The sequence below is a fragment of the Shewanella nanhaiensis genome, assembly GCF_019457885.1.
Taxonomy (GTDB): Bacteria; Pseudomonadota; Gammaproteobacteria; order Enterobacterales; family Shewanellaceae; genus Shewanella; species Shewanella nanhaiensis.
In genome coordinates this window covers 288,358-346,028 of sequence record NZ_JAHZST010000003.1, presented here as the reverse complement: position 1 = coordinate 346,028, position 57,671 = coordinate 288,358, and the positions used below count along the sequence as shown (strand labels likewise).

46 protein-coding genes (2 of these 46 only partly in view) are annotated in these 57,671 nt (G+C 45.0%); 21 read left to right on the top strand and 25 right to left on the bottom strand.

What is annotated here, in order from left to right:
* The 5 genes from K0625_RS06025 to K0625_RS06005 all read left to right on the top strand — a co-directional run.
* Positions 1-770 carry the 3' portion of a tetratricopeptide repeat protein gene (locus K0625_RS06025; protein WP_220108844.1) on the top strand. 10 nt of this gene lie to the left of the window's left edge, so 770 of the gene's 780 nt are visible here — the last part of the coding sequence; its start codon lies off the left edge, out of view; its stop codon occupies positions 768-770.
* Between the two features lie 206 nt (positions 771-976).
* Positions 977-1,336, top strand: coding sequence for a hypothetical protein (locus tag K0625_RS06020; RefSeq protein WP_220108843.1), 360 nt, complete (start codon positions 977-979; stop codon positions 1,334-1,336).
* A 217-nt stretch (positions 1,337-1,553) separates the two neighbouring features.
* Positions 1,554-2,915 (top strand): TolC family protein, encoded by a 1,362-nt coding sequence (locus K0625_RS06015; RefSeq protein WP_220108842.1) that lies wholly within the window; start codon positions 1,554-1,556, stop codon positions 2,913-2,915.
* Positions 2,915-4,240 (top strand): efflux RND transporter periplasmic adaptor subunit, encoded by a 1,326-nt coding sequence (locus K0625_RS06010; RefSeq protein ID WP_220108841.1) that lies wholly within the window; start codon positions 2,915-2,917, stop codon positions 4,238-4,240. Before K0625_RS06015 ends, K0625_RS06010 begins: the two co-directional genes overlap by 1 nt.
* Before the next feature lie 12 nt (positions 4,241-4,252).
* Entirely contained in the window at positions 4,253-7,381 is a 3,129-nt protein-coding gene (locus tag K0625_RS06005; protein ID WP_220108840.1) for an efflux RND transporter permease subunit, read from the top strand.
* Positions 7,382-8,000: 619 nt separating this feature from the next.
* Here K0625_RS06005 and K0625_RS06000 read toward each other — a convergent pair.
* The 3 genes from K0625_RS06000 to K0625_RS05990 all read right to left on the bottom strand — a co-directional run bounded on the left by K0625_RS06000 (position 8,001) and on the right by K0625_RS05990 (position 10,212).
* Positions 8,001-8,888 carry a phosphoribulokinase gene (locus tag K0625_RS06000; protein WP_220108839.1) on the bottom strand — a complete coding sequence of 296 codons (888 nt, stop codon included), beginning with the start codon at positions 8,886-8,888 and terminating at the stop codon, positions 8,001-8,003.
* 110 nt (positions 8,889-8,998) lie between these two features.
* On the bottom strand, positions 8,999-9,235 hold the full coding sequence (locus K0625_RS05995; protein ID WP_012323312.1) for a YheU family protein: 237 nt from the start codon (positions 9,233-9,235) through the stop codon (positions 8,999-9,001).
* An 8-nt stretch (positions 9,236-9,243) separates the two neighbouring features.
* Complete coding sequence (locus tag K0625_RS05990; protein WP_220108838.1) at positions 9,244-10,212, bottom strand: hydrolase; 969 nt, start codon at positions 10,210-10,212, stop codon at positions 9,244-9,246.
* Positions 10,213-10,353: 141 nt separating this feature from the next.
* On the opposite strand from K0625_RS05990, the gene K0625_RS05985 reads away from it, so the two are divergent.
* Both K0625_RS05985 and K0625_RS05980 read left to right on the top strand, forming a co-directional pair.
* On the top strand, positions 10,354-10,863 hold the full coding sequence (locus tag K0625_RS05985) for a twin-arginine translocation signal domain-containing protein (protein ID WP_012323314.1): 510 nt from the start codon (positions 10,354-10,356) through the stop codon (positions 10,861-10,863).
* A 68-nt stretch (positions 10,864-10,931) separates the two neighbouring features.
* Positions 10,932-12,530, top strand: coding sequence for a GMC family oxidoreductase N-terminal domain-containing protein (locus K0625_RS05980; protein WP_220108837.1), 1,599 nt, complete (start codon positions 10,932-10,934; stop codon positions 12,528-12,530).
* 453 nt (positions 12,531-12,983) lie between these two features.
* Here the strand turns inward: K0625_RS05980 and K0625_RS05975 are convergent, their stop codons facing one another.
* The 6 genes from K0625_RS05975 to K0625_RS05950 all read right to left on the bottom strand — a co-directional run bounded on the left by K0625_RS05975 (position 12,984) and on the right by K0625_RS05950 (position 18,077).
* Positions 12,984-13,544, bottom strand: coding sequence for a hypothetical protein (locus K0625_RS05975; RefSeq protein ID WP_220108836.1), 561 nt, complete (start codon positions 13,542-13,544; stop codon positions 12,984-12,986).
* 109 nt (positions 13,545-13,653) lie between these two features.
* Entirely contained in the window at positions 13,654-14,121 is a 468-nt protein-coding gene (locus K0625_RS05970; RefSeq protein ID WP_220108835.1) for a hypothetical protein, read from the bottom strand.
* A gap of 121 nt (positions 14,122-14,242) precedes the next feature.
* The gene (locus tag K0625_RS05965; RefSeq protein WP_220108834.1) at positions 14,243-14,695 is read right to left on the bottom strand and encodes a GNAT family N-acetyltransferase; all 453 of its coding nucleotides are present in this window, start codon (positions 14,693-14,695) and stop codon (positions 14,243-14,245) included.
* Between the two features lie 69 nt (positions 14,696-14,764).
* The gene (locus K0625_RS05960; protein WP_220108833.1) at positions 14,765-15,082 is read right to left on the bottom strand and encodes a hypothetical protein; all 318 of its coding nucleotides are present in this window, start codon (positions 15,080-15,082) and stop codon (positions 14,765-14,767) included.
* A gap of 577 nt (positions 15,083-15,659) precedes the next feature.
* Positions 15,660-16,097, bottom strand: a complete 438-nt coding sequence (locus tag K0625_RS05955; RefSeq protein ID WP_220108832.1) for a TIGR02444 family protein — start codon at positions 16,095-16,097, stop codon at positions 15,660-15,662.
* A gap of 69 nt (positions 16,098-16,166) precedes the next feature.
* Positions 16,167-18,077, bottom strand: coding sequence for an ABC transporter ATP-binding protein (locus K0625_RS05950; protein WP_220108982.1), 1,911 nt, complete (start codon positions 18,075-18,077; stop codon positions 16,167-16,169).
* A gap of 186 nt (positions 18,078-18,263) precedes the next feature.
* Here K0625_RS05950 and K0625_RS05945 point away from each other — a divergent pair, with 186 nt between their 5' ends.
* Complete coding sequence (locus K0625_RS05945; protein WP_220108831.1) at positions 18,264-18,464, top strand: YheV family putative zinc ribbon protein; 201 nt, start codon at positions 18,264-18,266, stop codon at positions 18,462-18,464.
* A gap of 795 nt (positions 18,465-19,259) precedes the next feature.
* Here K0625_RS05945 and K0625_RS05940 read toward each other — a convergent pair.
* The 5 genes from K0625_RS05940 to K0625_RS05920 form a co-directional block, all read right to left on the bottom strand.
* Positions 19,260-19,979, bottom strand: coding sequence for a helix-turn-helix domain-containing protein (locus tag K0625_RS05940; RefSeq protein WP_220108830.1), 720 nt, complete (start codon positions 19,977-19,979; stop codon positions 19,260-19,262).
* Between the two features lie 252 nt (positions 19,980-20,231).
* On the bottom strand, positions 20,232-20,555 hold the full coding sequence (locus K0625_RS05935) for a hypothetical protein (RefSeq protein WP_232846946.1): 324 nt from the start codon (positions 20,553-20,555) through the stop codon (positions 20,232-20,234).
* Positions 20,556-20,684: 129 nt separating this feature from the next.
* On the bottom strand, positions 20,685-21,887 hold the full coding sequence (gene hmpA, locus K0625_RS05930) for an NO-inducible flavohemoprotein (protein ID WP_220108828.1): 1,203 nt from the start codon (positions 21,885-21,887) through the stop codon (positions 20,685-20,687).
* Between the two features lie 72 nt (positions 21,888-21,959).
* A complete protein-coding gene (locus K0625_RS05925; protein ID WP_220108827.1) occupies positions 21,960-23,255 on the bottom strand; it encodes an NnrS family protein in 1,296 nt (431 codons plus the stop codon).
* A 54-nt stretch (positions 23,256-23,309) separates the two neighbouring features.
* On the bottom strand, positions 23,310-23,621 hold the full coding sequence (locus tag K0625_RS05920) for a hypothetical protein (RefSeq protein WP_220108826.1): 312 nt from the start codon (positions 23,619-23,621) through the stop codon (positions 23,310-23,312).
* A 242-nt stretch (positions 23,622-23,863) separates the two neighbouring features.
* On the opposite strand from K0625_RS05920, the gene norR reads away from it, so the two are divergent.
* From norR to dbpA, 4 genes are all read left to right on the top strand, one after another.
* Complete coding sequence (gene norR, locus K0625_RS05915; RefSeq protein WP_220108825.1) at positions 23,864-25,450, top strand: nitric oxide reductase transcriptional regulator NorR; 1,587 nt, start codon at positions 23,864-23,866, stop codon at positions 25,448-25,450.
* 172 nt (positions 25,451-25,622) lie between these two features.
* Positions 25,623-27,038, top strand: a complete 1,416-nt coding sequence (locus K0625_RS05910) for an MFS transporter (protein WP_220108824.1) — start codon at positions 25,623-25,625, stop codon at positions 27,036-27,038.
* Positions 27,039-27,176: 138 nt separating this feature from the next.
* The gene (locus K0625_RS05905) at positions 27,177-27,860 is read left to right on the top strand and encodes a DUF3313 domain-containing protein (RefSeq protein WP_220108823.1); all 684 of its coding nucleotides are present in this window, start codon (positions 27,177-27,179) and stop codon (positions 27,858-27,860) included.
* A gap of 282 nt (positions 27,861-28,142) precedes the next feature.
* On the top strand, positions 28,143-29,519 hold the full coding sequence (gene dbpA, locus K0625_RS05900) for an ATP-dependent RNA helicase DbpA (RefSeq protein WP_220108981.1): 1,377 nt from the start codon (positions 28,143-28,145) through the stop codon (positions 29,517-29,519).
* Positions 29,520-29,626: 107 nt separating this feature from the next.
* Here the strand turns inward: dbpA and K0625_RS05895 are convergent, their stop codons facing one another.
* The 7 genes from K0625_RS05895 to K0625_RS05865 all read right to left on the bottom strand — a co-directional run bounded on the left by K0625_RS05895 (position 29,627) and on the right by K0625_RS05865 (position 38,757).
* Positions 29,627-30,541, bottom strand: coding sequence for a M14 family metallopeptidase (locus tag K0625_RS05895; RefSeq protein ID WP_220108822.1), 915 nt, complete (start codon positions 30,539-30,541; stop codon positions 29,627-29,629).
* On the bottom strand, positions 30,528-32,438 hold the full coding sequence (locus K0625_RS05890; RefSeq protein WP_220108821.1) for a glutamate-cysteine ligase family protein: 1,911 nt from the start codon (positions 32,436-32,438) through the stop codon (positions 30,528-30,530). The genes K0625_RS05895 and K0625_RS05890 overlap by 14 nt, the downstream gene beginning before the upstream one ends.
* Positions 32,439-32,665: 227 nt before the next feature.
* Positions 32,666-33,835, bottom strand: coding sequence for a GGDEF domain-containing protein (locus K0625_RS05885; RefSeq protein ID WP_220108820.1), 1,170 nt, complete (start codon positions 33,833-33,835; stop codon positions 32,666-32,668).
* A gap of 293 nt (positions 33,836-34,128) precedes the next feature.
* Entirely contained in the window at positions 34,129-34,572 is a 444-nt protein-coding gene (locus K0625_RS05880) for a hypothetical protein (RefSeq protein ID WP_220108819.1), read from the bottom strand.
* Positions 34,573-34,682: 110 nt separating this feature from the next.
* Positions 34,683-35,597, bottom strand: a complete 915-nt coding sequence (locus K0625_RS05875) for an alpha/beta hydrolase (protein ID WP_220108818.1) — start codon at positions 35,595-35,597, stop codon at positions 34,683-34,685.
* A 146-nt stretch (positions 35,598-35,743) separates the two neighbouring features.
* A complete protein-coding gene (locus K0625_RS05870; RefSeq protein WP_220108817.1) occupies positions 35,744-38,038 on the bottom strand; it encodes a DUF1028 domain-containing protein in 2,295 nt (764 codons plus the stop codon).
* 218 nt (positions 38,039-38,256) lie between these two features.
* Positions 38,257-38,757: a GFA family protein gene (locus K0625_RS05865; RefSeq protein ID WP_220108816.1), complete on the bottom strand. Its 501-nt coding sequence runs from the start codon at positions 38,755-38,757 to the stop codon at positions 38,257-38,259.
* A gap of 183 nt (positions 38,758-38,940) precedes the next feature.
* Between K0625_RS05865 and K0625_RS05860 the strand changes: the two genes are divergently transcribed.
* The 5 genes from K0625_RS05860 (at position 38,941) to K0625_RS05840 (ending at position 46,511) form a co-directional block, all read left to right on the top strand.
* Entirely contained in the window at positions 38,941-39,975 is a 1,035-nt protein-coding gene (locus tag K0625_RS05860; protein WP_220108815.1) for an alpha/beta hydrolase, read from the top strand.
* A gap of 322 nt (positions 39,976-40,297) precedes the next feature.
* Complete coding sequence (locus K0625_RS05855) at positions 40,298-41,680, top strand: Na+/H+ antiporter NhaC family protein (protein ID WP_220108814.1); 1,383 nt, start codon at positions 40,298-40,300, stop codon at positions 41,678-41,680.
* A 217-nt stretch (positions 41,681-41,897) separates the two neighbouring features.
* Entirely contained in the window at positions 41,898-42,479 is a 582-nt protein-coding gene (locus K0625_RS05850; protein WP_333473834.1) for an RNA polymerase sigma factor, read from the top strand.
* Positions 42,476-43,555: a FecR family protein gene (locus K0625_RS05845; protein WP_220108812.1), complete on the top strand. Its 1,080-nt coding sequence runs from the start codon at positions 42,476-42,478 to the stop codon at positions 43,553-43,555. The genes K0625_RS05850 and K0625_RS05845 overlap by 4 nt, the downstream gene beginning before the upstream one ends.
* 73 nt (positions 43,556-43,628) lie before the next feature.
* Positions 43,629-46,511, top strand: coding sequence for a TonB-dependent receptor plug domain-containing protein (locus K0625_RS05840; protein ID WP_232846945.1), 2,883 nt, complete (start codon positions 43,629-43,631; stop codon positions 46,509-46,511).
* Between the two features lie 93 nt (positions 46,512-46,604).
* Here the strand turns inward: K0625_RS05840 and K0625_RS05835 are convergent, their stop codons facing one another.
* Positions 46,605-48,089, bottom strand: a complete 1,485-nt coding sequence (locus tag K0625_RS05835) for a DEAD/DEAH box helicase (RefSeq protein ID WP_220108811.1) — start codon at positions 48,087-48,089, stop codon at positions 46,605-46,607.
* Between the two features lie 280 nt (positions 48,090-48,369).
* On the opposite strand from K0625_RS05835, the gene K0625_RS05830 reads away from it, so the two are divergent.
* Together K0625_RS05830 and K0625_RS05825 are read left to right on the top strand one after the other, a co-directional pair.
* Complete coding sequence (locus K0625_RS05830) at positions 48,370-48,579, top strand: DUF3565 domain-containing protein (protein ID WP_012323346.1); 210 nt, start codon at positions 48,370-48,372, stop codon at positions 48,577-48,579.
* Positions 48,580-48,662: 83 nt separating this feature from the next.
* Complete coding sequence (locus K0625_RS05825) at positions 48,663-49,010, top strand: DUF3622 domain-containing protein (protein WP_220108810.1); 348 nt, start codon at positions 48,663-48,665, stop codon at positions 49,008-49,010.
* Positions 49,011-50,406: 1,396 nt separating this feature from the next.
* Here the strand turns inward: K0625_RS05825 and K0625_RS05820 are convergent.
* A complete protein-coding gene (locus K0625_RS05820; RefSeq protein ID WP_220108809.1) occupies positions 50,407-52,392 on the bottom strand; it encodes a PKD domain-containing protein in 1,986 nt (661 codons plus the stop codon).
* 759 nt (positions 52,393-53,151) lie between these two features.
* Between K0625_RS05820 and cydD the strand changes: the two genes are divergently transcribed.
* Together cydD and cydC are read left to right on the top strand one after the other, a co-directional pair.
* A complete protein-coding gene (cydD, locus tag K0625_RS05815) occupies positions 53,152-54,978 on the top strand; it encodes a heme ABC transporter permease/ATP-binding protein CydD (protein ID WP_220108808.1) in 1,827 nt (608 codons plus the stop codon).
* Entirely contained in the window at positions 54,975-56,750 is a 1,776-nt protein-coding gene (cydC, locus tag K0625_RS05810; protein WP_220108807.1) for a heme ABC transporter ATP-binding protein/permease CydC, read from the top strand. The genes cydD and cydC overlap by 4 nt, the downstream gene beginning before the upstream one ends.
* 55 nt (positions 56,751-56,805) lie before the next feature.
* Here cydC and K0625_RS05805 read toward each other — a convergent pair whose 3' ends face one another.
* A complete protein-coding gene (locus K0625_RS05805) occupies positions 56,806-56,982 on the bottom strand; it encodes a helix-turn-helix domain-containing protein (RefSeq protein ID WP_012323355.1) in 177 nt (58 codons plus the stop codon).
* A gap of 144 nt (positions 56,983-57,126) precedes the next feature.
* On the bottom strand, positions 57,127-57,671 hold the final stretch of the coding sequence (gene putA / locus K0625_RS05800) for a bifunctional proline dehydrogenase/L-glutamate gamma-semialdehyde dehydrogenase PutA (RefSeq protein ID WP_220108806.1). 2,650 nt of this gene lie beyond the right edge of the window; 545 of the gene's 3,195 nt are visible here — the last part of the coding sequence; the start codon falls outside the window, past its right edge; the stop codon is at positions 57,127-57,129.

Sequence of the window (57,671 nt, the reverse complement as noted above, 5' to 3'; positions counted from 1 at the left end):
ATCCGTTAATTATAGGTGCTGGATTTGTCATTACCTCGGTAATGAGCACCGGGGCGCATGCTTTTTCAATTCCACAACCTGCTACTGCAGAAGCTGCAAGTAAACTGGCTCATATTGAACTTAAAGCAACACAGGGTGAGCAAGAAGCGCAGTTTCTATTAGGCTTGATGTACCTCTCTGGTCGTTTTGTCGCTCAAAATCAGCCCTTGGGAATTAAATGGGTCTCTTTGGCCGCTGAGCAGGGGCACGTAAAGGCGCAGCAAACCATTGCAGATCTCTCCTTTGAGGGCAATATTATTGCTCGAGATCTAGCAGTCGCTGAGCGCTGGTATCTCAGTCTCAGTGAGCAGGGCAGTAAATGGGCCGAATTTCGACTCGGATTTATCTATGCTGCTGGTGGTGAAGGTGTTCAACGTAACTGTGGTAAAGCTGTTAAACACTTTAGTGCGGTAGGCGATGAGGTTTCGCTTGGTAATGTGGCTTGGATCTTATCCACCTGCCCAGAAGCTAAATACCGAAACGGGGATAGGGCGTTGGAGCTGGCTCAAAGTCTAGTGAAAGCCAATCAAGAAGATCCGACCAATTTAGATAACCTTGCCGCGGCTTACGCTGAGATTGGTGACTTTAGTGCGGCAATTGTGACCCAACAGAAAGCGATCCATGCCTTAAAGTTAAGTGAGCAAGTTGATCGCTCTGATGAGTTTGAGCTGCGCCTGCAAACCTATGAGCAGAACAAACCATTTCGTGAAAAAGTGCCACTCAGTGATTAGATAATACCGATGAGTAAAAGAGCGCTTTTTAGAGGTTGCTCTTTTGCTATCTGGCTCACGCTTATATCATTTCTTGCCACTTTCAGGTGAATATTGTTCTTTTTCTCTAGAATTGAAAATCTGACTCTGGTTTAATACCGCAGAATCTTCTTTCTCTCTGTTATTGGAATCCAAGCTTGCTCAGTACGAAAACATCAACGAGGATCATGCAATCTAACTTGACACTAGTGCTTCTACTGGTGGTTTTTGTATCGCAACTTTTTCCTACCTGTGTCGCATCAGATATCCATATCAATGAGCAAACCTCACAAGAGAGTGTGCAGATATCTATGACCTCGAGTGATGGAGGGCAGGAGTCTTGTTGCCATCAACAGGGACACGTATGTGGCCATGCAAGAACGGCAACAGAGCAAGATGAACATGATGATGACTTCCATACTTCATGCCATCCTCCAATGGAGCTAAGTTTTTTTACCCACCCCAACCACAGCCAAGATAACTATCTGTTTGCTGTACACTACCAAAATCGAAGTTACGCCCCTCCTATACCTCCACCTCACGGGTGAGTTCAGTTAAATACAATCTTAATTTTTGAATTAGTCTCGGTTTATGCTCGTGGCATCACTGTATATATGGTCGATATTTTATTGAACTTACTATGGATTTTGCTTTGATGAGCTGGCGCTGATGACTAGGGTCTGTATCGCTGATTACTTAGTACTAAATTTAGTACTAATACCTTCAAAATCTAGCTTACAGGCTCCTTAACTGGAGTTCATTCTCGTGAAGAGATATCTAGAGAGCACACTGCTTGCCTGTAAAGGTGGGCTGGTGATTGCGAGTGTCTGTACCCTTGCGTTGTTACCAATGAAAGGGGTTGCAGATGTCACCCCTGAGTCGGCAAGTGATAAAACAATAACCTTGCCATGGGTGTTGGAGAAAACCTTACTTTCCAACCCACAACTACAGAGTTTTCCCTACGAGTTAAGAGTGAGTGAAGCACTCACCCTGCAGGCGGGGATCACACCTAATCCTAAGCTGTCCGTTGAGCTTGAAAATCTGCTTGGAACTGGTGACAAACAAGGCGTGGAGAATGCCGAGATAAGCTTGGGACTGAGTCAGTTGATTGAACTCGGTGATAAGCGTCAGAGACGGATCGATTTTGCTCATGCCTCAAAGCGTCAGAGTCTGGCTGAATATGAGCTGCTTCGTCTGGAGGTCTTATCTCAGGCTACCCAGAGCTACTATCAGCTGCTACGTCTTCAAGCTTTGCTTGAATGGAACCAGCACGGCATTCAAATAGAGCAGAAGGCATTAAAGGCGATAGATCTGCGGGCCAAGGCTGGTGCAGTGGCTAAGGCTGATGTGACTAAGATGGCGCTAAGATTAATGCGAGCTCGTTCAGTACAGCAGCAACTTGAGGGCGATATTCTGGTCGCTAAGCAAAGGTTAGCTGCTAACTGGGCGGGTGAGGCACATTTTGATCGTGCTGAGGGGGAGCTTGCTAGTTTAACTGAGCTACCGAGTGCAGCAGATGTGCTTAATGCCATAGAAACAGCACCACAATATCTGCAGCTATTGAGTGTTGAGCGGCTCATGTATGCCAAACGCCGTGTTGAGGAGTCAAAGGCTCAATACGATATAACTTTAGGCATGGGAATACGTAGTTATGACGGGTTTGACGACGCAGCCTTGATGTTTAACTTCTCAATGCCTATTCCTCTCTCTAACCCAAATCAGGGCAATATTTTAGCGGCCAAGGCTAATGAAAGTCTGGCGATGGAGCAGCAAAAGTTAGTGCGCGGTCAGCTCAAGCTTACTCTACTTGAGATCCATCAGAGCATGGTCAACAGTGCTCGTCAGGCATCCCTGCTCCAAAAGCAGCTGCAACCTTTAGCTCAGCAACTACTGAAAGAGACTGAGTTCGCTTACCAGACAGGGCAAACCAATGTTCTGCAGTTGGCCGATGCACAATCTGAGTTGCTGAATATTAAACGTGAGCTTATTGAGGCTAAAACTGCTGTTTACCTGCAAAAACTTGAACTTGAGCGCATCACAGGTCAATCGATGAGTGCCGTTCATCAACGTCAACTATCCCACTCTTTTTTAAATACTGAGCCTATGACGGCGCAGGAGAATAACTAATGGATCTTAATATTAAAAAGCTCTCATCGGTATTGATGGCGACAGTGTTTACCTTTACTGCGATCAGTTTCACTGCGCTACAACCGACAAACCTTGCATGGGCTGGTGGCGATCATGGACATGGTCATGAGGAGGAAGAGGAGCATGTTCCCGAAGGTCCCCATGGTGGTCGTCTACTCCATAATGGGGAGTTTGAGATTGAGGTGACTATGGTTGAGTTGGGGATCCCGCCAGAGATGAGGGTATATGCCTACTACAAAGAGAAGGCTGTAAAACCTGAGGATATTAAGCTTGAACTGCTGTTAAATCGTCTCGGGGGGAAAACTGACACAGTTAACTTTACTGCTGAAGGTGACTATCTCGTCAGCACTACAAGCATTGCGGAGCCTCACTCTTTCGAAGTTGAGGTTCATGCTGGCTTTAAGGGGCAATCCTATGATTGGCATTATGACAATTATACCGGTCGCACAGAGATTAACGACCGTCTGCTAAGGCTATCGGGAGTGAAAACCGCTCAAGCCGGTGAGCAGGAGTTACTGTTTACCGATACCCTGTTTGGCATTGTTGCTCCTATTACCGATAAGCAGTTTAGCGTTACCGCGCCTTACACTGGTGTGATTGAACAGCTGCATGTGAGTATTGGTGAGAGAGTTGAAAAAGGCCAAGTGATCGCAACGGTACGTAACTCTGGCACGCTGCAAAGTTACCAGGTTAAAAGCCCTGCAGCAGGTCAAGTGACTGAGCAGCTTCTTAGTTTAGGAGATAGCACCTATAACAGAGCCCTTGTTCGTATCAGCGATCTCTCATCTGTGTGGATAGATCTGTCGGCTTTTCCTAAAAGCATAGATAAGTTGTCGCTGGGGCAAAAGGTGAGCATCCTTGACGATCACAGTGATGAAGTCAGCTCCAATGAACGGTCAAATGATCAGCATAGTAACCAGCACAATAGCGCTGTAGCCAGTAGTACAATTAGCTATATCGCCCCCAATATGACTGGCGGGCATATCGCTCGTGTTCGCGCTGTGATTGAGAATGACCATGGTCATTGGCGTCCCGGCATGCATATTCAAGCTGCCATTGAAACCAGCAGTAAGCGGGTGCCTCTAGCCGTGCGCGTTGATGCGCTGCAGACCTTTATGGATAAGCCTGCTGTATTTGTTAAGCATGGCAATACCTTTGAGGTGCGTTTACTGACCTTAGGTGAGAGCGATGGTATCTATACCGAAGTGTTAGCTGGACTTGAACATAGCAGCGAATATGTCGTTGAAAATAGTTATCTATTAAAGGCGGACATAATGAAAAATGCCGCTAAGCATGTGCACTAGGAGCCGATAACTATGGATACGATTATCTCCTTTGCCTTAAAAAGGCGCTGGCTTGTGCTCACGATAACCTTGCTTATCGCACTCTTGGGGGTTTATAACACGCTCAAGCTGCCGATCGATGCTGTACCTGATATCACCAATGTGCAGGTGCAGATAAATACGGCGGTTGCTGGTTACTCACCGCTGGAGTCTGAGCAGCGACTGACCTATGTGATTGAAAATGCTATGGCGGGGATCCCAAATCTTGACCATACCCGTTCCATCTCCCGTTACGGCTTATCTCAGATCACTGTGATCTTCGAAGAGGGCACGGATATCTACTGGGCGAGGCAACAGATAGCCGAACGTCTTCAGGGGATCCGCGGTGAACTGCCTGCCGAAGCTGAACCCGCTTTAGGGCCAGTAAGTAGTGGTCTAGGCGAGGTGTTTACCTACTCTATTCGTGCACTTGATGGTGCGCTGAAGGAGGATGGCACGGCATACAGCGCCGAAGATCTGCGTACCATTCAAGATTGGATCATAAGGCCCCAACTCGTCAAAGTACCTGGGGTGACAGAGATTAACAGTTTAGGTGGCTATGAGCGCGAGTATCAGGTTGCACCAGATCCTGGCAAACTGTTGGCGTTTAAAGTTACCGTAAACGATGTGATCACGGCTCTTGAGCGTAATAACCGTAACGTTGGTGCGGGGTACATAGAGAGAAATGGTGAGCAGTGGCTAGTTCGCTCGCCAGGACAGCTCAAAGATCTGGAGGAGATCCGTCAGGTCGTAGTCACTAAGCGTGATGATGCACCTGTGCGCATCGGCGATCTGGCTGAGGTGTTTTATGGTAAGCAGTTAAGAACTGGTTCTGCGACACAAAATGGCGAAGAAACTGTGCTTGGCACCGCCTTTATGTTGCTGGGTGAAAATAGCCGCGTGGTGGCAAAAGAGGTGGGTGACAAGCTCAAAGAGGTGAATGCTAGTTTGCCTGATGGGATCGTGGCCGAAGCCGTATATGACAGAACTAGCTTAGTGGATCAAACCATAGCTACGGTGCAGAAGAACCTGTTCGAAGGTGCTGTGCTGGTGATTGTGGTCCTGTTTGCTCTGTTGGGCAACTTTCGCGCAGCCCTGATCGCCGCTCTGGTGATCCCGCTGAGTATGTTGTTTGCCATTACGGGCATGACGACTAACCGTGTCTCGGGCAACTTGATGAGCCTTGGTGCTATCGATTTCGGTATTATCGTCGATGGCGCTGTGATTATTGTCGAGAATGCCCTGCGACGACTAGGCATGGCGCAGAAGCAATACGGTAGATTACTCACCTTAGAGGAGCGCTTAAAACTCGTATTCGAAGCTACACGAGAGGTGTTCCGCCCTGCGGTATTTGGTGTCTTGATCATCATGTTGGTATATCTACCAATATTTGCCTTGAGCGGTGTTGAAGGCAAGATGTTCCACCCGATGGCCTTTACTGTGGTTGCAGCCTTAATAGGTGCGCTTATCTTCTCCGTGACTTTTGTCCCTGCCGCCATTGCGATCTTTGTAAAGGGTAAGGTTAACGAGAAGGAGAACTTCTTGATGGCCAGAGCGCGCAGCGTCTACGAGCCTGTACTGTTCTTCTCCCTTAAACGTCCAGCCATTATCCTGCTTGCTGCAACGGTTTTAATGAGCGTTAGCCTCTATCAGGTGAGCCGTTTAGGCTCAGAGTTTTTGCCTAAGCTTGATGAAGGTGATATTGCCATGCATGCCATGCGCATTACAGGCACAGGGCTTGAGCAATCTACCCAGATGCAGAAGGAGCTTGAGTTGGTAATTGCTGAGCTTGATGAGGTTGAGCGTGTGTTCTCCAAGATTGGTACTCCCGAGGTGGCGACAGATCCAATGCCACCGAGTGTTTCCGATACCATATTGATTATCAAGCCGAGATCCCAATGGGCTGATCCGACTAAGAGTAAAGCGCAGTTTATGGATGAGCTGAGGGACTTAGTAAAACAGGTGCCTGGCAATAACTATGAGTTTACTCAGCCTATTGAGATGCGTTTTAACGAACTTATCGCTGGGGTTAGGGCGGATGTGGCGCTGCGTATCTATGGTGACGATCTCGATACTCTTAAGGCGGTGGGCGATCGCGCTCAAGGGCTGTTTCATAAGATTGATGGTGCTAAAGATGTGCGTGTAGAGCAGATGTCTGGTTTGCCAACACTCTCTGTTGAGCCTAATCGTGATCACTTGGCACTGTTAGGTTTAACCATTGTGGATGTACAGCAAGCATTACAAACAGCTGTCTCAGGTGTTCCTGTCGGCCTTATCTATGAGGGAGATCGCCGCTTTAAGCTGGTTGTTCGTATGAAAGATGAGATAAGTCATGATCTAAGGGCTCTGGAGAAGCTACCTATCGCCTTACCGGCGGATCTGAATCCGGACTTGAGTTATGTCCCTCTTGGGGAGGTGGCCGATATTCGCTTTAAGGTGGGGCCTAATCAGATAAATCGACAAAGCGGCAAGCGTCATGTGGTCGTGACTGCGAATGTTGAGGGAAGAGATCTGGGCTCGTTTATTCAAGATACTAAGGCGCTAATGGGGGATGAGCTTAATCTGCCAAGCGGCTATTGGAGTGAATATGGTGGCACATTTGAGCAGCTAGAGTCGGCATCGAACCGCTTGATGATTCTGGTTCCTCTCACCTTGCTACTTATCTTTGGCTTGCTCTATAGCGCCTTTGGCTCTGTTAGAGACTCACTGATCATCTTCAGTGGTGTCCCCCTTGCTTTAACTGGTGGCGTGTTGGCCTTAGTGCTAAGGGATATGCCACTGTCTATCTCGGCAGCGGTAGGCTTTATCGCACTTTCTGGTATAGCCGTGCTGAATGGCGTGGTGATGTTGAGCTTTATTAAGGAGCTTAAACACAAAGGCTTAGCGCTTATCGATGCGATAAAACAGGGAGCAAGCCAGCGATTACGCCCTGTTATGATGACGGCGCTGGTGGCCAGTTTAGGCTTTGTACCTATGGCATTTAATGTCGGTACTGGCGCAGAGGTTCAGCGCCCACTGGCAACCGTGGTGATTGGTGGTATCGTCTCATCGACCTTGCTGACCTTAGTTATCTTGCCAGTGCTTTACTTGTTGGTGTATCGCATAAGCGGTAAACGAGCTTGATATTGGCTAGCTGAAAACTGCAGTAGATAGAGCAAAACCAGCCTAACCTAGGCTGGTTTTTTGTTTCGGGGTCAGACTTGAGGTGCTAGGTGCTAGGTTTGAGGGTTCTAGGAACTTGGTTATCTTAAGGGCTTCTTGGAAAAGGTATTAGATTTTAGGTCTTAGGAGCTTGTTTATCCTAGGGCCTTCTTGGAAAAGGTTTTAGGTTTTAGAACCTAGGAACTTCTTTGAAGAGAATAGCTAGCATACTCAAGAGCTTATTGTAAGCCAAGAGTCAGATCAAGCGTGGATATGGAGTTTACTAGGAGGAGAGAATAGCCAGCTTACTCAAAAGAACAAACAGATCAAGCATGAATGTGGAATTCACTAGGAGTGAGAGAATAGCCAGCATACTCAAGAGCTTATTGTAAGCCAAGAGTCAGACCAAGCGTGGATATGGAGTTTACTAGGAGGAGAGAATAGCCAGCATACTCAAGAGAACAAACAGATCAAGATGGGGGAATTCACTCCCAAGAGCATGCTAACTCATCAGTCTTTCGCCTGAAATCCCGACGAGATAAAGTCTACAAGAGGATGCTTAAACAAAACTTAAGTAAACCTGAGTTACAGATTGAGTCTATTACTCACTATCCAGAGATAGAAGTTGTTGGCGTTTCTCTAACAGATCTCGTATCAGTGGAGTGAGGATCAACTCCATCGCCAATGACATCTTGCCGCCGGGTACCACTAAGGTATTTATCCTAGACATAAATGAGCCATCTATCATCTTAAGATAGTAGGGGAAGTCGACATTTTTAATGCCGCGGAAACGGATCACCACAAAGCTTTCATCTAAGGTTGGAATGCTCTTCGCGCTGAAGGGGTTGGAGGTATCTACCGTGGGAACTCGCTGAAAATTAATATGGGTACGGGAGAACTGAGGCGTCATATGGTTGATGTAATCATCCATACTACGGACGATTGAGCCCATCACCTTTTCGCGACTATGGCCTCTGTCAGAGGTGTCACGAATGATCTTTTGGATCCATTCAAGGTTGACGATAGGTACCATGCCAATGAGCAGATCCACATGTTCGGCGACATTACAGGAGTCTGTTTTAACCCCGCCATGCAGCCCTTCATAGTAGAGCATATCGGTATTTTCGGGCAGAGAGTGCCACTGAGTAAAAGTACCTGGCATCTGATTAAAGGGCACGGCTTCATCGAAAGTGTGTAGATAGGAGCGGGTTTCACCCTGTCCCGTGGCACTATAATCGCTAAAACACTGCTCTAATTTATCAAAATCATTAGCTTCTGGGCCGAAGTAGCTGATATTTTTATTATCGGTCTGGGCTTGGCGTATCTTCAGTTCCATCTCTGGACGGGTGAAATGATGAAAGCTGTCCCCTTCAACTGTCGCCGCATTGATCCCAAGCTGACGAAAGATATGTTTAAAGGCCCGTGTGGTTGTCGTGGTACCAGCCCCTGAAGAGCCTGTTACTGCGATAATGGGATGTTTTGCTGACATTAAATTTCCTAAATGGAAGCTGAAAATGGTATCGGTTTCGAGTAGCGAATCTCTATTTATACGGTAATCAGTGACTAAAGGTCAAACTTGTATGAATTTAACTGTAAATTTCAATAACCTAATTGTTCTCTCTGGCGGATAGCGATGGACTCATCATCTTCGCTATACTCCACAACCAAGACTCCCTGTTTAAGTGCTTGCTTGCATTGAGCTATTGCTCGCTGTAGCCCCTCTTCATCTGTGTTTGAGAAGCTACCATCTTCCAACTGAGTAAAGAGATACTCCTTGATTAAGGCCTCAAAAGTCTCTGTAGGCAGTTGAACTAATGAATCATATGGAACAAGCATTTTGGCTTCTATCCTGATACTAAAAGGAAGTTAAGTATTCTCTGCTCTAGGTAATACTTAGGTTTAAACGGTGTTCCACCGTTGATGAATCCCACATGGCCACCTTGCCCATGGAGTTCATAGGTCACATGGTGTGAGACGTTCTCTTTTGCCGGTATCACTTCTGCTGTCATAAAGGGATCGTCTGCAGCGTGAAGTACTAAAGTGGGTTTGCTTATACTGGCTAAAAAATCGATCCCACTGGCTCTTTGATAGTAATCATCGACGCCACTAAAGCCGTGCAGCGGGGCGGTAACTCTATGATCAAACGCATAGAAGGTATCGAGCTGCTTAATCTGCTCTAAGGATACAGGCATCGCATCTCGCAGAGAATCATCTTTTACTTTATCTGTGACTTTTTGCTGCAACTGCTTGATTAAGTAGCTTTGATATAGCTTAGAGAAACCTTTTTCTAGTCGCTTAGCACAGGCTGACAGCTTAAGAGGAGCAGAGATCACAGCTCCTCGTTTGAGTAGACTTTGCTCGCCATATTCACCTAAGTATTTAGTCAGCACATTGCCCCCTAAACTATAACCAACGGCAAGCAGATCTGAAGTGGGAAATCGCTGTTGCAGATGCTGAAGATTATCCTGCAGATCTTGAGTATCACCGCTGTGATAGCTTCGTGCTAGCCTATTGCTTACACCTGAACAACTTCTGTGATGGTGGACCACTGCGCAGAGGCCGCGTTGATGGCAATCATTGAGTAACCGCCGCACATAGTGAGACTCAGCGCTCCCCTCAAGGCCATGGATGATGACCAGTATCGCTTCATCTTTTTTTGGGCTTCCCAGCCAATCTAGATCGATAAAGTCCCCATCATTGAGCTCAAAACGCTCTCTGCGTAATGCTGGTCTGTCCACCTTAGTCAGCAGAGGTAAAATCGTTTGGATATGTGGGTTTCTGGCCCACCAAGGGGGGGAGAAGTTATTCGTCATTATCTATTAACTATTATTGGCTATTGCTGAAAATTAAAACGTGTGTTTAATTAGTATCGCAGCATATTAACATAAATGGTCAATTACTGGTTTTTAGGATTGAGTATTACTTCAACTGAAAACCGTTTTAAGGGGGAGAGCATGGAACGACGTACCTTTCTAACCACAGCGCTGGTTGGCACGGCGACTTTGGCGCTGGGGCTGAGTGTCTACTCCCCTGAACATATTCGGGTCAATAAAGCGCTGGATAGTGAACATAGGTTGCTATTTAGTGTGTTGTTGCCAGTGTTTTTAGAGGACGCTCTACCCAATGTCGAAACGACTCGGGTTGCGGCACAAAATCGAACCTTAGATGCCATTGCAGAGACTATCTCGCATCTGCCGCAAGAGGGGCAAGCTGAGCTGGAACAGCTGCTGGATATGTTAGAGCAGAGGTTAGGTCTACTGGTGTTAACTGGCAGCATGACCCCGTTGATGATGCGCTCTCCCGATGAGCTTATCTCAATGTTGGAGTATTGGCGCAACAGCTTTATCGATCTGATGGTCACGGCATACCAAGGGTTGAGAGAGTTGGTGATGGCAAGCTATTACGCGTGCCCTGAGCACTGGAGCCGGCTTCATTATGCTAAACCGACCTATTTTGATAATTAGATCTGTAAAGCAGTACTGATGAGTTCGGTTAAAAAATAATAACAAGATGAGTGTTTGGAGGTGATGCAGTGGCGATACAAGATCCCATAGAGGAGGGCTTGGCTTCGGGGTGGAAACATATCGATGCCAGTCAGCTGAGCGAGGACAGAACCCTTGAAGCCGATGTTGTTATTGTTGGTAGTGGTGCTGGCGGTGGAGTTGCTGCTGAGATCTTAACTCAAGCGGGGCTCTCTGTGATCATCGTTGAGGGCGGGTCGCTTAAATCATCTAACAGCTTCAATATGGAGGAGAGAAGGGCTTACCCGAACCTCTATCATCAAGCGGCTGGGATGAAAACTAAAGATAAAGCGATCGGTATCTTTCAGGGGCGAGCTGTCGGTGGGTCAACCACAGTTAACTGGACCACCTCCATTCGAACTCCTGAGCCTGCGCTTGAGTTCTGGACTAAGGAGAAGTCGGTTACCGGGCTCTCCAGAGCTGAGCTTGATCCTTGGTTCCAGAAGATGGAGCAGCGGCTGAATATCTCCAAATGGGAGTATGAGCCTAACCGTAATAACCAGGCGTTAAAAACCGGCTGTGAAAAGCTTGATTGGGACTTCACTGTTATCAAGCGCAATGTAAAAGGTTGCTGGAATACCGGCTATTGCGGCATGGGCTGTCCGGTAAATGCTAAGCAATCTATGTTAGTCACCACCATACCTTCAGCATTGGATTTAGGGGCAACATTAGTCAGCAGGGCTAAGGTGATTGAGCTTGAACACCACAATGGCAAAATCACAGGGGTTAGAGCCCAAGCTCTTGATGAGCAATTAAAACCGACGTCTGTTGAACTGAACTTCAAGGCTAAACACTATATTTTGTCTGCGGGGGCGATCCACACGCCTACTATCTTGATGCGCTCTGGGACTGACGACCCCCATCAACTTCTGGGTAAGCGAACCTTCCTGCACCCAACTCTGCTCAGCGGAGCCGTGTTTAGCGATCCAATCAATGCCCACAGCGGCGCACCACAATCCATCTATAGCGATGAGTTTGTTTGGCGTGATGGCGCTGCTGGTGAGCTAGGTTACAAGCTTGAAGTACCGCCCGTGCACCCAATTCTTATCTCGTCAAAAACAGTTGGCTACGGTAAGAGTCATGCTGCCTTGATGGAGAACTTTAACCAGCTGCAGGTAACCATTGCCTTAGTGCGCGATGGTTTTCATCCCGATAGCCAAGGTGGACAGGTCCATCTCACTGATACTGGGTTTGCTCTGGATTACCCATTGACCGATGCTTTTTGGCACTCAGCGAGACGGGCGTTTGCCAGCATGGCAGAGTTGCAGTTTGCTGCGGGGGCAAAACAGGTGTTACCCATCAGCGAAGGCGTGAATTACCTTAACAGCTGGAAAGAGGCTAAATCTGTGATTGCCGATATGGAGCTGGCACCGCTAAAAACCGTCGTGGCATCGGCCCATGTGATGGGCGGCTGTGCAATGGGAGAAGATACCAAAATGGCCATGGTAGATAGTCATGGTCGCTCCCATTACTATGAGAACCTCTCCGTGATGGATGGCTCTATTTTCCCCACAAGCTTAGGGGCTAACCCGCAACTGTCGATTTATGGCATGACCGCAAGAAATGCAACCAAACTGGCAGAGGAGTTAACCGCTTCTTCTCGAACGTAAAGCTGAGAAGGGCGGGCTCCGCCCTGCGAGAACGGCACTGCGTGCCTTCGAGGTCGTTCGCAAGCTCACTGCGAGTGCGGCACCTTGTGCCTGCGAGGACATTCGCAGGCTCACTGCGAGTGCGGCACTCTGTGCCTTCGAGGACGTTCGCAGGCTCACTGCGAGTGCGACACCTTGTGCCTGCGAGGACGTTCGCAGGCTCACTGCGAGGGCGACACTATGTGCCTGTGAGGACGTTCACAAGCTCACTGCTAGAGCGCTTCGCTGTTATAACTTCAAGAGATAAATGCTTCAAGTATCTTTTTGAGTGGCCTCATTGGGCAGACTTGGCGTTTGATTGCTCTTAGGTAAGCATGGCTTTATTGGTACTCTCGGGCTTGTTCAAGACTTGGAATTGAACGTGGCTATGCAAGGCCTATCTTATTTGTTAGTACATATGACACTTAACTAAAATCATATGGAGCTTAGCCTTCCCTTAGCAAGTGCGGAAAGTGAGGTATTATCTAACCGCAGTGTAAAGGTTTCAGAGTTAGCAGAATCAACCATTGTACAACTAATATCGACCTTAATTTCATTATCTGGGGATAGGTAACCATCATCAATTTCGATTATTTCACCAGATACTTCAATCTGTCTTTTTTGTAAAATAAAGCTATATTGTTCTTCAAGTGTTTTACTGTGGCTTCTATAGACTGAAAGGCATTCATCTCTATTTAAGTTGAATTTATCAGCTAAAATCGAATACATCTTCTGTTCTTTTACAAGAGTTTGAACTCGAATTCTGTCGAAAGGTGAACTACTAGGGTGTTCTGATTTATCTAGTTCAATTACTCGAGTCGGATATGGGAAGCCTTCTAGTTTATTTTCATGAACTGCTGGTATGGATTCGCCAACCAACTCAAGCAAAGTTATATCTACTAATTCGATTTCTGTTTCTAAACTTAACTCACTTTCTTCTGTACAACCAATACAGAAAAGTAGCAATAATGTCGGCGTAACTATTCGAAGTCTCATTCGAATTCCTTCCGTACTTACGTGCTGCTAATAAGTAAGCCAAGTGTTGTTGGTCGATTTGTTCAGCAAATGGCGTGATAATCTTGGTGAATCTAAATTTAGTCGCTCGTTATATGCACCTATCGTATTGAATAGACAGGTAGTGACTTACCTTACCATTTACCAATACTTCAGAAACGCAATAATAACCTTTATTAGGAGGAGCATAGATTTTTGAATGAATAACTGTATTAGACGGAAGCTTAAACCGTCCAACTGACTGCGCCTTTGCTGCTTTATAAGATGAGCCACCATGTACCGAGATTGGTTTAAGCAAATAGCTTTGACCGTAACTAATTTTGTCAGGCTCTAATCCAAAGTCAAATTCTAATAATTGATATATAAAAAAACCTAGAGTTAGAGAGAAACCCATTAATGCCAAAATCAAGCGAATCTTTGTTTTAAATTTTAACCTTACTCTATATGTATGATTCATAATATATAACTGATTTACTTGTTTCTGATTAGTATTTAATACAATGACAGTACCGAATCTTCTATGGCCATTCAATTTTTCCTTAACTTTATAGTTTGTCATCGATTCTCAATGCTCTTCTTACTGTTAGAACTTATCGGGAAGGCTGAGGGGGGATTAAATCGAAATAAAGGTTGTTTTGTCAGCTTGAAAGTATTGACGATGTTTCTCTGACTGTCTGTTGTTAACCCTTGTTAAGTTCCAGTTTCATTGGCTGAAAGCTAAGTCCTGAGGCCTCAGAAATATCTCCTGATAGAACGAAACCAAAACTTAAATAGGCGTCAATAGAGGTCAGAGATGCACTGACTGTAATAGTATCACTTGTGGTGAAAGATATTATTGATGAGAGCAGTGACCTACCCACTCCTTGCTTTTGATGTTCGGGTGATATGAAAAGCATTGATATATGACGCCCATCTTTTAACTCGATGATCCCTTGGATTTTTTCATTTTCTTCGTATACCAGAATATCTATATTTTCTTTCAATCTAGCGGTAAAACTATCTACAGAGGATATTTTATGAAACGTAGAAATTCCCACATCCGATAATGATGGAGCAACCGATTTCATGAACGAGTTTAAACATACAGAGCTGACTTGAGTAAGGTCTCTATCTTCAAGCTTCCTGATAATCAAAGGATATTCCTTAGAACATAACGCCGACATCACCCATCGAAGGCCGTGTTCATGCCATTGTTAAGTTTATTACCAGTTATAGGAAACAAGAGTGACAACACCTGAACCATAAGGTTTGTTGTGTGATCTCATATCTCCAAAGCCCTGATAATCAAAAATTAGTTGTTTAAAATTAGAAATCACTAAATCATTGCCGGATTTTTCAATCATGAGAGGTTTTGTGAAAATAAGATAAAGCTGATTATCTAATTCTAATATCAGTTTATTCTCTCTTTCTAGCGAGTAAGTCAGTCTATGTTGATTATCGCCTGGGCGGCCAAACCAGCCATCAGGTAATTGAAGACCAAATGCTTCGTTACTCTTATTCCAATGCTCGATTTCTTTCATGCGTAAAATTTCACAATATATTAGGCTGAATTCCGAATAAGAACGCTTTTTACAAGATATAGCCTGTGTATTTATTGCTTTAAGCTAACAGTAAAGCAATTAATCATCAATGAGTTAAAGTTGGCAACTTTAATTTTAGGGGAAAAGCTTTTCACCACGGCGAATATGGCAAAGCTATGTGCTAATAAGCGAGAGCTAGGGGGAGCGAACTGGCCGGTAAACAGGGAGGTTTTTGGAACACAGAGAGCACGGAGTGGAGCGAAAACTAAATCGAAGAGATACTCTTGCTTAGAATCAACAGGTGTAGGTACGGCTGCGAGCTTCCAAAACAGGGATGTTTTGGTAGAGCCCACAAGGATGTGCTTGCAGCGTCTCGCAGAAGTAACTACACATAAGCACGCTGCCAGCGATAAATAACCCTGAAGGTATGACCTTCAATAACCTAACCAGTACCAATTCAGATAAAAGTTAACATATAGAAAATGTATTCAGCCTTCATTCGAAGGCCTGCTAACTTGTATGGTTAATTAAAGAGAAAAGCTGGTTTAGCCAAACCACACCATGGTGTGAAGTAATATTAAACAGCTAACTCAAGGTAATTGGACGAGTCGAGCTGATATAGCTCCAGAAAAATCTCGAAGTTTGAGCGTGTGCCTTCATGGGGGAGGAGTCTTAATTTATGTAAGATCAGTGCCTGAGACTTTCGCTCTAGCATCAGCTCTACATCTAGCATCTGCTGATATTCAGTTTCGGCAAGGCTGTTTTTACTCAGTTTTCTTAGCTTGCGATATGGTAGAAGCACTCGCTCCTCCCACTGCTTAACTTCCTGTTTTAGTTGTGACCAAGCTTGCTCCTGAAGTCGGTAAGTCTGCTTATCTAACCAGATTGAGAGTAGGAGTAGATTGATATTGATCTCATGCTCATCTTGAAGTTGCAGGCATTGAGCTTGATGCTTTAGGTAAAAGGTGTCACAGGCTTGCCACAGTGAAATATCAAACTGATTTAAATATGTCATCTAAGGTTTCCTTGCCTCTATGCTTGGAAAGTGAGCTCACAGAGGCGATAAAAAAGGGATACTCGGTAGTTAAATAGCAGATCGAACCTCTAGTTCTATCTCTTCAATCGACTCCTGAACGTCTAACCACTCCATTTCACTCTCTTCAACCGCTTGAGTGAGTTTAGTTCGTTCATTTAATACCTGAGTTAATTTATCCTTGTTTTCAGCTTCATACAAGGCCATATCTCCTAGCATCTCCTCAATTTCAGCGAGTCTGCTGTTGGCCTTTTCCTGATCTTTTTCAAGTTTTAGCTGAATTTTACGCATGGGCGATAGCTTTTGTCTTAACTCGGCCTCGAGACGTTTCTGCAGTTTTTTATCCTGAGCAGGTTTGGCATCTAGGTTGACCTCAACTTTAGCGGCTGCTTTTGCTGCATCGAGTAGCCATTGATGGTAATCATCGAGATCGCCATCAAAACTGCACACTTGGCCACCGTCGACAAGATAGTAATCGCTACAACTTAGTCTGAGCAGGTGCCTATCGTGAGAAACTATGATCATTGCGCCTTCAAATGATTGCAGGGCCATGGTCAGTGCATGACGCATCTCGAGATCTAAGTGGTTGGTTGGCTCATCGAGAAGCAGCAGGTTAGGTCGTTGCCATACGAGTAGCGCCAAGACTAAACGCGCTTTCTCACCACCGGAGAAGGGACGCACAGGCGATAAAACCATATCACCATTAAAACCGTAGCCACCGAGGAAGTTTCTTAACTCCTGTTCCCTATGAGTCGGAGCGAGTCGAGTAAGGTGCTGAAGCGGTGAGTCATCTAAGCGTAAACTCTCTAACTGATGCTGGGCAAAATAGCCGATATTTAACCCTGGATTTGTCTCATATTTGCCCTTCATCGGTGAGAGCTCTTCTGAAAGCAGTTTAATCAGGGTGGATTTACCTGCACCGTTACGCCCTAGTAGACCGATACGGGCACCGGGAACCAGATTTAGGTGAACACTTTTGAGGATCTCTTTATCACCATAACCGACGGAGACCTGTTCCATGGTGACTAATGGGTTGGGCAGTGCATCAGGCTCTCTAAAGGCCATATGGAATGGACTGTCGGCCTGAGATGGCAGAAGTTCAGTCATACGCTCCAAGGCTTTTAGGCGGCTTTGGGCCTGTTTCGCTTTACTTGCCTTGTAGCGGAAGCGGTCGACAAAGGATTGCATATGAGCACGCTCCTTTTGTTGACGCTCAAAGGCAACTTGTTGCTGGGCCATACGCTCGGCGCGGATCCGCTCAAAGGCTGTGTAGTTGCCCTTGTAGTAGTTCAGCTTAGTGTTCTCAACATGAACAATTTCAGAGACAATTCCATCGATAAAATCCCGATCGTGACTGATAAGGATCAGGGTTCCTTGATACGACTTAATCCAACCTTCCAGCCAGTACATGGTATCTAAGTCTAAGTGGTTGGTTGGCTCATCGAGTAGCAGAAGATCGGAGCGACACAGCAGTGCTTGAGCCAAGTTAAGGCGCATACGCCAGCCACCGGAGAAGCTTTTTACTGGATTACTCTGCTCAGTTTCACTAAAACCAAGGCCTGCTAATAAGCTGGCGGCGCGGGAGTGGATTGCATATCCGCCAATGGCATCTATTTTCCCATGAAGTAGGGCTATCGCATTGCCGTTATCATCGCTTTGGGCTTTTGCCAGTTCAGCTTCAAGCTCGCGATACTCAACATCACCATCTATCACATACTCTAACGCCGAAACTTCAAGCGCAGGGGTCTCCTGAGCCACAGTGGCGATCTGCCAACCACTAGGCAGGCCTATCTCACCCTTATCTAAACTGATATGCCCCATTATGAGGGCAAGCAGAGACGATTTACCTGTGCCATTGGCGCCAACTAATCCGACCTTGTGGCCTGGGTATATGGTTAAGGAGGTCTCATCTAAGAGAGTTTTGGTGCCGCGAACCAGTTGTGCTTGAGTGATGGATATCATGGAGTAGGATTTGGTGTCTCTGAAAACAATTGCCGCAGATGATATCTCACAATGGGCCGCCATACCAATCGGTATATAAGAGGGAAGATAAACAGGGTAAAAAGCGGCAAGAGTCGGGCTAACTGATTTTGTTTATGGCAAAATAGAACACTAATACTGAGGTGTGTGAATATAAGGTTGGAAGACGTGGCTGACACTAAAATAAAAAAACGTTTCGTTGCCGGAGCCAAATGCCCTAAATGTAAGGCCATGGACAGTATCATGTTGTATAAGCTTAATGGGGTTGAAACGGTCGAATGCACGGAGTGTGATTACACCGAACAGCAAGCCGATGAACAGGTTGCCAAGAAGGCAACAGGCGATGTGATTGGTGTGTTTAAACCTTAGGTCGGGCTTGCCCTTCGAGGACGGCACTTCGTGCCTGCTAGGACGTTCGCAAGCTCACTGCGAGGTCGCGCGCTGCTAGAAAAAGCTGAGATGAATGTCGCTGTGGGCGATTCATTTGAGTACGGAACGCGCGGTTCACGCAATAGTCTGCGGCTATGGGAACGCTTCGCTAACAGTAAAAGCCAAGCTGAGCATTTGTGATTGCCGTCATCCCGGACCTGTTCCGGGATCCATTCTTTCTTGTAAAAACAAGAATATTCTCACCACTGAGCGCTGCGCTTCACAGAGTTCACGGAGGAAAAGATGGAGGCAAAAATGATGTCTTTTGATCTTCTTCGTGATCTCCGTGTTCTCTGTGGTGATTGTTCTTATGTTGGTGTTTAAAGTAGAGAAGATCGGGCTTCGCCCTTCGAGGGCGGCACTTCGTACCTGCGAGGTCGTTCGCAAGCTCACTGCGCTGCGAGAAAATGCTGAGATAAATGTCGCTGCGGGCGACTCACTTGAGTACTGAATGCGCTGCTCACGGAATTCATGCTATAGGAACGCTTCGCTTACAGTAAAAGCCAAACTGTGCATTTGCCATTGCCGTCATCCTGGACCTGTTCCGGGATCCATTCTTTCTTGTAAAAACAAAAATATTCTCACCACTGAGCGCTGCGCTTCACAGAGTTCACGGAGGAAAAGATGGAGGCAAAAATGATGTCTTTTGATCTTCTCCGTGGTACTCCGTGTCCTCTGTGGTGATTGGCCAGAGGGGAGTTGTACTTCATCACGCCATAGATGCAAGAGTTAACCTTAACGTCGACTTAATCGCCTCTCTAGTACAAATCCCATTATGCCGCTGCAGAGTAAGAGGACGCCGAATATCTGTAGCCAAGCGTTAATTTGGCGGGGGATCTGCTCCTCTTTATCTAGCCTGTAATGGCGTTTCCCTCCCGTCACATCCATCATAAACCCCTGTCCTTTGTATTCTCTGAATACTAGGTAGTGAGTATCTTCTCTATTGGCCATCTCTAGCCGTTTGGCCCTCATTAACTGTCTACCATCTTCACCATTAGTATCCATACGATTTCTCCAAGAGGAGAAGATATCATCGGGCTCATCGGCTAACGCGATTCCTGAGGACTCATATTGATAGCGAGTTTCATTAAAAAGTTGTTTACTGTTTCCTGTATAAAACAGGGTTAACCCTAAGATGATTAAGGTGCTTGAGATATAGAGGTAGCGGCGAATATTTTGAAACTTCATCTTATCTTGTTGTGACAGTAGCTGCTCGATATCTGGGATCTGATTGAGTTGCTGTTTACTCTCATTAGCATCAATCGAATCGATAAACTCTTGGGTGCTGACTGATAGTGCGGAGAGCAAGTTGCGAAATATCTCATTAGAGGGGATGGATTTATCATTCTCCAGTTTAGAGAGGTAGGATTGCTCAATCCCCGCAAGCTCGGCAAGCTCAGGTTGGCTGAAGTTTCTTTCAGCTCTAAAGTGCTTTATCTGTTTTCCTATGGTCATGCTTAAAATCCTTGTATTGATAGTTTTGAATGGATAGTTTGCTGCCGGCTGCAACTGTATTCTTAGGTATTCCTGCATAAATATGAAGTGGAATATTGACGAATAGTGGGGAATATTGTGCTTTAAAAGGGAAAAGGGAAAAGGGAAAAGGGGAGATAAGAGAGAAGACCTGAAGTATTCAGGTCTAGACAGTTCTGCTCTAGATGACTCGGGCTAGATGGCTGGGGCTAGATGATTGAGGATTAGCTTGTATTAATCCCTAAAGCCTTCACGTAGAAAAAGGTGGCGAGTCTGATTAAAGCGAGATTCATCGGCTTGGATAAAGTCGATGGCTAGCTGGAAGTTCTCTAAGCGAAATTTAGCCAACTTAGCTATCTCATACTCGTTCATCACGATATTCATCGCTTCCACAGTCCACTCGGGCTCTCCGAGACCAATATCTGTTTCATCTGGATCGTAGTGAGTCACCATCCAATCTTGAAGCTGCTCAGCTGTGATGCTTGAAGTTCCCCATGCGTTAAGGGTATCGATTAGCGCTTGTTTACTGATATTGGGTTTGCTTGATGTCTCTGTCATAGCGGTTAGCTCTTTTGGGTTCATATTTAGCGTTAGTGCAATTTCGCCAAAGGGTAACCGAATTGTTTGCTAAGAGCTAGTTGAGGGCCACTGCATTAGATGAAACTGAGCCGCCCTCTCAGTGCCTTGTTACAGATCTGCGTGGGGGCCAAACACCTCATAGTGGATGCGCTCTTCACTGACATTTAACTCAAGCAGTTGCTGCTTGGCAAATTGCATAAAGGCAACGGGACCGCATAGGTAAAAATCACCATCAGTCAAAGGTAGCTGTGATTTTAACAGGGCTAGATTCATAAAACCTTGCTGAACATTGGCACTCATCTGATCTTTATTTAGGCTGCCTATATCACGGTACCAGGTATGGTGCTGAAGGTTTATCTTCTCGCTTAGCAGATTGACTCGCTGATTGAATGAGTGCTGCTCAACACTTTCGCAGGCATGCAGATAAAAGACGGGTTTATCAAACGCTTTGTCGGCTAACATCTCCAGCATGGATTGCATAGGAGTGACGCCAACTCCCGCTGAGATGAGTACCACAGGTGCTTCACGTTCGATATAGTGGAAATCTCCCGCAGGTGGATAGATATCAACAATATCATCAAGATTAAGGTGGTCATGTAGATGGTTAGAGACAACACCTGGGATCCCTATTGCCTCACGTTTTACCGAAATTCGGTAGCTGCTGCCGTTTGGCTTATCTGACAGTGAGTATTGGCGTATCTCCTGAAATTCATGATCGGTAGGTGCGACTTTAATCCCTAAATATTGACCAGGCTCATAACCAATTACTGGCTGTTGATCGACAGGGGTGAAAACAAAACTAGTGACTAGGCTCGACTCTTCACGTTTTTGAGTAACGCGGAACTGTCTTGCACCAAGCCAGCCACCTGCTTGAGTGGCACTCTTTTGATATAGCTCGTCCTCACGCTTAATAAAGATCCCAGCTAACAAGCCATAGGCTGCGCCCCATGCTTCCTCAACATCAGGGGTAAAGGCATCGGGTGCCAGTTCCCGTAGCGTTTCTAGTAGATGGTGTCCGACAATCGGATAGTGGTCGGGTTGGATATTGAAGCTAGTGTGCTTATGGGCGATGCGCTCTACTGCACCGGAAAGTACACCTAAGTTGTCGATATTTTTAGCATAAGCGGCAACAGCATTAAACAGTGCGGCAGGTTGGCCACCAGTTTTTTGATGGCTCATATTGAAAATATCTTTAAGCTCAGGGTTATGGTTAAACATTCTCTGATAAAAATGTTCAGTAATGGCGGTACCAGCAGACTCTAATAGGGGAATGGTGCTCTTAACTATGCTGATATGTTTTTCAGATAACATCTAAATATCCTTCTGATATAGGGTGTGTTTTATGACGAAAAATATCGTTCGATTGAGGTAGAAAATTAACGCTTAGCTGGCTCTTGCACTCATGAGAATGCGAGCGTAGTGCCAGATGAAAATGGAGAAAGCGGTTATCCAGCAGATAGCGCTGATGTCCCAGGCCATAATTGGCATCTGCAGTAGTGGCAGAATAAACCTCACTAGCGTGCCGATAAACATGAGTGCAAAGGCGATATTCAGTGATGGATGTGGCTTAAGTGGTCGACCTGTATGACCCAGAGAGACGCGAGCGATCATCGCTAAGATCATGCCGCCTATGGTACCGACGGTGATCAGGTGTAGCGCATCGGCAAATCGAATTAAGTCGGTGTGGTAGCTTACTCCTAAGGCGACGAGACCTAACCCAAGGGCCAGATATGCCGATTGCAGTGACCAAAGAAGTGGAACTTTGCGCGTCGAAAGTGGATCCCAATGCCAGAGTCTAAGCAGGTGAATAATGCCCGCACTGGTTAAGGCAAAGGCGGGGGTAAAAGGTAGTGCAATAAAGTGGCCAGTGAAGAAGATACCTATGCCGATAATCGTGACCACTGGCAGAAGTTTGTCGAGTATTGGCGTGGCTTTTACTTGAGCATTGTCGGCGCCGCGTCCGGTGAAGAAGGGGATTACACGCCCACCGACGATGCCGACCAGCAGGCCGAAGGTTAGGATAGCTGTGCGAGCTAGATGGAGTGCTAGCTCAGTATGTCCGCTAAAGTCAGCGATTAAGAAGCTTAAATTCAGTAGCATCATCACGCTAAGAAGAGGAATAAACTGGTAGTTTCGTTTGCTTTTAGCGCGGATAACCATAGAGGCGAGAAAACCGATACAGGCTAACCACCACCCAGCTTGAAGTACTAAGGCGAGCACCTGAATTTTTGTATCATCACTCCACAGAAGTGCGCGTATCATCAACCAGATCAAGGTGAGGGTTAGCAGAGAGCCGCCATTGATACTGCGCTTATTGGTCCAGGTTTGCGCCGCGGTCAGTAGAAAAGCCACCGCTATAGTAGCCCCGAATCCAAATAACATCTCATGAATATGCCAAGCCACTGGAGTCAGGCCAGAGCTTGCTAAAGCGGGAAGATAGCCATGGAGAAATAGGAGCCATATTCCAACGCTTAATACTGAGCTTATGGTACCAGCTAGAAACCAAGGTCGAAATGCCAGATCCCATAGGGGCTGTTGAGTAAAACTCAACAATTTAGGGGGCAAGTGAGTTTTCTCTGCGTCCGATAGCTCTCCTGTCGAGTGTAGTTGTTGATTGAGTCTTGCTTTACTGACCTGCTGTTTAGCGGGTTCATTGATGCTGTGGAAAGTTTTGCTCATCTACTGCTCTTATGTTAATTAAAAATAATGACTTAACTTAAATTTTTAAGCGGTTTACAGCTGAGTTGCGCCTAAGCCGTGTAGGCCGATACAGCGCATCACATAACCTATTTTTACTACTGTCGCAAAAAGAATAAGGGCAATATGGCTTGCGACTTGGGTCCATAAAGAGAAATACTCATCGTGGGTATAGCCGATAATAATGCAGGTTATTATGCCTAACATTGCAATGAACATAGCGCCGTTACCACTGAGCAAAACTCGTGAGAAATTTCGCTTGTTCCTTTTATGTGAGTGACTAGCTTCATAGGTTGACCAACTGGCCGTTAAGCTTGGTTGAATTGCTGCGTGTGCTGTGCTCATCATAAACTCCTCACCTATTTATGCTTACTCATTCACTGATATCTTCTCTACCCTATGACATAGCGAATACCATGCCAGAAATGTAACTTTATGATTTTATGCTGTTTTGTTTTTACTTACACTTGTAATGAGTCAATATGACTACATACTGAATGTAGTCATATTGACTCGATTGATGTGTTTTGAGTTAGTTCATGTTAACGTGTTCCTTAATGGCAACAGATAGATAAACAGTGAGGTAGACAGTGGGTGAACTCTCTCCACAGGCTTTAATCGAGTTAGCACTGGATCTGGCAAATAGTTTGACCACTAAAGATAGGTTTGAGCGTCTGCTGAGTACCGTTAGGCATGCGGTGGAGTGTGATGCGGTTGTTTTACTGGATGTTGAATCTGGGTTTCTTAAGCCTTTAGCCCAACAAGGCTTGACTCAGGATGCCTTGGGACGGCGTTTTGAGATAGCCGCTCACCCTAGATTTGAGGCGATCTGCGAGTCATCGACTCCAATACGTTTTGCTGCTAGTAGTCCACTTCCTGACCCCTATGATGGCATGTTGCTCGCCCATGAGGGGGATCTGCCAGTTCACGCCTGCATGGGTCTGCCATTGATGTCAGATGATAATTTAATTGGTGTGCTCACTTTGGACAGCATGAGTCCTAACGCTTTTGATGATATTCCCAAAAGGAGTTTAGATATCATCTCCGCCATGTCGGCGGCAACGCTAAAAACCGCCATTTTACTGCAGGAGCTGGAGCATCACTCACTGCATAATCAGCAGGTGGTTGCCGAGTTGACTCATGAAGCCTTAGTAAAAGATGGTGGTGAGTTGATTGGCGATAGCTTGGTGATGCTTAAGCTTAAACGTGAGATAGACATGGTGGCCATCTCAGATTTCTCCATCTTGATTGAGGGGGAGACGGGGGTGGGTAAGGAGCTGGTGGCAAGGACTCTGCACCGTCAATCTAAACGGGTCGAAGGGCCGCTTGTATATGTTAACTGTGCGGCACTACCTGAAAGCTTGATTGAGAGTGAGCTGTTTGGTCATGTAAAAGGTGCGTTTACTGGGGCAGACCGAAACCGAATAGGTAAGTTCAGCTTAGCTGACGGCGGCACCATTTTTCTCGATGAGATAGGTGAGTTATCACTCTCTGTGCAGAGTAAATTGCTGCGTGTGCTGCAAAACCAAGAGATCCAGGTTGTTGGTAAGGATGACATTGAGCGAGTGAATGTACGTATTCTTGCGGCAACAAATCGCAAGTTAAAGGTGGAGGTAGAGGAGGGACGTTTTAGAGCCGATCTTTATCATAGGCTGAGTGTCTATCCTATTTCGGTTCCCCCCCTTCGATCCCGAGAGGGAGATGTGACTCTGCTCAGTGGTTATTTTATTGAGTTGACTCGCCGTAAGCTGGGAATGCAGCAACTTACCCTTACCTCTTCGGCTATCGATGCGTTAAATCGATATGACTGGCCGGGTAATGTCAGGGAGCTTGAGCATGTGATTGCTCGTGCAGCTCTGCGCGCTAAAGGCAGCGTAAATTCGGTGATAGTACGTATCGGGCTAGAGCATATGGAACATCTAGTCGCAACATCAAGCCTGCAGTCAGCTAACGTGCTGAAAGGAGATTCAACCCCAAGGATCAGTGAAGAGGTCGAAGCCAATCTCAAGTTAGCCACCGAAGCATTCCAGCGCCGGGTGATCACTCAAGTGTTAACTGAGGAGTCTGGAAACTGGTCGGCTACGGCTAAACGTTTGGAGATAGATAGAGCTAACTTAAATCGTTTGGCTAAGCGTCTGGGGATCCGTGTCGCCAAGAGCGTCATTGCCGACAGTTAAGTGTGGGCTGGCAGTAGATTTTCAGTAAGAGTGAAGCGTTTAATTACGGGGTATATTTCATCGATATAGAAAAGAGATTAAATCGATATGGTGAAGATTGCATCGCTGCGGGCGAGCAATTAGCTTGGGCGACACTGTCTCTTACTCACCTTTAAACCCGGAAGATAATAATATGAATAACAGTGCCGCTTCGGAAACGAAGCTGGGCTTTCCAACCACATTTTGGATTGCAAATGGCGTGGAACTATTAGAGCGCGCCGCCTATTACGGGGTGTTCATCGTGATCACCCTTTATCTGTCTCGCATCTTAGGTTTTACCGATGTTGAAGCTGCTTGGTTAGCTGGCTCCTTCTCTGCAGGCTTATATTTCCTACCTACTTTTACTGGCGCACTTGCGGACAAGATGGGTTTTAGAGGCGCACTGCTGCTCGCCTTTGGTTTGTTGACGGTTGGCTATGCCGGTTTAGCGATATTTCCTGCGTTGCTCGAAGGGCAAGGTCTGGTCGAGTATGGCAGAGAGGTGGTTTATCATGGATTACAAAGCGCTGATATACGCTGGGTAATTGTGCCGATCCTTGTGATTATCATGATAGGTGGGTCCTTTATCAAAGCGGTGATCACTGCAACGGTCGCAAAATCCACCACAACGGCAAACAGGGCAAAGGGTTTCTCTATCTTTTATATGATGGTGAACATTGGCGCTTTTTCAGGGAAAACTGTGGTTAAGCCACTGCGTGAGTCTATGGGGGATTTAGGGTTAGTAAACCTTAATTACTTTGCCGCTACTATGACCTTAGTGGCGTTTATTAGTATCTTCTTTTTCTTTAAAAATGCCGAATCAAATAGCGAAGGAAAGTCACTCAGTGAGGTGATGAATGCCCTAGGTAAGGTATTGATCAACGCACGTTTAATAACTCTGATCCTTATTATTACCGGTTTCTGGATGGTTCAACATCAGCTTTACGCCACTATGCCTAAGTATGTTCTGCGTATGGCGGGAGAGGGAGCGTCACCATCTTGGTATGCCAACGTTAATCCTCTGGTTGTCTTTTTAAGTGTCAGTTTTGTGACTTCGCTGATGAGCCGCAGGAGCGCACTCTTTTCCATGACCATAGGCATGTTCATCATGCCTCTTTCAGCGCTTTTAATGGCCTCTGGCAATATGCTAGAGGGGGATATTGATCTTGGTTTTATGCAGATGCACCCTATCGCTGCCATGATGATATTGGGAATTGTGTTTCAGGGATTGGCAGAGTCGTTTATCTCACCACGTTTTTTAGAGTACTTCTCACTGCAGGCCCCTAAGGGAGAAGAGGGCTTGTATCTGGGTTTCTCCCACCTCCACTCCTTTATCAGTTCACTCTTGGGCTTCGGTCTGTCAGGTTATCTGCTTCAGGCATATTGCCCAGATCCTCGTACCTTCGAATCCCATGAGGCTTGGGTGAGTGCATCGGCGAATGCACACTATATCTGGTATGTGTTTGCGGCCATAGCCACGGCTTCTGCTGTCTCCTTAATTATTTATGGAGCTGTGATTAAGCGTTTAGACGCCGATAAACTCGATGAGCCGGAGCCCGTTACCGTATAGAGTGAAATGAATCGAGCTTTGAAGCCTCGTTAATCGGGGTTTTATATTTGCCTTAAATTAAGTTGGGTAATCATTTTGCTATACAGTTGTGCTTTGCGGGGTTAAACTGTCTGCACTTAAACTAAAGGTGGGATAGTGATGAAGTGTTGTCGAATTGCCGTGAGTATGATGCTGCTCATGTTAACAGGCTGCGGTGTTATTCATGATTACCGCCAATCACAGATGTTTAACAGTTTCGATGATTTTAGACCTGGACCTGATGGTGGAAGCGATCTTATCTGGTCTAAGCCTGGTATCAAAAGTATCCAAGATCTGAATGAAATACTTAAGCAGTACGATAGTGTGATGGTGGATCAAGTGTGGTTGGTGTTGGATGATAAAACTCGCTATGACAACTTGTCAGAGGCGGAGATTGTCGGGGTTTCTGAGTATCTAGTGGAGAAGATAAAACATAAAGCTTCATCTCGTTTTAAGCTGGTGGATGAGCCTAAAGATAAGACGTTAAGGATCAGTGTTGCGTTAACCAATATCGAAACACCGAACCCAATTTTAGCGGTGACCAGTAGTTTGCTGCCTGTCGGTCTTGGGATCTCAACTATTGCAAAAGTGGTCACAGGCGAGCATACCAATGTAGGCAGTGCGACCATAGAGATGATGATAAGCGATGCCAGCTCTGGTGAGTCTATCGTTGCCGTTATCGACAGGAAATCTGGCAGTAAAGATCTCAGCACCATGATAGATTCCACCGATGATGCTAAGGATGCTGTGGACTGGTGGGTTGAGCGGATCGGTCTAACCCTACGAGGGCAGATGGCGGAGTAACACTCTTTGTTAACACTGTAGCAGGCTAGATAGTACAGAGCCTGCTACTGCTTTATGACTTGCTATCCAATGCAAGCAACTCAATTCAATCCTTGCTATAATCACGCCCATTATTATCGGGCCCCCATACTGTCCATTTCACAACATAGTACTCGGCTTGATAAATTCGATTGATTTCAGCGTTATACCGGTTTTTCTGGTGTGTCGCTTTCATGGCGATGTTCGTCGTGATAAAAATAGGAATAGACCTTGAGCCAAGTTACCCCCAATGCAGACAGTAAGATGTCATTTTCGACATTAACGCTAAAACCTGAACTACTCGATAACCTAAAGACTATGGGTTATGACTCGATGACGCCGATCCAGGCCCAGAGTTTACCCGCAATTTTAAACGGTGAAGATGTTATTGGCCAAGGTAAGACAGGCTCAGGTAAAACGGCCGCCTTCGGTTTAGGTCTGCTGCACAAGCTAAACGTGAAGCGTTTTCGTATTCAGTCTTTGGTGCTGTGTCCTACCCGAGAATTGGCTGATCAAGTCGCAAAAGAGATCCGTACCTTGGCTCGTGGTATCCACAATATCAAGGTGCTGACCCTGTGTGGTGGCGTGCCTATGGGACCGCAAATCGGCTCGCTTGAACATGGTGCTCACATTATTGTAGGAACACCTGGTCGTATAATCGATCACCTATCACGTGAGCGTTTAAGCCTTGAAGATGTGAATACCTTAGTGCTTGATGAAGCGGACCGCATGTTAGAGATGGGCTTCCTGCCAGATCTTGATTACATCATGGCCGAGATGCCACGTGAGCGTCAGACGCTGCTATTTAGTGCGACTTTCCCTAAGCAGATCCAGAAGATCGCCGAAGAGATCATGTATGAGCCTGTGATGGTAAAAGTCACTTCGACTCACGATAGTAATACCATAGACCAACACTTCTATGAGCTGGAAAGCAACAAAGATCGCCAAAAGGCACTACGTCTATTGTTGCTGCAACACAGACCTGAGAGCGCGGTGGTTTTCTGTAATACAAAGCGTGAAACCAAAGATGTGGCGGCAACCTTAACCAATGACGGTTTCAGTGTTGTGGCTCTGCATGGAGATCTGGAGCAGAGGGATAGAGATATCACCTTGATGCAGTTTGCTAATAAGAGCGCCTCTATTATGGTGGCGACCGATGTTGCAGCTCGAGGCTTGGATATTGAAGCGCTGGATATGGTGGTGAACTATGAGTTTGCCTATGACACCGAAGTACATATTCACCGTATCGGTCGTACTGGTCGCGCTGGTAGTAAAGGGGCTGCTTATACTTTCTATAATTATGAAGATGATTATAAGGTTAAGCTGTTAGAGGAGTATCTGGATCGCGAGATCACCAGTGAAGTGTTACCGCCTGAGAGCTTACTCGATACCTTCCCAACTCAACCTAAAATGGTGACCCTGCAGATTGATGGTGGCAAGAAGAACAAGCTGCGTCCTGGCGATATCTTAGGTGCGTTAACCGGTGAAGATGGCATTCAAGGCTCTGAAGTTGGCAAGATCAAAATTACCGACTTCCGCTCATATGTTGCAGTCGACCGTAAAGTCGCCAAACGTGCACTACACAAGATCACCAATGGCAAACTTAAAGGTCGCAGCTACCGTGCTTGGGAGATGCGCTAGGCTAGTCTCCAATTCTCGCTAGTGGATGCAGATAAACGACTTATCTAGACGATAAAAGGAGTGAACTTAAGTTCGCTCCTTTTTTAGTATTTAGGCTGATTGGTACCTTATCGTTGCCTATCTTGGCTTATAAAGTAGCCCTCTTCACACTGCCTTTGGTAACAGGGCAAAATTACTCGACCATCAAAGGGCGCTAGTACTTTTTTGCCCGATATTTTAGCCAATAATTGACCTGCGTTAACTTGCTGAAGATTAACAAATCCTGGCTGCATCTCAAATATCTGATCTTTGTTGACCGCCTGACGATAACAGATGTTGGTTTTTAAGTATGAGTAGGGATAGGTATGGCTAGATAGATAGTCGAAGGCCTGCTGCACTTGTTCGCAATCTTCCAGCATATCAAATAGGTATAGATGATAGATTAAGGTATGAAACCCAAAGTTAAAAGTAGATTGCTCTTGGTGCTGGCCGCATTCAACGATATGGCTGCTACTAAAATGGGGAGCAAACCATTTAGCTAAACACCCCTCTAAACTATCGATGATCCCTTCAATCACAGGTATTGGAGTTTGTTCAATTATCAGCTGTGGTGGTTTATCTGCAACAAATGACATAAACGGCGTGCCAGTTGATGACATTGAGTGAATATCGAGTAGGTGTTTAGTGGTATTGGAAGCTTGCTCATCGAGTAAATTCAACATTAATTGGTTTAGATGCTGTGCAGAGACAAGTTCGTGATTTGTAGGTTCAGAGTTAAGGTTTGTAGCGGTAAAAGCGCGATTGAAATCTTGGTCAACATAACGCACTCCTTGAGCTGTCGCTTCTGGATTCCCATGAATGACGACGATTCGTCCCTTTAAAGGTATCTTGGACACTATGTCACTTAAAGTATCAATCGCCTTAAGGCCTACCATTTCATTACCGTGAACAGCGGCTGTGACCACGAGTAATGAATTGGAATTTTTTGCCGTTATATCTTGATATATATAAGGTAGTTTCTTCACAGTATTAATGTAAGCCATCTAATAAAGTACTGTACTCTTTGAACAGTTCAGCTTCAGTCATCATGCCCATTAAATGGCCATTATCAACAACTGGCAGGGCACTAATAAGATTCTCACGCATCAACTTAATAGCTTCGCCTATTGAGCCGTGTGGAGTGATGGTGATAGGTTTTGCGTTCATCACCTCTTTAACTGGGACTAAATGAACGTCACCAGCGCTGGCGTATCGACCGTAAATATCTAGTATCTGTCGGTAAGATAGCACCCCTATCAGTTCACCAGAGTCAGACTCGACGGGTAGGTGTCTGACGTTATTCCAATGCATAATTTTAGCGGCTAAGTCGATGAGGTCGTCTCCTCTCACTGAGAAAATATTAGTCGACATCACCTGCTCTACAGATTTATAGGTCTCTTTTAGTGCTGACATCTCATCTTGTGTGACATCATCCCATAGGTGTAATGGTTTACCTGTAGCTTGTCGGTTATGCATTACTTGCACTAGTAACTTACTGCTTATTTTATGGTTATAGCCATTTTCATGGATCTTCTCGAAGTTACGTAGCATCCATATGCTGCCATTCGTGCGTTTAGCGACTCGCTGCTCAATAATACCCATATACTTATCAATATCGGTTTGATCAATATTGGCTAAAGCCAATCCTTCACGAGCTACAGGGATTAATTCGCGTTCGATAAGTTCGGCACATGGGATAACTTCACCATTAAACCAAACAATATCGGTATTTAGAGAGCGCATAGATACGTTATCGAAGTTCTTTTTGGCCGCACTAAAATCCATGATTTTTGTCACATCATCAAGCCTTGAGCCATAGCCATTCATTAAGCCTAAAAAGAATGCCATATTGGCAATCGCATCAACAATAGTTGGGCCGGAAGGTAACACTCTGTTTTCAATGCGTAAATGTGGAACATTGTTCTGTACACCATAGCAAGGTCTATTCCAGCGATAAACCGTGCCATTGTGCATACATAAAGCATCTAACTTTGGGGTTTGACCTTGTTTAAGCTGTGCCATTGAATCAGTCTCGATATCGTTAGATATTAAGACTTTAAACTTAGATATATCCTCTTGAAATAGCTCTAAAACAGATGATTTTACCCATTGGCTACCAAACCAAACTCTAGGTTCAGATTCTCGTAAATTTAAATTAGATTGACGAGTGTCTATCGCTTGCTGAAAGAGTGCTATACGTGTCTCGTGCCATAAGCGTTTCCCCAATAATAGTGGGCTATTAGCGGCAATAGCCAATAGAGGAGCTGTTATTGCTTGGGAGATATTGTAGTAGTGAGCAAAGTCCTGCTGGGATACCTGAAAATGAACTTGAAAGCTAGTATTACAGGCCTCTATCAATACATTGTCATGACTAAAAGATAACTCATCCTGACCGCGGATATACAGTTTACAATCTTCGCCACGTTGCTGACCTAAAGTATCATTTAGGGCGAAGTACCTAGGCTGAGGAGTAAGATTATCTAAGGTTAAATCACGGTAGCGTATGGTGGGTAAAATCCCCGTGGTAATGACTTCGCCATTTTCAGCGGCAATATGCTTAAGTAGCTTCTTATATAAATCTTGAAGCTGTTTTTCTGTCTTTGAGATGGCGTCTTTGGTAAATTCGTGGGGATCTAAGTTTGCTTCGAGGTTAAATAAGGCGAGTTCATTGGTAAAACAGGGGTCATTCATGCTTTCCAATAGTTTCATTGCTAATGGAGCGGGATCCATATGTTCATCGACTAAAAAAAACTCCTGCTCAGCTCCTATTCGGCTAATATCCTTTTCAAACATCTCCTTTTTAAGCATCTCTTCTAAGGCGTGTACGTCTTTGATTAGAGACTTCATAAACATACGGATTGTATCTGGTGAGCTTTGTTGATTAACTTGTTGTTGCCCCATAAGCCAGTACCTCATACACGATTTATTACTACTTACTTATATACGAACATTTATCAAGCTACAGTAGATTTAGCTGAACTTCAACAGGATTAAAGTGGTGGTGTTTGCCTTTGGTTTTATTTTTGGTGGTTAATGCTTGTTGGTGTCTAGTTGGTGGTTAAATAAGCTGGTTTTTTTGCGCTGTAGGTGAGTGTTCTAAAGAAATAAAGTAGCTCTCTTTAAGCCTATTAGCCTTGCGTGGCTTTTTTCTCTGCATACATCTTATGGTCTGCACTGGATACTAAGGAGTCTACACTCTTACCATCAGCAGGGTAGATAGCCGCCCCCATGCTGGCACCCAGTTTGAAATCGATACCATCTATGGCAAATGGCATCTTTATCCGGTTTTTTAATAAGCCTGAAAGATGTTCTAGCTCGGCTTTATCTGTGACGTTTTGTATTAGTACACAAAATTCATCACCTCCCATGCGGCACACAAGATCGGTTTCCCGTGTGCAGCTGGTGATCCGTTTCGCGATCTCTTGAAGTACCCAGTCTCCATATTGATGGCCGTAGGTGTCATTGATGGGTTTGAACTTGTCTAGATCCACATAGATAAGCCCAAAAATGCCACCAAAATTTTTGGCTCGATTTTCTATCTTAACGGCTTCCTCTTCAAATTTACGTCGGTTTGCTAATCCGGTTAGCTCATCATGATGGGCTTGATGCTCGATCAGTTCTTGCATCTCCATCATCTCAAGCATCTGATCTTTTAAGGTGATGCTGTAGACGACTTCATTGAGCGCACTCTTAGACATCTCAATCGATTTACGGCTCATCAGTAGAACGCCTATCAATAGGAAAAAGGATGAGAAAGCGATGACTCCTTGGCTATGGTCATCGAAGCGTGTGAGAGCATGAAGCAGGATAGGGGGAAGGATAAGTATGCCATAGGCGATATAGTATTCTGGAAAGCTAATATTGCTTATTAGAATGATTGCGAATAAACAGATTAAAAAAATATAGTAAAGCTGTACATGATCTAGGGGAACATTACCCAATAATATGAAAGGGCTAATACCGAATAACAACGCAATCAATAGACCGAAAAAAAAGCGTTGGGTGAGTTTCTTTCTGAGATTGGGGTAATCAGCATTTTGAGCAACGAGTGCGTTTCCGTTTTTGTCTATCAGGTAAACGGCAATAATAGTCACAGCAAATATGCTCTGCCAAATTGCTAATAAAATTAAGGAGGAATCTAGGTAAAACTGATAGAAGGAGAGGACTAATGAAGCCATGAGCAGTAGCGATGAGTTTCTAATACTTTGGCTAAAGTAACGAGCTATTCTTGCCGTGTAGACTCGATTTTCGAAGTCATTAACCGGTGAAGATAGTAATAAAAATAGCTTTCTTTTCATTGTATTTATATCGCCAATTTTTATATCCGTAATACTGTTAGCTGCACTAATTAATTATAGGTCTTTCAGACAAAGTGATGATTGAAAAGTCAGGTTATCAGAAAGATAACCTGTTTATTTATTAAGACTATATACCTAAATAACTGAGAAATGGAGAGTTAATGAAATATTTCGCTTATTTCTCTTATGGAGAGAGAGCTAATGATTGTAGAGTTTTAGAGTTATGGCTCGAACCAAGCCCACTGTCTATGGGCTTTTTTTACTTTAGTCCTGCATGAAGTTAAGGCGAGTATTTAGTCAAATACATAGGGGCAGGCTGAGTAGTGATTAAAGGCATCGTCCCAGCGTCTAACATCGTTTGCACGTCGCCAGCGAGAGTGCCAGAACTCCATCATACAAGTGCCGTTATCTAGCTGGATTAGCAGTGTATCTTGCTCTTTGACTTGCTCATAGGGCGGGTAGTCTCTACTGCTTCCCCAGGTGATACCACCGCGACTATCTGCCCAGTATTGCCAAAAAGCATCTAAGCTAAGCCATTGTGCTTGTGATGCTTGCCATGCTCTTTCCTGACCCGCGATTAGCTTTACTTGGCCATTCGTCGCTTGAGTGCCTTTCACTTGCGCACTGTTTTCTGTGATGACTTTTTTAGTGTCATCGGCATTGACTGTCTCACTGCTTATTAGTACACCGAGACTGGCAATCAGAAAGGTAAATATCATAGTTAATTGTCGAGTCATATCTGGGCTCCCGCTCTTTGATTATCTTTGTTGAATTGATAAGACCCTCTAACTTGAAGAGCTATTTCGAAGGTCTATTCGATGAAGAGTAAAGCTATTTAGTACTGATTTTAGTTCGATTCAGTAATAGGCGAACCTGTCTCTGTATCCTCTCTTTGAAACAACCAATTAAGCCCCAGTCGATAGCTATCTGTGCTGTTGGCCGCATGGGTCCCACCATCGATAGTAAATACCTTTATATCCCAAGGCGCATCGTGACGATTTTTCCAATATTTATCCCAATCCATAGCATTGTCTCTGGAGTAACCGCGATCATGTGAGCCTGAGGTGAGAATAAGGGATAAATCATCCCTGTTTGCTGAATTAGGCGTCGAGAAGAAGCGCTCGCGGCCAGGTTTTATTGAAGGGTTGCTGGCGATATGTCCCCAAAAAAGATCTGGCTTAGTGAAAGCGCTATATAAAACCATATAACCCCCTCGACTTTGACCAAAGAGTACTCGCTTATTGGGATCGGCTCTATAGCGGTTTTCGATATCTGGTATTAGCTCTGTTTCTAGAAACTGCTGAAACTTGGGGGCACCACCTTGGTTAGGTTTTGCATCTGCAGCGGGAGCGCTAAAGTCGTAGCCTCTTTTATTGATGCTGGGATGAAATGAGCCGTAGGCGATACCGACTATGATAGCTTCCGGTAGTTTATCGTCATATTGAAGAAAGAGATGATTGGTCGCTAAGATGGGAAACAGAGAGTCACCATCCAATAGGTAGACTACTGGATATTGTTTACTTTTATTCTCATCATAGCCCTCGGGAAGTCGAACATAGATATGGAATGGACGGCCTACAGATTCAGATCCTAGTTTGAAATACTCACCTGCCAGAGCCGGTAAAAAATTCAGGGGCACTAGGCTGTTCATCTCAGTGGAACTGGAGGTCTCTTCAACTGTACTGCTACAGCCTACAATAGGGAGTGAACTGACTGTGAAAGCGATGGCGAGTAGGCATTGTTTAGCTGATATCCATTTCATTTTTGGTCCTTGTATGGGCTGGAGATGCTATTAAGCTTCTAATTTATATCCTTTTAAATCATACGGATTAAGGTATAGAGAATAAAGGGGCACTCATAGGTTGCTCTGCGCTCTCTACCTTGACTCTCATCTGGCTTTGCTGTGAGTTAATAGAGCTGAACTTGGTAGGGGGTGCCTGGCAGCTCCACATCTCGATTATTGGCGGTTGCAGGAACATAGGAGTCGAGTGCGTAAAAGTTACCAGTGTTCAGAGTGCCGTCGAGATAGAGAAGTAGGGCAACTTGACGACCGTTTTGATCATAGCCAAGCGCAGTGAGTACTCCTGTCTCGTTAGGGCCAGGTTGTGCAAATGCAGACTGCCCTATCACTGAGTCTTTTACGATGATCTTGTTACCTATCTCATCGATAAATGAGAAGCCGATATGTTTACCTGTAGTGAGCTTATACATATCAGGGCCTGCAGGTAATGTCAGAACTAAACCTGATACATTTCGTGTACTGACATCTGTTCTATGCAATCGGCCACTTGATATGAACAGGTTACTGCCTGTGGCATAGCTAAACACACCTACATTGATAGGATATTCAAGATCGCCACGATACTCCTCACCATCAGGGATACCGTCATTGTCACTGTCGACATCAAGGTAATTGGCGAGGCCGTCACCATCGCTATCGGCATAGCTGTTTGGGTCATAGGGAGTGCCTGGTAACTCTATATCTCGGTTATTAGCAGTTGCAGGAACATAGGTGTCGAGAGCATAAAAGCTGCCTGTACTCAGAGTGCCATCGAGATAGAGGAGCAGAGCAATTTGGCGGTGATTTTGGTCAAAACCTACCGCGGTCAGTACTCCGGTTTCATTGGCGCCTGGCTGTGCAAATGCGGTTTGTCCTATCACAGAATCCTTGATGATGACCTTATTGCCAGCTTCATCGATAAATGAGAAGCCGATATGCTTACCCGTAGTGAGCTTATACATATCAGGGCCTGCTGGTAATGTCAGGACTAAACCTGATACATCTCGTGTACTGACATCTGTTTTGTGTAATCTGCCATTTGAAGCAAATAAGTTACTGCCTGTAGCATAGCTAAATACGCCTACATTGACGGGATATTTAACTAGTCCCGGATACTCTACCTCATCGCTAATACCATCATTATCACTGTCTAGATCAAGGTAATCAGCTTGGCCATCACCATCACTATCGGCATATTCAGCTGGCTCATAAGGAGTGCCGGGGAGCTCTACATCTCGATTATTAGCGCTTGTAGGGACACTACTGTCTAATGCGTAAAAGGCGCCAGTACTCAGATTGCCATCAAGGTAGAGAAGTAAAGCTAGCTCTCGTCCATTTTGATCAACACCTACCGCGGTCAGTACTCCAGTTTCATTGGCGCCGGGTTGAGCAAAAGCACTTTGTCCTATCACTGAATCTTTTACGATGATCTTGTTACCTATCTCATCGATAAATGAGAATCCGATATGTTTGCCTGAGTTGAGCTTATACATATCGGTACCAGTCACTAGTGTCAGGATTAAATCTGAGACATCGTGTGTGCTGACATCTGTTCGATGAAGATTGCCACCGGATGTAAACAGGTTGCTGCCACTGGCATAGCTAAATACCCCCACGTTAATGGCGTAATCTGTTAGGCGAGGATATTCAAGTTTGTCTGCTATGCCATCATGATCGGCATCGCTGTATCGGTTTAATAAAACTTGTTGAGCTTGAAAGGAGGAAAAAAGCGATTGCAGCTCATCGATGGGATCAATAGCGCGATCGAGTGGTCTGGAAACCAAGTGCATAAAGGGAGTTGCATGATCATCACTGGGCTTAGCAACACCAAGATAAGCTGAAGCTGAGGAGGTGTTCTTACAGCGACTATCGGCTTCATTTTGTTTAGCCGCTTGCAGAGAAGCCATTAGCTTATGGCTTAAGTCTCCCTCGGTGGTAATAAAAGCCTGCTCCATATTATCGAGAATAGCCTGTCCCGATAAAATGTTGCCCGCGATGGCGTAGTTGTTACCGACTATGTGCCCCTTGTAATTGGAGGAGGTCTCGCCTGTAAAAGCTGCGCTATCAGTTCCCCCTTGGCTATCGAGTGTGGTGGCTAAATTCTGTCGAATATCGGGACGATGTTGAGCATCATTCTCTTTTAACCAGTCGATAAGTTCAGTTGCTGAAAGATCTGCTTTCATATAAGAAACTGCATTGTTGGTATTGGTGTAGTTAATATAGCTTTGGGTATTCACAGCCCCTTTATTAGGCACAATTTTAGCAACGCGGGATAGATCAAAATGATGGATGCAGGTGGCTATTGCGGTCCCCACCTCTCTGGTTTCGGGGTCCACGGCCACGATTGAAAAGGTCGCTAAGCTTGTATTACTGATGATCAAGGTTAAGCCGATTAATATATTGAGATAGCGAGCTTTGATCATCTAAAGCACCTTTAGTGAGAGTTTAATAGGAGAAGCTGGACTGCACCAATGTAACATAATGTTTCGAAATTATCGCATTTGTAAGGCTTTGGTGCTGCGGAGTTTATTATTTGTGGTTTTATGTTTCGATGGATGGGTTTGTTTTTGGGTTTGATAAGCTTGCAGGGGTAATCAATTGGTTTGAGTGGAAAATGGGTTGGATGATAAGGTTAATGATGTTAACGGCGAGAGGTTGAATACTTCGGTGTTTCATCTTTTATATTCAACCATTTTAGCTGACTGCTTGTATGTATATGGTATTGACGAGCTACGAGATTTGGGTCGTCCAATGACGCAATACTTAAGGTGTAGTATTGAGGATGGTCAATGTCGCGAAAGCTAATGCTTGTCCCACAATTAGGACAGAATCCACGCCTGATTGTCTCCGATGATGCATACTCTTTTGGTGTACTGGATAACCAACTCACCTGTTCTGTTCGAAAATCCATCCAGCTTGCTACCACTGCGCCAGTACTTTTCTGGCAGAGTCGGCAATGGCAATGATCGGCATCGAAGGGCATGGCTGATATGCTGTATCTGAGTCCTCTGCAGAGGCAGCCTCCCTCTATTTTTACCTCACTGCTGTGCTCCATAATCCCTATTCCGTTCTTCTCGGTAATGACTTGAATTAACATTAATACCAATCGGTATAACCTAGCAGCTCCAACTATCCCTGTCATTACGCTTTTATCTTCCTCTGTTTTCGATAGAGGGAGCTATTTGTTCTCATATGGCAACAATTTGTTGGTCTTGGGGCCATATATCAACAAATGAGAGTCCATTATGATCCGTTTCGACTAAATATGTTGAATAGATTGGGGTTGTTTGTAGTCAAATATGATCGCCTCTAAAAAGGATAAGTAATGAATAAAACAAAGATGTCACTTATTGCTGTCGTGCTAGCCTCTGTGATGAATTCGCCCTTTTCAGTTGCAGCTGAAGGGCTTTTTAATCCAGGTAAGAATTCAGTTAACTTCTTAAGCGAGAGTGTACGTATTTCGGGAGATCTATTTCTGCCCGATAACTACAGTCCAGAGGGGAGTTTCCCTGCGATCGTGGTGATCACACCTGCCAGTGGTGTGAAGGAGCAGACGGCAGGAATATATGCAAAAAAACTCGCCGATAAAGGCTATGTGACACTTGCTTTCGACCATAGAAGTTATGGTGAAAGTGGGGGGATGCCAAGGGGGATGGAGAATGCACCGATGAAGGTAGAGGATATTAAAAATGCCATCAGCTTTATTCGCACTGTTGCTGGTGTTGATATCGAGCGTATTGGTGAGCTGGGGTTATGTTCTGGTGCTGGCTATAGCCTACAAACGTCTCAGATGGATGCACGTATCGACTCCGTGGCTACTGTGAGCGGCTTCGTTGATTTTATCGATTATGGTTTAAGTGGTGCAACGCAATATCAGAACGGCTTAAATGGGGATAAAATTGAGCAGTTTCAGGCGCAGATCCAGTGGGCCAGTGATGCTCGTCAACGTTACTTTGAAACGGGAGAGGTGGTCTATGTCGATGGTATTCCCCCTAAAAGTGAGCGTTTAGGAACCTTTTGGGATCGCGCTGCTGACTATTATCTTAATCCTGAGCGAGGTGGTGCTGTGGCGACGTATAGCCCGATGCGGGCGGCCATGTCTCTGGATACTCGTTACTTCTTTAATCCAACTGAACATATGGAGTTAATGCGAGGGAAGCCTTTCTTAGCGATTGTTGGCACTGAAGCTCTGTCGGCACCATTTAGTGAAGTGGCGGTTGAGCGTTCGAAGAAGGCGGGTGGGGAGGCTGAGTTGTTTAAGGTGAAAGGGGCGCAGCACTTTGATCTTTATGATAAGCATAAATATGTCAATCAAGCGGTTGATAAGTTAGATAGTTTCTATCGAACGACACTTAAGTGATGGGTTAAACCCTTGACGGTATAAACTAAGATACAGGCAAGCGGGCTCTCTGTTTGCCTGTTTTATCCAGATGATAAAGCCTTATAGTGTTATCTTGTTTAAAAACTTGCCATAAGATGAATATTTATTCTTGACTCAAATTCAAATCGGGATTATTTTTCGCGCGATGTTTTTTCCAAGGGAGATTATGCGAACCACAATTTTTGTTTGTTGCTGGTATCTCCATAATAAAGCAGCAATAAGTTTAGAGTGAGTCTGGACCTCGACTCTAAGTCTTGTAATTAATTTGCCATTTTGGCTCTATTAAAAAGGACCTTAGCGCATGTCTGAACCGACAGCATTAAGTCTTATTCCACCTGTGGTGGTCCTGGTGTTAGCGATTGTGCTACGCCGTCCAATCCTTTCGTTAATTATTGGTGCACTAGTGGGGCTCGTTATGTTCGAGCCCGAAAACTTGCTAACTAATTTTACCGATATCTCTCTTTCAGTGATGGCCGATGAGACCATTGGCTGGCTTATTCTTGTGTGTGGTGGCTTCGGTGCCCTGATCGCGTTATTGGTGAAAACTGGTGGCTCGATGGCATTTGGTCGCCATGCGCTAAAGTTGGCCAAGGGCCCCAAATCATCACTCTTTATGACCTTTATCTTAGGTGTGGTGATCTTTATTGATGATTACCTCAATGCACTGACGGTCGGCTCAACCATGAAGCGAGTGACCGATAAGTTTAAGGTCTCCCGTGAGATGCTAGCCTATGTAGTTGACTCAACGGCTGCGCCTATCTGTGTGCTTGTTCCACTCTCTACTTGGGCAGTGTTCTTCGGTGGTCTGTTGGTGGATAACGGTATTGCAAGTGAGGGACAGGGTATTGCGGTTTATATGCAAGCTATTCCTTACATGCTTTATGCCTGGCTCGCAGTTGCTATGGTGCTGTTAGTTATTTTAGGCATAGTACCCGCATTTGGCCCGATGAAAAAAGCTCAGCTTGCGGCTTCTCAAGGGGAGCCAGCGTTAAAACAGATCGATCTCGATGAGGTGCAGACCTCTGATGAATATGCGGTTAAAGCGATTGAGGATGAGTTTAAACACGCCGATGAGCAGGGTAAGTTGCATAACTTTTTCGTGCCTATTCTTCTACTTGTTGGCTTTACAGTTTACTTTGATATCGATGTATTGAAGGGGTTAGTGGCCACTTTGGCGATCACCTTACCTTACTATGGTTTGCAAAAGCTGATGCCGCTGTCTGAGATGATGGAGCAGATGATTGACGGCTTTAAGAATATGTTGCCGGCGATCGGTACTGTGATCGCTGCATTTATCTTTAAAGATGTGTGCGATAAGTTGATGTTACCTCAGTATGTCATCGATACGCTAAGCCCATTTATGACGCCAGACCTGTTGCCTGCCGTGGTGTTCTTGAGCATGTCGATTTTGGCATTTGCAACTGGCTCAAGCTGGGGGATTTTTGCGGTCTCTATCCCTATCGTGATGCCACTGGCGCAATCGGTTGATGCCAATATTCCATTGGTGATCGGTGCACTGTTGTCGGCTTCATCTTTCGGTAGTCAGGCCTGTTTCTATTCTGACTCCACGGTATTGGCGGCTCAAGGCTCAGGCTGTAACTTAGTGAGCCATGCCGTGACTCAGTTGCCATACGCCTTAATTGCAGCGGCAGTCACCTTTGTGGGCTTCCTGTTGCTGGCATAACTCACTACTTATAGTCAAAAATTAGTAAAAAATTAACACCAGAGCAGTTGAACTGCCTGGTGTTTTTTACATCTGCCACTTTGAAACCGAGTCTTATACTGATTGGTATTACAAACTCTAAATTAGTATCACCTGATTAAACTATGTTAGTTTTAGGTTAACTTTTTAGCTTAACTATTTTCAGGGTGTCTCGTTGGTAGCGAAGAATAGGTCAAATGTGTCAGACATTTTTGCTAAATACTCGAACAAGTTAAAGCGAGTAATTGGCCGGATCGTGCAGCCTGATGATATTGACGACATAGTACAAGATACCTTCGTGCGCAGTTATGAGGCTGAACTAAAGCAAGAGATTAAGTATGTTCGTAGTTACATGCTTAAAACGGCAAAACATCTGGCTTTGAATCACGTGGCCAAATCTTCCTATCGATTCAATCACTCCATTGAAGAGTTTGTTGAGACTCCCATAGAACTTATCTCCACTTCCTTTGAATCTGAGTTTGAGAGCAAGGAGCGATTTCTATTTTTTTGTCGTGCGACGGAGCAGCTTTCAGAGCCTGTTCGAAAATGCTTTATTTTGAAAAAGGTGTATGGTTTAAGTCAAAGTGAAATTGCCAAATACCTTAATATCAGTGAAAGCACAGTAGAGAAGCATGTCGCCAAGGGATTATTCAAAAGCGTACAGTATATGGAAAGCGTCAGTGCTCAAGGTGAATCATTGCAAGCTCCTTCAGCGTTATCAAAGCGGTCTGCAAGTCATCAAGATAGTCAGTCTAATATAAAAGAGTTTATTAGCAGATGAGTACAATTAAACAGTTTTACAGTAAAGAGGAACTTCAAGAGCAAGCAGCTTTATGGATAAGCCGTATCGATAGAGGTTTATCTGAGGCTGAAAAAGCTTCACTGTCTAAATGGGTCAGTGAGAGTAAGGCTCATCAGGATGCTCTGTTTGAGATGGCTTCCTATTGGGACGATTTAAGTGTCCTTAATGAACTCAGTGTGCTCTTCCCTCTTGAAACTGCAAAGAGTAAGTCGAAGTGGCAGTATGCCGCCATCGCTGCAAGTGTTCTGCTGCTCTCTTTGATTGGAGGAAATTGGCTCTTGGGCGGCCAAATCTCTCAACATATCTGGGGAGGAGGTGAAGTCTACACCCAAAGATTAGAGAGTCCTGTCGGCAAGCAAACAAGCTTCTCTCTACCTGATGGAACTCAAGTCCAGTTAAACACCAATAGTGTTGTCGAAGTCGATTATTCATCAAACTATCGCCAGCTTACCTTAGTGACAGGTGAGGCAAAATTCGATGTGGCTAAAGACAGGTCTAAGCCTTTTACTGTGACTGCTGGTGTGCAAGCGTTTACTGCCCTAGGCACGGTTTTTAATGTTCAGAAAAATGATGAACAGGATATGGAGTTAGTGGTTACTCACGGCAAAGTGCTGGTAACCTCTGTCGATAAGAGCCTAGAGCAGATTAAAGAATCATTGAATGATACCGCTGAGAAGAGCTTACCGGGATTGTTAGTTTCTACTGGCGAGAAGGTCGTGATTGCTAAAAACATCAGTTTGGCCGTTGAAACTTTGCCACTTGAGCAGATGCAACGTGATCTGGCTTGGCAACAGGGGATGCTTATTTTTGAGGGAGAGCCTTTATCTCAAGCACTGGACGATGTAAGCCGCTATACATCGGTTAAATTCGAGATTGTCGATCCTGAGCTGTCAGAACTGAAAGTGGCAGGCTACTTTAAAGCGGGTGATGTCGATGGCTTACTGGCCTCTTTAAGCAGTAATTTTAACATAGTGCATGTTAAAGATAGTGACAATATCATCCACTTAACTGCATCTAGTAACACCAATCCTACAAAAAAATTAACAATACAATAGAGGATTCCTCCTTCTGAACTGTTTATTAATACTGCGTAGATGGCAAACATTGGTTTGTCCGAAGCAAACTTCGATGATGCAAGCATGCTTGTTGACACTGAGTGCGTTAATGCTGGTGGTGACTCTGCCTGCATCTGCCGAGAGTTTGATTCGCTTTGATATTGATAAACAACGAGCCGATAAAGCCATTATTGAGTTTGCAAAGCGGTCTAATCAAACGATAGTTTTTTCGTTTGATTTAACCAAAAAACACTATGCAAACAACCTTAATGGCTATTATTCGGTGACTTCCGGTTTAAAAAAATTACTAGATGGTACCGGTCTAATCGCTGTTGTTGATCTCTCTGGTCTATTGAGCATTCAAGCTGATGAACAGGAAAGGATAAATACAACAATGAAAAAAACAACAATAGCGGCTCTACTGCCCCTCGCGATAGGGACCACAGGCCAAGTTGTACAAGCACAAGAGGTGGAGCAAGTTGAGGATGAGATAGAATCAATCTCAGTGATTGGTAGTCGTGTTCCTGGTAGAAGCTCAAATGAACTGCCCGTTCCCGTTGATATTTTAACGGCCGAAGATCTTGCAAATACTGGCCAAACAGAAGTGGGTCGTATGCTGCAGGCGATAGCCCCCTCTTTTAACTTTTCAAGCTCAGCGATCAGTGATGGTACCGATGCTCTGAGGCCTGCAACTCTGCGTGGCTTAGGCCCAGATCAAACCTTAGTGTTGATCAATGGTAAAAGGCGTCATCAAGCTAGCCTTATTCACATCAATACATCGGTTGGACGAGGCACCGCAGGGACAGATATGAATGCTATCCCCGCATCAGCGATTAAACGTATTGAAGTTTTGCGTGACGGCGCTGCCGCCCAATATGGTTCAGATGCAATTGCCGGTGTGATTAACATTGTACTTAATGATGCTGTTGATGGCGGTAAGATTGGCGTCTCTTACGGTGAGCACTCCGAGGGAGACGGTGAAACCACCAATGTTGATATCTCTAAAGGCTTTGCTTTAGGGGACGATGGCTACTTAGATGCGACATTCAACTTTAGAGATCGCGGTTCAACCAATAGAGCGGGCCTTCATGGGTCATGCCAGTTTTCAGGTTGTACTGATGCCGCCAATGGCGCGCAATTGGCGGGTGACCCAAGAGAGCTGACCGCTGACAGAAACACCTTCCGCATTGGTGATGCAACCTCTGAGCAGATAGGTATTGTGCTTAACACAGGCTATGAGCTTGGTGATGGGGAGCTTTATGGTTTCCTTACCTACTCAAATCGTGACAACGAGTCTGCCGCTTTCTTCCGCCATAACAATAACAATGGCGGTAATGCACCACTGCAAGATGGTGATGCCACCATTCCCGCGGGCTTCCTGCCTAAAATCAACTCTGAGATCAGTGATCTTTCATATAACTTTGGTTATCGGACTGATTTCGACAATGATGCTTCGCTAGACCTGTCCTACACCTATGGTCGAAATAAGATTGACTATACAACCAGTGATACCATCAACTCATCTTATGCCAACTCATTAATCTATACCTCCACAATGACGGCCGATGAGATACGCTCTTCGATACCTCGCGAAGGTTTTGCCTATGGTTTGGAGCTTTCGTTGCAAACCATCAACCTAGATTACACTAAGCAGTATGATCTGTTTTCCCTAGCCATGGGAGCCGAAATACGAACTGACGAGTACCGAGTGACCCCAGGTGAAGAGTACTCATACCGTGACTATGATACGGACGCGATGGGACAGAGCTTGTACGCGACCGACCGCAGTGCTGGTACCCAAGGGTTTGGTGGAATTGGTCCGGTTTCTGAAGTGGATGAAACCCGTGATGTATTCTCCTTCTATGCCGAGTTAGAAGCTGATATCACCGACGATCTTTTGGTCAGTGGTGCGGCGCGTTATGATGACTATGAAGGCTTCGGTGACAGCACCAACTTTAAACTTGCGGCTAACTGGTCAGTGACCGATGAAATCTCTTTACGCAGTGCGGTGAGCACAGGCTTTAGAGCTCCATCGATGCAGCAACTTTACTTCAATAATATCAGTACTCAGTTTATCAATAACCCAGATCCAAATGCGCCTTCAGGTGATCAGATAGCGGTTCAGGTTGGAACCTTTAGGAACGACAGTGAACTGGCCAAATCAATCGGAATTCCTGAGCTTAAAGAGGAGGAGTCGACCAACTTCAGTATTGGTACTGTTATCGACCTAGGTTATGACATCAATCTAACGCTTGATTACTACTCCATCGATATTGATGATCGTATTGTGATCAGTAATAAACTAGGGTTTGGCTTAGATAATAACCTAGATAATGCATTGACTGCGGCGGGCGCTGGAGCTGGCCAGTTCTTCCTAAATGGGGCGGATACTGAAACCAGTGGTGTCGACATTATTGCGACCTGGAATACAGAGGTGTTAAGCGGCGATCTTAAGCTGGTTTTTGCGGCTAACTTCACTGAAACAGAGGTGGTTAATATCTTTACTCCGCCAAATAGTGCCTTAGATGGAATTCCACCTGAAGATATTTTCTCGCAGCAAGATATCTCCATTATTGAAGATTGGCAGCCAGAAGATCGCATCAGCCTAACTGGATTATATACCTTCGATGATCTGACGGTGAACTTAGGGTTTAACCGTTATGGCGAGTACACAGTAACCGATGGAGATAGCCAAACTTACGGCGCAGAGATCCTCACCGATCTTCGCATTAAATACCAAGTGACTGACAACTTATCATTCAACATCGGTGGCAATAACATTTTTGATGTTTACCCCGATGAAAATACGATTGGTAACTCGAGATCGGGAATCATTGTTGACAGCGCAGGTAATGAGATCGTTAACAGTCCTGGGGTATTTACCTACTCACGTCGTTCAGCACCATTTGGATTTAATGGGGCATACTACTATGCGGGGGCTGAATACAGCTTTTAATTAAGCAGTTAATTAAACCGTTAATTATTGTCTTCACCAGACACAAAAAAACCTAGCGAAAGCTAGGTTTTTTTGTGCAGCAATAGAAGTGGGTTACTTACCCCAAATATTACTATTTGATGTTGGCTTAGAAGCCGGAGAGCTAGATGAGCTTTGGCCTGAAAGTTTGCGTGAGCGGCCATGGCTTGAGTTCTTATCATTTGGCTTATGACCACGGGCCGCTTCGCCGCTACGTTGGCCATCTTTATGCTCTGTTTTGCCTTCACTGTTTCTACGTGGGCGTCTATTTTTTTCAGAGTCGCTGCGGGTATCACCGCTACCACGTCCCTGTTTACTTCCGCGAGACTGGCTATTGCCATTACGGCCATTGCCTCTGCCATTTGCATTACGCGGACCGCGATTTTGACCATGCTTTTGGCTATTAAGATCATTGTCAGGCAAAACCTGAGTCGGCACAAAGCCCTCAACCTCTTTGCGGGGAATATTTTGCTTAATTAAGCGCTCGATATCCCTAAGTAGCTTGCTCTCATCGCCGCTAACGAGAGACACAGCTTGACCATTTGCACCAGCACGACCTGTACGGCCGATACGATGAACGTAATCTTCAGGCACATTGGGTAGATCGAAGTTAACGACGTTCGGCAGTTGATCGATATCGATACCACGAGCTGCGATATCTGTTGCAACCAGTACGCGAACTTCGCCACTCTTAAAGTTTGCTAAGGCTTTTGTGCGGGCTCCTTGGCTCTTATTACCGTGGATTGCCGCTGCAGTGAGGCCACTAGCTTCAAGGTTTTTAGCGATACGGTTAGCGCCATGTTTAGTGCGGCTAAACACCAGTACCTGTTTCCACTCATTCTGTTTAACTAGATGAATAAGGGCGGCAGTCTTCTGTTTCTGATCCACCGGATAGATATATTGCTCAACGGTTTTAGCCGTGGCATTACGCGGCGTAACAGATATCTCAACTGGATTGTTCACTAAGCCTTTAGCTAAGTTGCGGATATCATCAGAGAAGGTGGCCGAGAACATCAAGTTCTGGCGCTTGGCTGGCAATATCTTAAGAATTTTTTTAATGTCATGGATAAAGCCCATGTCTAACATGCGGTCGGCTTCATCAAGTACCAGCACTTCAAGCTGCTTAAAGCTAACGGCGCCTTGATTATACAGGTCCAGTAAGCGACCTGGTGTTGCGACTAAGATGTCGACACCTTTACCTAGCTTAGATATCTGCGGGCCAATGCCTACACCACCAAAAATAACGGCGGAACGCAGTGGAAGATTTTTACCATAAGTTTCAACGCTTTCTGCAACTTGAGCAGCCAGTTCACGGGTTGGAGTTAACACTAACGCTCGAACCTGCTTTGCTGGAGCACGCTTTCCTCTGCTTAACAGCTCTAAAAGCGGTAGAGTAAATCCTGCGGTTTTACCTGTGCCTGTTTGAGCCGCGGCCATTACATCTTTGCCTTCGAGTACAGCCGGAATGGCTTGGGCTTGAATTGGCGAAGGTGTATCGTAACCTTTTTGGGCAACAGCTTTTAATATTGGGGCTGATAACCCCAGGGAGGTAAAACTCATAGATAGATCTCTCGGTGCATTAAAACAGCAGAATTTATGGAGCCAGTGACGCTGGCGGGCGTGCATCTTACAGGATAAGAGCTAAAAGAGCTAATTAATAAGCAGAGGGGCGTGGTTGAGCGCCATTAGGCGACCTGTTTTAACGGCTTTGCTTGCTGAGCTATCTAGCTAATGAACGGAAATAGAGTTAAATCATTTTGTTTAAACTCTGTACGTGTTACTCTCGCGCCCTAAACGCTCAACTTGGCTAAGACTGTTGGGTTATTAGTCTTTAGGTTTTATGAAACAGTCGATAGTGAGTTATCTTAAAGATGATGAAAATCATTGGGTTGCTATACTTCAATGTGGACATTATCAACACGTTAGGCATACGCCACCTTGGGTAAATCGCCCTTGGGTGATAACAGCGCAGGGCCGAAAGTCTATGCTGGGTTATAAACTGAATTGCAAAAAATGTGATTTAGGGGCTGCTAAAGACGTGAGTGAGTAAAATCACCGTAAAAATTTTGACTTAACGCGAGTGCAAAGATGATTTGCCAAGCGATAAGATTATATATGTAGGAAATAAGTAATATGACACAAACTAAGAAATTCGATTTTCGCATCGTTCAAGATAAGGACGTATGGGCCGCTGAGATCACGCGTCGTATGACAGCGAGAAAGACGATCGTTTCGAAAAGAAAAACGGGCTTTGCAACTGAAGCCGAAGCCACAGCTTGGGGTGAGAAAGAGCTTAAATCTTTCCTCGACAACCTGATGGAGCGTAACGAGCGTAAAGCAAAACAGCGCGAAGTACGTAATGATGCAGCCGCTGCAAAAGAGCTCGCTGCCGATGCATGGCGTGATGCCCGTGATGTTGCCGATGGTGACAGAGCTTTTGATGAAGATAGCGACGACTACGCATCTGATGAAGCTAAGTAATTAGCCATTCTTTAGCGTATATAGTTTATCGCTTTATTCTTAAGCGAAAAGTAGAAGGCCGGTAGAGCAAACGCTCACCGGCCTTTTTTGTTTTTGTGCTTTGCAAGCGAACTTGCCAGATAACAAGGTAGTGAACTTGTGAGATAACAAGTTTCAAATATCTTTTTAGTTGGTTTCATTGGGCTTCTTTTATATTTATTTAACTTGCTAGGTACCATAGCTGTATTGTTATCTAACGCCTGTCCGGCGAGGAATGTGCAAACACTTCTGCGACACGCCGCAAGCACAATCCCTGTGGGCTCTGCCGTGACATCCATGTCACGGAAGGTCGCAGCCGCGTTCACACCAGTTGTTTATCTCTTCGACTCAATTCTAATGGTTAAAACGACAAAGTCCCTCGGTGAACACATGGATTAGAGTGGTTACTCTAAGCCATGAATGGGCAAAACTTGCTGACTTACCTGATAGCAAGTTTCAAATATCTCTTGGGATTTGGTTCATTGGGCTTGTTTTATATTTATTGAACTTGCTAGGTACCATAGCTGTATTGTTATCTAACGCCTGTCCGGCGAGGAATGTGCAAACACTTCTGCGAGTCGCCGTAAATCCTTCCGTGGAGGCTCTACCAAAACTTCCCTGTTTTGGAAGCTCACAGCCGCGTTCACACTAGTTGTTTATCTCTTCGATTGAGTGGGCCTGTTACCATTTTTAATAACGTTTCTTATTTATTCTGTTGTTTGGATTGCGTTTACGACCTATCTTAGATTTAGTGCTAATAGGTAGAAGGAAAACCATAATACTGAGTGCTGTGAAAGCTACTCCGAGAGAGATATAGGCAGTAAAAGCTGATAATGAAATAAGCGCATATACTAGGGATACAAAAATTGAAAACTGAACTAGAAGGTACACTAAAAAACTAAGGCCAAAGTTTAAGCCAAACTTTGTACCACACACTTTGCATCGAAGAGTTATACCAAATAGTAGCCCAATCTTTTTAAAAACTGATATGCCCTGTTTGTTACACTTATTACACTTCAATTATAAGGAGCCCTTGAATACGTGATACTGTATTGTGTTATAAATAACGTCTCAGCCAACTTAAACCATTATCTCTTTAAAGTGAAATTGAGCTAAAGAAGAGTAGCAAAAGAGCTGATAAACGATACCATACACAATAAATATCAGCTCGTTATTCTCATTCGAGCAAAGAGTTTCACCCTTAGCCATTCATGAGTCATTATTAGTTAGATATTTTTAACATCTCCATAGTCTTATAAAAAATCCGATGATTTGGGTCATCGGATTTTGGGTTACTTAGTGCTTGTATCGTCAAGTGCTCAGTGAGGCTCGATAAGCATGACTGAACACACCAGCGATTTTTAACTCAACAATAAGTTTATATCTTGTTGCTATCTCCATTAAGGTATTGTTCGCACCTAATGCTAATGGATCTAAATGGGCTCCAACCTATGCTATTTTTGGCTCTGGCTTTAAGGCTGATATAGCTAGGACTGTAGTTAAAAGATTTGAAGAAGTTTGCATTTGAGCCCGAGTAGATCAAGGAGCTTCCCATATAAACTTCATACTGGGTTGGTGAGTTGGTTGCATTAACTGTACCTGAGAGCCACATTCCCTCCTCAGGAATTCGTTTCAGATCTAAATCCTCCCCTTGTGGAGCGATTGGCAGCTGACCACCACTGAAACATTCAGCAAAAGCAGTAAAAGAGCTCACTACTGGCACTGATGTTGTTCCGGCGACAGTGACACTTCGATTGGTACTCGCCCCATTACTGTGCCTGACTGATATTTGGTAGGTACCTGCGCTGGCATAATTATGACTTAGGGTTTTGCTGCTTGCCAAATTGCTGATGCCTGATGTGCTGCCATCACCCCAGTAGACGGTGAAATCTTGATAGCTAGTATCAGCAGATTTAACACAAGATCTTAAGCTAACGGGCATAGTGACTGAGCTATTGGATACCGATGGTCGAATGATAGGTGAAAATGCTGAACTGTATGGATTGACTAAATCTGCAAAATAGATATCTGCACGGTAAATTTGCCAATATTGCTCATTGAAATATTTAACTTGTGCCACAACACCTGCGCGGAAATCAATATCCAATACGCCTGCAGCAACGGTTTCATTACCGTTTAGGTTGTCGCCATTGCCACACATATTACCGTAGTAGCCAGAAAGCTTAATTGGTAGAGAAGGCTTGATACCTACTTTTGCCCAAATCAGCCCCCAATATATACGTCCCTTAATAGCCACTTCAGCCCAAGGCTCAATGCTTGCTGATGCCATCACTTGATATTGGATGTTATCCATACTTAGTGTGCCATTATCATTGAATGAGCTTGATACTCTGGCACAATCGTTTTTATCACAGGCATACTCATAATGACCGGTAATATCGAGCACTTTCTCTAATCCTACATCTCCGCTGGCACTGAGTGTTAGGTCGCCTGTTCCTGCTCTAATGGGTAATTTAACATCGTATTGAACTGGAACAATACCTATCATAAACCATCCATTGGCTATATTTGGCTCTGCAATATTCCAGGTATAACCGGTAAAGGTATGGGTGGCTTCACCGTGTAGATTGATGTCTCCGGTAACAGCATAATCAGCTCTAGCCTTAAGTGTCTTCATACGAATCTTATAAGGAATACAAAAGCTTCTCTTATATTTGTAATCTAAAGTCGCATTACCATTTCCGGAAGTGGTTGCGTTAATCTCGATGTCTACAAAAGCATTATCGCTACCGAAACGTTTGGATTTATTAAACGATTCATTAAATGATTTAGACCAGTTTTTACTTCTGTGAGTCCAGCCAAAACATCCTTTAGCCTCGAACTTATCATCTCCAGTATTTACTCCCTTAATATTTAATAAGTCATACTGCTCTTGCTGAATATCTTGCCAGCCACGTTTTGCTACTAGGGCATTCATGTCGCTGAGAGAGTTGACACCTGCTGCATCTTTGTCAACAACGATCACATCGAACTCATCATCAACGGCCTGAAGTTCTGGCATACAAGGTTCATCGATTTTTACACAGGGGACTGGGCTGCGATCAAATTCATCAACAATTTCATCCCGTTCACTTAGCGGCAAGCCTGCATAAAGGTAAGCTTCATTTGCACCTGTAGAGGAGTACAAAAAGTAGAAATCAGACTGCTGTGGTGTTCCGCTTTCATCCGTATAGCTGATCTGTTTTAGCTCATAGTCAGTACCTGACATTAGGACAACTGTTTCGACATCACTGCCTTTTGCCGGACCGTATAAGTCGGCAGCACTAGTATTGGCGAGACTCATTGGTGAAGTAACAACGAGTCCCACTAGGCCAATTTGCCTAAATACCTTTTTTAAATTCATTCGTATATTCATATTAAAAGTTCATCCTTGGTTGGATTTAACAAAAAATATTTAACCCAGATAAATTTATTCTTCTATAACCTGCTTGAAACTCATATCTATTTATAGACATGGTTTTGCGGGTACATCTTCAATGAAAAATAAACTTTTATATATAAATCAAGGTTCCTAACTATTCGTTTCCATCTAACCTATTAAGTCATAACAGGTTTCGATATGAAGGTTACGGAATGTATTTAATCATAAGTACCTAAAGCATTTTTAATAGCTGCACATTTGATAAATGACATATCCCGATATATTTTTGTATAATTAGAATGCATTGATAAATACATACGTTTGGATTTTTAAATTTAACGCACGTTTATAACCTACATATATTCCATGCAGAGAAAATAGTACGAAAGAGCTGTAATTAATAAGGTGGAAAATTATCGTATCTAATTACTAGTACAATAGGATTGAAATACAAAGGGGGATCTCGACTTTAATAGCGGGTTTAATAATCAATTATCGCGCATATAAACGCCTCATTTCCTATTTTTAGCTACAGAAAACATAACTCAGCTATGACCATAAAAATCCCTTAAGGTTTACCTAAAGGCGGATTTTTATTGATCTAGCTCAATTTTTGTGAATCTCTTAACATTTACAAGCATGCTAGTTTATTCCTTAAGCTTGGCCTGCGATACTTGGAGCTATCTCCCACTTCCCTTAAGCCGATATTGAAAAAACGGCTTTCACGCTTGCAGGAACTGCATGGAAAAATCGCTAGAGAAAGTGCTGACATCTTGGTTAAAACAGCAGAAAGGTGCCTGTGGTTTCTACCTAAATTTAACTGTTCTGTTTGGTTTGCTAACTGGGCTTTCATTGGTTGTTCAGGCCTACTTTATCGCCACTATTTTACATGGGGTGATTATTCTAGAGCTGCCAAGAGAGCAGTTCAGCCATGAGTTTTATGCTTTGATAGGTTTGATTCTTGTACGGGCATTGCTGGCTTTTGCTAGAGAGCGAGCCAGTTTTGAAGCGGGTAAGCGTTTACGATCTCATATTCGCTCCATGGTGCTCGATAAGCTTAATGAGCTGGGACCAGCTTTTGTTAAAGGCAAACCTGTGGGTAGCTGGGCGAGTATCGTACTGGAGCAAGTGGAAGATCTCCATGATTTTTATGCCCGCTATTTGCCACAGGTCTTACTGGCAGGCTTTATTCCTCTCACTATTCTTGTGGTTGTGTTTCCAATTAACTGGGCCGCTGGTGTGATCTTATTTGCCACTGCGCCACTTATCCCTATGTTTATGATCTTGGTTGGCATGGGAGCTGCCGATGCTAACCGTAAAAACTTTGGTGCGCTGGCGCAGTTAAGCGGCCACTTTATGGACAGGCTTAAAGGCCTAAGTACCTTAAAGCTGTTCAATCGCGGCAATGCTGAGGCCAAGGAGATAGAGTCCGCGTCGGAAGAGTTTAGAGAGCGTACTATGTCTGTTCTGCGAATGGCGTTTTTAAGCTCTGCTGTGCTTGAGTTTTTTGCGGCTGTCTCCATCGCGGTCTTGGCGGTCTATTTTGGTTTTAGTTATCTAGATCATCTGAACTTTGGTGATTATGGAGCTGGCTTGACCCTGTTTACAGGCCTGTTTGTGCTGATATTAGCGCCTGAATTTTATCAACCTCTACGTGATATGGGGACGCACTATCATGCAAAGGCTCAAGCGATTGGGGCTGCTGAAGAGTTGATGACGCTGCTTAACTATGAGCATAAGCGTATTCAAGGTGATGCTGAAGAGGGAAGGGTTAGCGGCAGATGCTGTGAGTCAGCCCTTGGGGATATCTCCTTAGGGTTGGGCTTAGAAGCCTTTGAGCTAAGGGTGAACAGCTTAGATGGTGCGCCTCTGCTAGGGCCAATAAGTTTTAGGTTAAACGCAGGTGAGCATCTGGCTATTGTTGGTCCAAGTGGTGCGGGAAAAACCAGTTTACTCAATGTATTGCTGGGCTTTCTCCCCTATGAAGGTTCACTTAAGGTTAACGGCGTTGAGTTACGTGAACTGGATAAGGGGATATGGAGGAAGCAGCTGGCATGGCTTGGTCAAGATCCACAACTGTTTCACGGGACAATTCGCGATAATGTGGCCATGGCCAATCCACAAATGAGTGATGAGTTGGTGAGGAAAAATCTGGCTCAGGCTAAGGTGCTCGATTTTGTTGAGCAGCAGGCCGATGGACTCGATTATCAGATAGGTGAACAGGCTGCAGGCCTTTCAGTAGGACAAGCACAGCGAATCGCACTTGCTCGTGCTCTGGGGCAGAATGCACATCTGTATCTGCTTGATGAACCAACAGCTAGCTTGGATAGTCACAGTGAACAAGCCGTACAAGAGGCGCTCACAGAGGCGATGGTTAACTCAACCTGCATGATGGTGACCCACAGGTTAGATCAGTTGGATAGGATGGATGCTATTTTAGTGCTCGACAGAGGACTGATTGCTGAGCAGGGCAGTTTTGCACAGTTGAGTCAGGCTCACGGGGTGTTTAAGCAGATGCAGCAAGAGGCGGTGAATCAAGCCTCGAGTGTAGAGGGAGCAAGATCATGAAGGTGTTGTTTCCTTTTTTAAAGCTGTTTAAGCATCAGTGGTTGATGATGTTTACTGGTCTGCTTCTAAGTGTCGTGACCTTGATGGCGGGCATAGGTTTATTGTCGCTCTCAGGTTGGTTTCTCTCAGCTGCTGCGGTGGCGGGTCTATCGGCAGCCACTGCCATGATGTTTAACTATTTTACTCCCGCAGGTGGCGTACGATTTCTCTCTATTGTACGCACGGCGAGTCGTTATGGTGAACGATTAGCGACCCATGAAGCGACCTTTAAGCTGCTGACTCAGTTGAGAAGCTGGGCGTGGCGTAAGTTGCTGCCCTTAAGCGCTGAAAACTTACAGGGGTTGAGACAGGGAGATCTGCTAAATCGCTTAGTGGCAGATATCGATACCTTAGATCATCTCTATCTGAGGTTAATCACGCCCATGGCGGCGTCATTGATCATGCTTGTGGTGCTCTACTTTTTTGTGGCCTGGTTCGATACAGATTTAGCGCTTATTTTGAGCGGTACCTTATTGGCCGTTTGGGTGTTACTGCCACTGGTTTTTTATCATTTAGGTAGAAGACCTGGTGTTGAACTGCTTGAGAATAAACGTCAATTACGGGTGTTGTTACTCGAGTTTATTCAGGGGCAGGCGGAGATCAGCCTATTTGGCGCAACCGATAGATTTAGAGCCGAGTTAGCGGCATCAGAGCAGGCGCTATTTAGTAATCAATCTGCGATGGCTAATGTGACGGCTTTAAGCCAAGCTATCTTGGTGCTGTGTCATGGTGTTGCTGTGGTGCTGGTATTTTATGTGGCGACAGCGGGTGTAGGTGAACATGTCCCACCTGGGCCTATTCTGGCCACTATGGTATTTATGACTATGGCCTGTATTGAGATGTTGATGCCGATAGCTGGCGCATTCCAGCATCTCTCCTCTTGTGTTTCTGCTGCGACGCGGGTGAGTGAGCTTTTGGATCAAGAGCCAGGGATCTGCTTTAACACGGATAGCGAGCTTAAGATCACGCAAGGTGAGCTTAAGATCTCCAATCTCTCCTTCAGCTATGACGGCGAGCATCAGGTGCTGAGTCGGTTAAATCTCTGTATTAAAGTCGGTGAAAAGGTGGCTCTGTTAGGCCAAACCGGTTGTGGTAAGTCGAGCCTGCTCTCTTTGATAGCGCGTGAGTGGGAGGCTCAAGAGGGGGAGATCAGTATCGATGGTGAGCGGTTAGACCGTTACAGCGAGTCGTCACTGAGAGAGGGGATAACTTTAGTGAGTCAGCGCATCTATCTGTTTGCAGGCACCTTGAGAAGTAACCTCATTTTGGCCCAAGCTGAGGTTGAGCCTTTAGCCACAAGAGCCTTGAGACGCGAAGCGCAAGCGGCGAATGATGCGATATTGATTGAGGTGTTAAACAGAGTCGGCCTAAGTTCGCTCACCCAAGGAGAGGCGCCGCTTGATGCTTGGATAGGTGAAGGGGGCAGACAGCTATCCGGTGGTGAGCAGCGACGGATCGGTGTGGCCAGAGCCCTGTTACGTGATGCGCCTATTTTATTACTCGATGAGCCGACTGAAGGTTTAGATAAACGCACCGAGCGTGAAATATTGGCCCTTCTGTTTGAGTTTGCTAAAGATAAAACGGTAGTGATGATCAGCCACAGATTAACGGCGATGGAGCAGATGGACTGCATCTATTTGATGGAGGAGGGGGGAGTGTTAGCCCATGGCGAGCATGATCTGTTACTTCAACATAGCCCATATTATGCGAGTCTATACCGCCAGTTAGTGTAATGGGATTTGAGATTTTGATTGGTTTGGGAGAGTCTCAATGCTCTCCCATCAAAGGCTAACCAAGGCGTTTAGCAAAGTCGAGATAGCGCATGACCTCCTCTTTATTGAACTTGAATTCATCTTCGTCACCTATATTGGTCAGTAGACTTTCACGTGCGTAACGTTTGATGGTTGCTTCTGGCTTACCTAATATTTCGCAGACCTGATCTAGCCCCAAGATCTCATCACTCATTTTGTTCTCCTATGAAAAGCCGTCAGTTAGTAACGGAACTTAAAGATAGTTCAAGTATAGCCATTGTGGCTTTGATAAAAGAAAATTGTCCATAAAAAAACCAGACACCTAGGCCTGGTTTCTGTTTTGACTAAAGTGGAGGCGTTACTCGTCGCTATCACCTAGTGAGAGTAAGGTCGCATTACCACCAATCGCGGTGATGTTATTGGTGCGAGTCTTCTCTGTCACGAAACGTGTCAGGTAGTGAGGACCACCCGCTTTAGGGCCAGTGCCAGAGAGTCCTTGTCCACCAAACGGCTGTACGCCAACCACAGCGCCAATCTGATTACGGTTGATGTAGACATTCCCCACATTGACCTTAGCTGCAACTTCAAGGGCGTGGCCTTCGTTACGACTGTGGATCCCTAATGTCAGACCAAATCCTGTTGAGTTGATCTCATCGATCACCTTATTAAGATCGGCCGCTTTGTAGCGAATGACATGTAGGATTGGACCGAAGTGCTCCTTCTCAAGCACCTTGATAGAGTCTATCTCTACCGCTGTCGGTGCAACGAAGTGACCCTTCTCTGTACCTGCTGGTAGCTCAAGCTGTTTCAGTAAGGTGCCCACCTGCTTGATATGGTCGATATGGGCATTGAGGTTAGCCTGAGCCGTTGCATCGATAACTGGCCCTACGTCTGTTTTAACAA

Bases quoted from the DNA above. Each gene is read 5' to 3' on its own strand.
- K0625_RS06020 (WP_220108843.1), top strand. From the start codon at position 977: ATGCAATCTAACTTGACACTAGTGCTTCTACTGGTGGTTTTTGTATCG.
- K0625_RS06010 (WP_220108841.1), top strand. From the start codon at position 2,915: ATGGATCTTAATATTAAAAAGCTCTCATCGGTATTGATGGCGACAGTG.
- K0625_RS06005 (WP_220108840.1), top strand. From the start codon at position 4,253: ATGGATACGATTATCTCCTTTGCCTTAAAAAGGCGCTGGCTTGTGCTC.
- K0625_RS06000 (WP_220108839.1), bottom strand. From the start codon at position 8,888: ATGTCAGCAAAACATCCCATTATCGCAGTAACAGGCTCTTCAGGGGCT.
- K0625_RS05995 (WP_012323312.1), bottom strand. From the start codon at position 9,235: ATGCTTGTTCCATATGATTCATTAGTTCAACTGCCTACAGAGACTTTT.
- K0625_RS05990 (WP_220108838.1), bottom strand. From the start codon at position 10,212: ATGACGAATAACTTCTCCCCCCCTTGGTGGGCCAGAAACCCACATATC.
- K0625_RS05985 (WP_012323314.1), top strand. From the start codon at position 10,354: ATGGAACGACGTACCTTTCTAACCACAGCGCTGGTTGGCACGGCGACT.
- K0625_RS05975 (WP_220108836.1), bottom strand. From the start codon at position 13,544: ATGAGACTTCGAATAGTTACGCCGACATTATTGCTACTTTTCTGTATT.
- K0625_RS05970 (WP_220108835.1), bottom strand. From the start codon at position 14,121: ATGACAAACTATAAAGTTAAGGAAAAATTGAATGGCCATAGAAGATTC.
- K0625_RS05960 (WP_220108833.1), bottom strand. From the start codon at position 15,082: ATGAAAGAAATCGAGCATTGGAATAAGAGTAACGAAGCATTTGGTCTT.
- K0625_RS05955 (WP_220108832.1), bottom strand. From the start codon at position 16,097: ATGACATATTTAAATCAGTTTGATATTTCACTGTGGCAAGCCTGTGAC.
- K0625_RS05950 (WP_220108982.1), bottom strand. From the start codon at position 18,077: ATGATATCCATCACTCAAGCACAACTGGTTCGCGGCACCAAAACTCTC.
- K0625_RS05940 (WP_220108830.1), bottom strand. From the start codon at position 19,979: ATGACCATAGGAAAACAGATAAAGCACTTTAGAGCTGAAAGAAACTTC.
- K0625_RS05935 (WP_232846946.1), bottom strand. From the start codon at position 20,555: ATGACAGAGACATCAAGCAAACCCAATATCAGTAAACAAGCGCTAATC.
- hmpA (WP_220108828.1), bottom strand. From the start codon at position 21,887: ATGTTATCTGAAAAACATATCAGCATAGTTAAGAGCACCATTCCCCTA.
- K0625_RS05925 (WP_220108827.1), bottom strand. From the start codon at position 23,255: ATGAGCAAAACTTTCCACAGCATCAATGAACCCGCTAAACAGCAGGTC.
- K0625_RS05920 (WP_220108826.1), bottom strand. From the start codon at position 23,621: ATGATGAGCACAGCACACGCAGCAATTCAACCAAGCTTAACGGCCAGT.
- K0625_RS05910 (WP_220108824.1), top strand. From the start codon at position 25,623: ATGAATAACAGTGCCGCTTCGGAAACGAAGCTGGGCTTTCCAACCACA.
- K0625_RS05905 (WP_220108823.1), top strand. From the start codon at position 27,177: ATGAAGTGTTGTCGAATTGCCGTGAGTATGATGCTGCTCATGTTAACA.
- dbpA (WP_220108981.1), top strand. From the start codon at position 28,143: ATGTCATTTTCGACATTAACGCTAAAACCTGAACTACTCGATAACCTA.
- K0625_RS05895 (WP_220108822.1), bottom strand. From the start codon at position 30,541: ATGGCTTACATTAATACTGTGAAGAAACTACCTTATATATATCAAGAT.
- K0625_RS05890 (WP_220108821.1), bottom strand. From the start codon at position 32,438: ATGGGGCAACAACAAGTTAATCAACAAAGCTCACCAGATACAATCCGT.
- K0625_RS05885 (WP_220108820.1), bottom strand. From the start codon at position 33,835: ATGAAAAGAAAGCTATTTTTATTACTATCTTCACCGGTTAATGACTTC.
- K0625_RS05880 (WP_220108819.1), bottom strand. From the start codon at position 34,572: ATGACTCGACAATTAACTATGATATTTACCTTTCTGATTGCCAGTCTC.
- K0625_RS05875 (WP_220108818.1), bottom strand. From the start codon at position 35,597: ATGAAATGGATATCAGCTAAACAATGCCTACTCGCCATCGCTTTCACA.
- K0625_RS05870 (WP_220108817.1), bottom strand. From the start codon at position 38,038: ATGATCAAAGCTCGCTATCTCAATATATTAATCGGCTTAACCTTGATC.
- K0625_RS05865 (WP_220108816.1), bottom strand. From the start codon at position 38,757: ATGACAGGGATAGTTGGAGCTGCTAGGTTATACCGATTGGTATTAATG.
- K0625_RS05860 (WP_220108815.1), top strand. From the start codon at position 38,941: ATGAATAAAACAAAGATGTCACTTATTGCTGTCGTGCTAGCCTCTGTG.
- K0625_RS05855 (WP_220108814.1), top strand. From the start codon at position 40,298: ATGTCTGAACCGACAGCATTAAGTCTTATTCCACCTGTGGTGGTCCTG.
- K0625_RS05845 (WP_220108812.1), top strand. From the start codon at position 42,476: ATGAGTACAATTAAACAGTTTTACAGTAAAGAGGAACTTCAAGAGCAA.
- K0625_RS05840 (WP_232846945.1), top strand. From the start codon at position 43,629: ATGATGCAAGCATGCTTGTTGACACTGAGTGCGTTAATGCTGGTGGTG.
- K0625_RS05835 (WP_220108811.1), bottom strand. From the start codon at position 48,089: ATGAGTTTTACCTCCCTGGGGTTATCAGCCCCAATATTAAAAGCTGTT.
- K0625_RS05830 (WP_012323346.1), top strand. From the start codon at position 48,370: ATGAAACAGTCGATAGTGAGTTATCTTAAAGATGATGAAAATCATTGG.
- K0625_RS05825 (WP_220108810.1), top strand. From the start codon at position 48,663: ATGACACAAACTAAGAAATTCGATTTTCGCATCGTTCAAGATAAGGAC.
- K0625_RS05820 (WP_220108809.1), bottom strand. From the start codon at position 52,392: ATGAATTTAAAAAAGGTATTTAGGCAAATTGGCCTAGTGGGACTCGTT.
- cydD (WP_220108808.1), top strand. From the start codon at position 53,152: ATGGAAAAATCGCTAGAGAAAGTGCTGACATCTTGGTTAAAACAGCAG.
- cydC (WP_220108807.1), top strand. From the start codon at position 54,975: ATGAAGGTGTTGTTTCCTTTTTTAAAGCTGTTTAAGCATCAGTGGTTG.
- K0625_RS05805 (WP_012323355.1), bottom strand. From the start codon at position 56,982: ATGAGTGATGAGATCTTGGGGCTAGATCAGGTCTGCGAAATATTAGGT.